At 69.3% G+C, this 56,005-nt stretch carries 47 protein-coding genes, 2 pseudogenes and 1 riboswitch (1 of these 50 cut by a window edge); of the genes and pseudogenes, 21 read left to right on the top strand and 28 right to left on the bottom strand.

Going from position 1 to position 56,005, the window contains the following annotated elements; all coding sequences use genetic code 11:
• The 3 genes from J2X41_RS15520 to J2X41_RS15510 form a co-directional block, all read right to left on the bottom strand.
• Positions 1-173, bottom strand: partial view of a cation diffusion facilitator family transporter gene (locus J2X41_RS15520; protein ID WP_310082920.1) — the beginning only. 796 nt of this gene lie to the left of the window's left edge; only the first 173 of its 969 coding nucleotides appear in the window; the start codon lies at positions 171-173; its stop codon lies beyond the left edge, outside the window.
• Positions 174-207: 34 nt separating this feature from the next.
• Positions 208-1,518 carry a PQQ-dependent sugar dehydrogenase gene (locus J2X41_RS15515; RefSeq protein ID WP_310082918.1) on the bottom strand — a complete coding sequence of 437 codons (1,311 nt, stop codon included), beginning with the start codon at positions 1,516-1,518 and terminating at the stop codon, positions 208-210.
• A gap of 87 nt (positions 1,519-1,605) precedes the next feature.
• Entirely contained in the window at positions 1,606-1,806 is a 201-nt protein-coding gene (locus tag J2X41_RS15510; protein ID WP_028038824.1) for a KTSC domain-containing protein, read from the bottom strand.
• A gap of 164 nt (positions 1,807-1,970) precedes the next feature.
• On the opposite strand from J2X41_RS15510, the gene J2X41_RS15505 reads away from it, so the two are divergent.
• The 3 genes and pseudogenes from J2X41_RS15505 to J2X41_RS15495 all read left to right on the top strand — a co-directional run bounded on the left by J2X41_RS15505 (position 1,971) and on the right by J2X41_RS15495 (position 3,774).
• Positions 1,971-2,375: an MAPEG family protein gene (locus J2X41_RS15505; protein WP_310082917.1), complete on the top strand. Its 405-nt coding sequence runs from the start codon at positions 1,971-1,973 to the stop codon at positions 2,373-2,375.
• 46 nt (positions 2,376-2,421) lie between these two features.
• Positions 2,422-3,051, top strand: a pseudogene (locus J2X41_RS15500) (LysE family translocator); the annotation flags it as partial.
• A gap of 117 nt (positions 3,052-3,168) precedes the next feature.
• A complete protein-coding gene (locus J2X41_RS15495; RefSeq protein ID WP_310083071.1) occupies positions 3,169-3,774 on the top strand; it encodes a CC0125/CC1285 family lipoprotein in 606 nt (201 codons plus the stop codon).
• A 178-nt stretch (positions 3,775-3,952) separates the two neighbouring features.
• Here J2X41_RS15495 and J2X41_RS15490 read toward each other — a convergent pair whose 3' ends face one another.
• Positions 3,953-4,735: an SDR family NAD(P)-dependent oxidoreductase gene (locus J2X41_RS15490; protein WP_310082916.1), complete on the bottom strand. Its 783-nt coding sequence runs from the start codon at positions 4,733-4,735 to the stop codon at positions 3,953-3,955.
• 54 nt (positions 4,736-4,789) lie between these two features.
• Between J2X41_RS15490 and J2X41_RS15485 the strand changes: the two genes are divergently transcribed.
• From J2X41_RS15485 to J2X41_RS15465, 5 genes are read left to right on the top strand one after another with little or no spacing between them, the layout of a single operon-like run.
• Positions 4,790-5,227: a YkvA family protein gene (locus tag J2X41_RS15485; RefSeq protein WP_310082915.1), complete on the top strand. Its 438-nt coding sequence runs from the start codon at positions 4,790-4,792 to the stop codon at positions 5,225-5,227.
• A complete protein-coding gene (locus J2X41_RS15480; RefSeq protein WP_310082914.1) occupies positions 5,220-5,855 on the top strand; it encodes a lysoplasmalogenase in 636 nt (211 codons plus the stop codon). The genes J2X41_RS15485 and J2X41_RS15480 overlap by 8 nt, the downstream gene beginning before the upstream one ends.
• 11 nt (positions 5,856-5,866) lie before the next feature.
• Positions 5,867-6,277: a PaaI family thioesterase gene (locus J2X41_RS15475; protein WP_310082913.1), complete on the top strand. Its 411-nt coding sequence runs from the start codon at positions 5,867-5,869 to the stop codon at positions 6,275-6,277.
• A gap of 3 nt (positions 6,278-6,280) precedes the next feature.
• Positions 6,281-6,679, top strand: a complete 399-nt coding sequence (locus J2X41_RS15470) for an SRPBCC family protein (protein ID WP_310082912.1) — start codon at positions 6,281-6,283, stop codon at positions 6,677-6,679.
• A complete protein-coding gene (locus J2X41_RS15465; protein WP_310082911.1) occupies positions 6,676-7,152 on the top strand; it encodes a GNAT family N-acetyltransferase in 477 nt (158 codons plus the stop codon). The genes J2X41_RS15470 and J2X41_RS15465 overlap by 4 nt, the downstream gene beginning before the upstream one ends.
• A 3-nt stretch (positions 7,153-7,155) precedes the next feature.
• Here the strand turns inward: J2X41_RS15465 and J2X41_RS15460 are convergent, their stop codons facing one another.
• The 6 genes from J2X41_RS15460 to leuC all read right to left on the bottom strand — a co-directional run bounded on the left by J2X41_RS15460 (position 7,156) and on the right by leuC (position 14,323).
• Positions 7,156-8,787 (bottom strand): long-chain fatty acid--CoA ligase, encoded by a 1,632-nt coding sequence (locus J2X41_RS15460; protein ID WP_310082910.1) that lies wholly within the window; start codon positions 8,785-8,787, stop codon positions 7,156-7,158.
• A gap of 99 nt (positions 8,788-8,886) precedes the next feature.
• On the bottom strand, positions 8,887-10,794 hold the full coding sequence (locus J2X41_RS15455) for a methyl-accepting chemotaxis protein (RefSeq protein WP_310082909.1): 1,908 nt from the start codon (positions 10,792-10,794) through the stop codon (positions 8,887-8,889).
• Between the two features lie 97 nt (positions 10,795-10,891).
• Entirely contained in the window at positions 10,892-11,950 is a 1,059-nt protein-coding gene (gene leuB / locus J2X41_RS15450) for a 3-isopropylmalate dehydrogenase (RefSeq protein WP_310082908.1), read from the bottom strand.
• A gap of 12 nt (positions 11,951-11,962) precedes the next feature.
• The gene (locus tag J2X41_RS15445) at positions 11,963-12,265 is read right to left on the bottom strand and encodes a putative quinol monooxygenase (protein ID WP_310082907.1); all 303 of its coding nucleotides are present in this window, start codon (positions 12,263-12,265) and stop codon (positions 11,963-11,965) included.
• Positions 12,266-12,272: 7 nt separating this feature from the next.
• Positions 12,273-12,881, bottom strand: coding sequence for a 3-isopropylmalate dehydratase small subunit (gene leuD / locus J2X41_RS15440; RefSeq protein ID WP_310082906.1), 609 nt, complete (start codon positions 12,879-12,881; stop codon positions 12,273-12,275).
• On the bottom strand, positions 12,881-14,323 hold the full coding sequence (gene leuC / locus J2X41_RS15435; protein ID WP_310082905.1) for a 3-isopropylmalate dehydratase large subunit: 1,443 nt from the start codon (positions 14,321-14,323) through the stop codon (positions 12,881-12,883). The genes leuD and leuC overlap by 1 nt, the downstream gene beginning before the upstream one ends.
• 125 nt (positions 14,324-14,448) lie before the next feature.
• Here leuC and J2X41_RS15430 point away from each other — a divergent pair, with 125 nt between their 5' ends.
• Complete coding sequence (locus J2X41_RS15430) at positions 14,449-16,011, top strand: MFS transporter (RefSeq protein WP_310082904.1); 1,563 nt, start codon at positions 14,449-14,451, stop codon at positions 16,009-16,011.
• A gap of 282 nt (positions 16,012-16,293) precedes the next feature.
• On the opposite strand, the gene rplS is transcribed toward J2X41_RS15430, so the two are convergent.
• The 3 genes from rplS to J2X41_RS15415 all read right to left on the bottom strand — a co-directional run bounded on the left by rplS (position 16,294) and on the right by J2X41_RS15415 (position 17,696).
• Positions 16,294-16,689: a 50S ribosomal protein L19 gene (rplS, locus tag J2X41_RS15425; protein WP_310082903.1), complete on the bottom strand. Its 396-nt coding sequence runs from the start codon at positions 16,687-16,689 to the stop codon at positions 16,294-16,296.
• 4 nt (positions 16,690-16,693) lie between these two features.
• Positions 16,694-17,431: a tRNA (guanosine(37)-N1)-methyltransferase TrmD gene (gene trmD / locus J2X41_RS15420; RefSeq protein WP_310082902.1), complete on the bottom strand. Its 738-nt coding sequence runs from the start codon at positions 17,429-17,431 to the stop codon at positions 16,694-16,696.
• A 70-nt stretch (positions 17,432-17,501) separates the two neighbouring features.
• Positions 17,502-17,696, bottom strand: a complete 195-nt coding sequence (locus J2X41_RS15415; protein ID WP_310082901.1) for a hypothetical protein — start codon at positions 17,694-17,696, stop codon at positions 17,502-17,504.
• Between the two features lie 279 nt (positions 17,697-17,975).
• On the opposite strand from J2X41_RS15415, the gene J2X41_RS15410 reads away from it, so the two are divergent.
• Positions 17,976-18,776 (top strand): isocitrate lyase/phosphoenolpyruvate mutase family protein, encoded by an 801-nt coding sequence (locus J2X41_RS15410; protein WP_310082900.1) that lies wholly within the window; start codon positions 17,976-17,978, stop codon positions 18,774-18,776.
• Here the strand turns inward: J2X41_RS15410 and J2X41_RS15405 are convergent.
• Positions 18,773-19,729 carry a TonB family protein gene (locus J2X41_RS15405; protein WP_404979944.1) on the bottom strand — a complete coding sequence of 319 codons (957 nt, stop codon included), beginning with the start codon at positions 19,727-19,729 and terminating at the stop codon, positions 18,773-18,775. The genes J2X41_RS15410 and J2X41_RS15405 overlap by 4 nt on opposite strands.
• Before the next feature lie 520 nt (positions 19,730-20,249).
• Here J2X41_RS15405 and polA point away from each other — a divergent pair.
• Both polA and J2X41_RS15395 read left to right on the top strand, forming a co-directional pair.
• Positions 20,250-23,168, top strand: coding sequence for a DNA polymerase I (polA, locus tag J2X41_RS15400; protein WP_310082898.1), 2,919 nt, complete (start codon positions 20,250-20,252; stop codon positions 23,166-23,168).
• 288 nt (positions 23,169-23,456) lie between these two features.
• Positions 23,457-25,382, top strand: a complete 1,926-nt coding sequence (locus J2X41_RS15395; protein ID WP_310082897.1) for a methyl-accepting chemotaxis protein — start codon at positions 23,457-23,459, stop codon at positions 25,380-25,382.
• 86 nt (positions 25,383-25,468) lie between these two features.
• Here the strand turns inward: J2X41_RS15395 and J2X41_RS15390 are convergent, their stop codons facing one another.
• The gene (locus J2X41_RS15390) at positions 25,469-26,272 is read right to left on the bottom strand and encodes a LytTR family DNA-binding domain-containing protein (RefSeq protein WP_310082896.1); all 804 of its coding nucleotides are present in this window, start codon (positions 26,270-26,272) and stop codon (positions 25,469-25,471) included.
• A gap of 87 nt (positions 26,273-26,359) precedes the next feature.
• On the opposite strand from J2X41_RS15390, the gene J2X41_RS15385 reads away from it, so the two are divergent.
• From J2X41_RS15385 to J2X41_RS15375, 3 genes are all read left to right on the top strand, one after another.
• Entirely contained in the window at positions 26,360-26,917 is a 558-nt protein-coding gene (locus J2X41_RS15385; protein WP_310082895.1) for a DUF2306 domain-containing protein, read from the top strand.
• A 75-nt stretch (positions 26,918-26,992) separates the two neighbouring features.
• Complete coding sequence (locus tag J2X41_RS15380; RefSeq protein ID WP_310082894.1) at positions 26,993-27,715, top strand: TetR family transcriptional regulator; 723 nt, start codon at positions 26,993-26,995, stop codon at positions 27,713-27,715.
• Positions 27,716-27,912: 197 nt separating this feature from the next.
• Entirely contained in the window at positions 27,913-30,171 is a 2,259-nt protein-coding gene (locus J2X41_RS15375; protein WP_310082893.1) for a TonB-dependent receptor, read from the top strand.
• A gap of 45 nt (positions 30,172-30,216) precedes the next feature.
• Here the strand turns inward: J2X41_RS15375 and purH are convergent, their stop codons facing one another.
• From purH to J2X41_RS15345, 6 genes are all read right to left on the bottom strand, one after another.
• Positions 30,217-31,806, bottom strand: coding sequence for a bifunctional phosphoribosylaminoimidazolecarboxamide formyltransferase/IMP cyclohydrolase (gene purH / locus J2X41_RS15370; protein WP_310082892.1), 1,590 nt, complete (start codon positions 31,804-31,806; stop codon positions 30,217-30,219).
• Positions 31,807-31,834: 28 nt separating this feature from the next.
• A riboswitch (ZMP/ZTP riboswitch) is annotated at positions 31,835-31,915 on the bottom strand.
• Between the two features lie 101 nt (positions 31,916-32,016).
• Positions 32,017-33,831 carry a heparin lyase I family protein gene (locus J2X41_RS15365; protein ID WP_310082891.1) on the bottom strand — a complete coding sequence of 605 codons (1,815 nt, stop codon included), beginning with the start codon at positions 33,829-33,831 and terminating at the stop codon, positions 32,017-32,019.
• A 544-nt stretch (positions 33,832-34,375) separates the two neighbouring features.
• Complete coding sequence (locus J2X41_RS15360; protein ID WP_310082889.1) at positions 34,376-36,103, bottom strand: PAS domain S-box protein; 1,728 nt, start codon at positions 36,101-36,103, stop codon at positions 34,376-34,378.
• A 112-nt stretch (positions 36,104-36,215) separates the two neighbouring features.
• Complete coding sequence (locus tag J2X41_RS15355; RefSeq protein ID WP_310082888.1) at positions 36,216-37,979, bottom strand: heparinase II/III family protein; 1,764 nt, start codon at positions 37,977-37,979, stop codon at positions 36,216-36,218.
• Between the two features lie 9 nt (positions 37,980-37,988).
• Positions 37,989-38,648 carry a ribulose-phosphate 3-epimerase gene (gene rpe / locus J2X41_RS15350; RefSeq protein WP_310082887.1) on the bottom strand — a complete coding sequence of 220 codons (660 nt, stop codon included), beginning with the start codon at positions 38,646-38,648 and terminating at the stop codon, positions 37,989-37,991.
• A 256-nt stretch (positions 38,649-38,904) separates the two neighbouring features.
• A complete protein-coding gene (locus J2X41_RS15345) occupies positions 38,905-40,185 on the bottom strand; it encodes an RsmB/NOP family class I SAM-dependent RNA methyltransferase (RefSeq protein ID WP_310082886.1) in 1,281 nt (426 codons plus the stop codon).
• A 69-nt stretch (positions 40,186-40,254) separates the two neighbouring features.
• Here J2X41_RS15345 and J2X41_RS15340 point away from each other — a divergent pair, with 69 nt between their 5' ends.
• Complete coding sequence (locus tag J2X41_RS15340; RefSeq protein ID WP_310082885.1) at positions 40,255-40,455, top strand: DUF1674 domain-containing protein; 201 nt, start codon at positions 40,255-40,257, stop codon at positions 40,453-40,455.
• A 6-nt stretch (positions 40,456-40,461) separates the two neighbouring features.
• On the opposite strand, the gene J2X41_RS15335 is transcribed toward J2X41_RS15340, so the two are convergent.
• Both J2X41_RS15335 and pyrF read right to left on the bottom strand, forming a co-directional pair.
• Positions 40,462-43,575 carry a GH12 family glycosyl hydrolase domain-containing protein gene (locus tag J2X41_RS15335; protein ID WP_310082884.1) on the bottom strand — a complete coding sequence of 1,038 codons (3,114 nt, stop codon included), beginning with the start codon at positions 43,573-43,575 and terminating at the stop codon, positions 40,462-40,464.
• 418 nt (positions 43,576-43,993) lie between these two features.
• Entirely contained in the window at positions 43,994-44,695 is a 702-nt protein-coding gene (gene pyrF, locus J2X41_RS15330) for an orotidine-5'-phosphate decarboxylase (RefSeq protein ID WP_310082883.1), read from the bottom strand.
• Between the two features lie 85 nt (positions 44,696-44,780).
• Between pyrF and J2X41_RS15325 the strand changes: the two genes are divergently transcribed.
• Positions 44,781-45,476 (top strand): MarC family protein, encoded by a 696-nt coding sequence (locus tag J2X41_RS15325; RefSeq protein ID WP_310082882.1) that lies wholly within the window; start codon positions 44,781-44,783, stop codon positions 45,474-45,476.
• A gap of 96 nt (positions 45,477-45,572) precedes the next feature.
• Here J2X41_RS15325 and J2X41_RS15320 read toward each other — a convergent pair whose 3' ends face one another.
• A complete protein-coding gene (locus tag J2X41_RS15320) occupies positions 45,573-46,373 on the bottom strand; it encodes an SDR family oxidoreductase (protein WP_310082881.1) in 801 nt (266 codons plus the stop codon).
• Between the two features lie 74 nt (positions 46,374-46,447).
• Between J2X41_RS15320 and J2X41_RS15315 the strand changes: the two are divergent.
• Positions 46,448-46,522, top strand: a pseudogene (locus J2X41_RS15315) (hypothetical protein); the annotation flags it as partial.
• A gap of 93 nt (positions 46,523-46,615) precedes the next feature.
• On the opposite strand, the gene J2X41_RS15310 reads toward J2X41_RS15315, so the two are convergent.
• Complete coding sequence (locus J2X41_RS15310) at positions 46,616-47,221, bottom strand: flavodoxin family protein (protein ID WP_028038901.1); 606 nt, start codon at positions 47,219-47,221, stop codon at positions 46,616-46,618.
• Between the two features lie 210 nt (positions 47,222-47,431).
• Entirely contained in the window at positions 47,432-47,869 is a 438-nt protein-coding gene (locus J2X41_RS15305; protein WP_310082880.1) for an Rrf2 family transcriptional regulator, read from the bottom strand.
• A 171-nt stretch (positions 47,870-48,040) separates the two neighbouring features.
• Between J2X41_RS15305 and J2X41_RS15300 the strand changes: the two genes are divergently transcribed.
• The 3 genes from J2X41_RS15300 to J2X41_RS15290 all read left to right on the top strand — a co-directional run bounded on the left by J2X41_RS15300 (position 48,041) and on the right by J2X41_RS15290 (position 51,712).
• Entirely contained in the window at positions 48,041-49,999 is a 1,959-nt protein-coding gene (locus tag J2X41_RS15300) for a potassium transporter Kup (protein WP_310082879.1), read from the top strand.
• 1 nt (position 50,000) lies between these two features.
• A complete protein-coding gene (locus tag J2X41_RS15295; protein ID WP_310082878.1) occupies positions 50,001-50,360 on the top strand; it encodes a hypothetical protein in 360 nt (119 codons plus the stop codon).
• Between the two features lie 122 nt (positions 50,361-50,482).
• Complete coding sequence (locus tag J2X41_RS15290; RefSeq protein WP_310082877.1) at positions 50,483-51,712, top strand: argininosuccinate synthase; 1,230 nt, start codon at positions 50,483-50,485, stop codon at positions 51,710-51,712.
• Between the two features lie 111 nt (positions 51,713-51,823).
• Here the strand turns inward: J2X41_RS15290 and J2X41_RS15285 are convergent, their stop codons facing one another.
• Entirely contained in the window at positions 51,824-53,392 is a 1,569-nt protein-coding gene (locus tag J2X41_RS15285; RefSeq protein ID WP_310082876.1) for a carboxylesterase family protein, read from the bottom strand.
• Positions 53,393-53,568: 176 nt separating this feature from the next.
• A complete protein-coding gene (locus tag J2X41_RS15280) occupies positions 53,569-55,776 on the bottom strand; it encodes a penicillin acylase family protein (protein ID WP_310082875.1) in 2,208 nt (735 codons plus the stop codon).
• Between the last annotated feature and the right edge of the window lie 229 nt (positions 55,777-56,005).

Here is a 56,005-nt window from a genome sequence, read left to right as displayed (position 1 = left end):
AGCAGCAGGCCCTGGTTGCCGGTGTCGACGCTGGAATGGATGGCCTCGGTCAGCATGGCCGACGAGCCGGTCAGGGCGAAGGCGACGAACTTGGTGGCGGCTATGGCCAGGTTGCCGGCCAGGGCCGCGTAGACCACGGTGGTCGAGCTGTTGTGGGTTCCCGTCGCGGCCATGCGGGCCGAACGCGGCGGACTGGGCGGCCGTTCCTCAGGGGCGGTCGACGGCGAAGCGGATGATGCTGGCGTTCTTGTCGTCGGCGACCCAGATGGCGCCGTCGTCGGCGATGGTGATCCCGACAGGCGTTCCCTGCGGCCGCACGTCCTCGACCCGGCCCCAGCCGGGCGTCAGCACCTGGGCCTGGGCGGCGGGACCGGCCCCGAACGGCCGCGATCCGCTGGGATAGGTCGGATAGGTCGCCTTGGACCGCGTCAACGGAACGCCCTGGGCGTCGACCGGAAAGGCGACCAGGCGTCCGCCGGTCGAGCGATAGCCATGCCAGCTCATCAGCAGCTTGCCCTTGAGGCCGGGGAACATCGCGCCCTGGTACCAGGTCATGGCCAACGGGGCGACGTGGGGCGGCAGCAAGGCGACCGGCCGGGTGTGGGCGCTGGACGCGCAGTCCATCGCGCCGGCCCAGCCCGCGGTCGGCGTCGCCAGGTCCTGGCAATAGGGCCAGCCATAGTGCCGGCCCGCCTCGATGCGGTTGACCTCCTCGAACGGGCTCCAGCGGTCGTCGAAGTCGTAGCTGTTCTCGGCCTGCAGGACCGTTCCCGACGGGTGCACGGCCAGGGCCACCGAGTTGCGCAGGCCGCGGGCCAGCATCGTGAACGTCGGCTCCCAGCGACCCGGGGCGAGGCGGGCGTAGCGGCGGATCCCGGCCGTGGCCTCCTGGCCCTCCGACTGGTCGCAACGGTCGGTCCCGACCCGCGCGCCGTTGGCGTCCAGGCACTGGTCCGACGGCGCGCCGACATTGACCAGCAGGGCGCCGTCGGCGGCGAACACGAACTGGGACAGCGGGTGGCGGTTGTCGTGCAGCTTGTTGTCCGGCAGGCCGGTGATCACGTCCTGGACCGTGGCGGCGGGATCGGGCGCGCGCGGGTCGAAGCGGAAGATCCGGCTCATCTCGCCGACATAGGCCAGGCCGTCGGCGCCCATCGCCAGGCCGTGCGGCAGCGACAGGCCGGTCAGCAGGGGCTGCAGTTGCACGGGCTGGCCCGGGGCGGCGGTCAGCTTCCAGATCACGCCGCGCGGGCGGGTCCAGTCGGCGAGGTCGGCGACCAGCCAGGTCTGGCCGTCCAGCTGGACCAGGGTGCGGGGCAGGCGCAGCTGGCGGTCGGCGAAGGCCCCGGGGACCGGGCCGAGCACCAGGCCGGCGCACATCCCCGCCGCGGCCTCGATCGACAGCCGAGGCCAGCCGTCGCAGGTCCCCTCGACCTTGTAGCCGACGCGCGGCGCGGCTTGGGCGGCGAGCGGGCCCCCGCTCAAGCCCAAGACCAAGCCCAGGGCCAGGCCCAGCATCAAGGTAATCCTCGCCCGCATCATCTCGTCGCCCCCGTCCGATCAGGCGCTACGATCTAGCGTTGCAATGCGGCCGAGGAAAGGGCCTCAGACCCGATTGTAGGGATACCGGTCGCGGATCATTCGTTGGAAGAACCGGCCCTTCGACGGCGCCCGCTCGAAGGCCTCGGTCACCCGCGGCGGCACCCCGACATAGACGTATTCGTCGCCGTCGATGAAGGTGACGAACAGCTTGCCGTGCTCGGGCTCGTAGTCGATTCGCCGGATCGCCGTGGAGTCGACACGCATGGCTCAAGGTCTCCGCATGGGGGTCGTCTGACAGAAGAGCGCATGCCGCGTGGGGCGGTTCCCAGGCGATCGTCCGGCGCCCGTTTAGCGTGCAAACCGCCGCGAACTGAGGTGTAATCCCACCACAAGGCTCCGCTTCACGGGAGCCGGGGGAGAAAACGCACATGCAACCGCATTCCTGGGTCGCGATCGTCACGATCGCCGCGCTGCTGGTCTATGTCTGGATGGCCTTCCGCATCGGCGGGGCTCGCCGCAAGTGCGGCATCCACGCCCCGACCATGACCGGCGATCCCGTCCTGGAGCGCCACATCCGCGTGCAGGCCAACACCCTGGAGTGGCTGCCGCTGTTTCTGCCGTCGCTGTGGCTGTTCGCGATCTACTGGAGCGACCTGGTCGCCGCGGTCCTCGGCGTGGTCTGGATCGTCGGGCGCATCGTCTACGCCCTGGGCTACGTGGCCGATCCAGGCAAGCGCGAGGCCGGCTTCATCATCCAGGCCCTGGCGACGGCGGTCCTGCTGTTCGGCGCCCTGGGACGCGTCATCTGGGTGCTGGCCACGGTCGGAGCCTAGGGTCAGGCTGGCCCGGCGGGCGAGGCTTGGCTATGAGGGTCGCGCCATGATCCTGCCCGTCGATCCCGCCCGCTACAGCGCCTTCCTGGTGACCATGTTCGTCATGGCCATCACCCCGGGGCCGGCCAACCTGTTCGCCATCGCCACCGGCATGCAGAAGGGCAAGGGCGCGGCCCTGCTGGGCGTGGCGGGCATGAACACCGCCACCCTGGTCTGGTTCGGCTGTTCGGCCCTGGGGCTGGGCGCGCTGATCGTCGCCTTCCCCAGGGCCTTCCACCTGCTGGCCCTGGCCGGGGCGGCCTATCTGGTCTGGCTTGGGCTGAAGTCGATCGGGTCGGGCCTGAAGGATCCGGGCGGCGAGGCCCAGGCCCACCGATCGTTCCGCATGGGCCGCTCGGCGTTCCGCGACGGCTTTACCGTGCAGATCGCCAATCCCAAGATCCTGCTGTTCTTCACCGCCGTCCTGCCGCCGTTCATCGACGTCCAGCGACCGCTCGCGCCGCAACTTCTGATGTTCGCCGCCGCCACCATCGGCATGGATCTGATCAGCATGAGCAGCTACGGTCTGGGGGGCGCGGCGCTGGCGTCGCGGATGAACGAACCGGGCTTTCGCAAGGGGTTCGCGATCATGGTCGGGGTGCTGCTGATCACCGCCGCCGGACTGATCGTGGCCCGGGTTGATCTCATCGCTGAAACGCAATGGCCTTGGCGAAACCATAAAGCTGGGCCATGCATTAGACTGACGGGACGAAACGAGTCTTTTCGCCAAAGATTCCGAGTAAAGGAATGCGCCATGACTAAACGCAAGACCATGGGCGGCAAGGCCGGGATGGTCGCGGCCGTGGCGCTCGCCGCCCTCCTGACGGCCTGCGCCACCGCCACCCCCTATCAACCGAACGTCCGGGGCCAGCAGGCGACGGGCGGCTTTTCCGAGCAACGGCTCGAAGGCGACCGCTATCGCGTGACCTTCGCCGGCAACAGCCTCACCTCGCGCGAGACCGTCGAGCGCTATCTGCTGTATCGGGCGGCCGAGCTGACCACCCAGGAAGGCTATGACTGGTTCGAGACGGCCGACCGCCGGACCGACCGCGACGCCCGCACCGTGATCGAGAGCGACCCCTTCGGCCGGCCGTTCGGCTATTACGGCGGCGGCTACGGCTACTGGCGTCCGGCCTGGCGCTATTACGGCCCCCGCTACGGCGGCTGGCGCGCCTGGGATCCCTACTGGGGCGACCCCTTCTTCGATCGCACCGAGGTCCGCACGATCGAGAAGTTCGAGGCCAGCGCCGAGATCGTCATGCACAAGGGCCGCAAGCCGGCGGGCGATCCGCGGGCCTATGACGCCCACGAGATCATGGCCAACCTGGCGCCGAGCATCCAGCGGCCCGTGCCGAAGTAGCGTCCTTCCTTCTCCCCTTGCGGGAGAAGGCGTCGGCGTAGCCGACGGATGAGGGGTCGAAAGACAGAGCCGCCGCGAGCAGCCGAAAGGCCGGTCGCGGCGGTTGTCGTTTGAGAGACCCCTCATCCGACCCGCTGCGCGGGCCCCCTTCTCCCGCAAGGGGAGAAGGAAGCGCGTCCTATCGCGGCGCCATGCGGATGCCGCCGTCCAGGCGCACGTCCTCGCCGTTGAAATAGCCGCAGGTGATCATGGTCAGGGCCAGCTGGGCGTATTCCTCGGGATTGCCCAGGCGCTTGGGGAAGGGCACCGAGGCGGCCAGGGCGGCCTTCACGTTCTCGGGCGCGCCGTTCATCAGCGGGGTGTTGAAGATGCCCGGCAGGATGGTGTTGACCCGGATGCCGTCGTTCATCAGGTCGCGGGCGATCGGCAGGGTCATGCCGATGACGCCGCCCTTCGAGGCCGAATAGGCCGCCTGACCGACCTGGCCGTCCTCGCCCGCGACGCTGGCGGTGTTGACGATCGCGCCGCGCTCGCCGTCTTCCAGGGGCTCGAGATCCAGCATGCCCTTGGCCGACTTGGCGATGCAGCGGAAGGTGCCCACCAGGTTGATCTGGATGATCATGTTGAAGGCGTCGAGCGGGAAGTGCCGGGCCTCGCCGGTGGCCTTGTCGCGGCTGGCGGTCTTGATGGCGTTGCCGGTTCCGGCGCAATTGACCAGGACCCGCTCCTGGCCGTGGGCGGCGCGGGCCTTGGCGAAGCCGGCGTCGACGTCGTCGTCGGAGGTGACGTTGACCTTGCAGAACACGCCGCCGATCTCCCGGGCCACCGCTTCGCCCTTGGCTTCGTTCATGTCGAAGATCGCGACCCTGACGCCCTGGGCGGCCAGGGCGCGGGCGGTGGCCTCGCCGAGGCCCGAGGCGCCTCCGGTGACGACGGCGGCGACGGTGCTATCGAGTTTCATGGACGTTTCCTCAGAGCCTGCGTTTAATTGGACCTTGAGGAGCGGTTTACCCCGATGAGCGCAGACGCCAAACCATCCCCCGACGTCAACCCGAAGGGCGTCGACCCCGACGCGAACGCCCGCGAGGTGCTGGATCCGAAGAAGGCCCTTGTGCCCGCCACGGTGAAGGTCAACGAGCAGCGCGTGGCGCGCGGCTTCTGGCCGAAGATCCGCAAGGTCGTTTCCAAGGTTCCGTTCGCGGCCGACGCCCTGTCGCTGTGGTGGTGCGCCAAGGATCCGACCACCCCGACCGCCGCCAAGGGCATGATCCTGGCGGCCCTGGCCTATTTCGTGCTGCCGACCGACGCGATCCCCGACGTGCTGCCGGCCATCGGCTTCACCGACGACGCCGCCGTCATCGCCGCCCTGATCGCCATCGTCGGCAAGAACCTCAAGCCCCGCCATAAGGACGAGGCCCGGACCTTCCTCGCCAAGCTGGGCGCGGATGACTGAGGCCTGGCTGTGGGGCGCAGCCGGGCTCTGCGCGGCGCTGTACGGCCTGGTGCTGGTCCAGCGGCCGCCGTCGTTCCCGCGCACCCTGGTCAAGACCGTGGCCGTCGGCGCCCTGGCCGTGCTGGCCTATCTGGAAGGCGGCGGGTCGTCCCTGGCCATCGCCCTGGCCCTGTGCGCGGTCGGCGACGCCTTCCTGGCCGGCGATCCCAAGCGCTGGCTGCCGTTCGGCCTGGCCGCCTTCCTGGCCGGTCACGTGGTCTATGTGCTGCTGTTCTGGCGCGAGCGGGGGCCGGCGGCGGGCCCGGCGTTCTGGGCCGTCGCGCCGCTGGTCGTGCTGGCCGCCGCCGCGATGCTGGCGCGGCTGTGGCGGTCGCTGGGCGCGCTGAAGCCCGCCGTCGTGCTCTATGTTCTGGCCATCGTGGCCATGGTCTCGACCAGCCTGCTGCTGCCGCGCCTGCGCTGGCCGGCCACGGTCGGGGCGCTGGCCTTCATGGCGTCGGACGCGGTGCTGTCGTTCGACCTGTTCAAGGGCGCCAAGCTGGCCGGCTCGCCCCGGTTGACGGCCTGGGCGGTGTGGTTCCTCTATTTCGGCGGCCAGGCGATGATCGCCTGGGGGATGCTGCGCTAGGGAGACGAGCCTTGTCCGACGCCTTCGACGTCTCGGTGCTGCCGTTCGCGGCCCTGATGGGCCTGGAGATCACCCATGCCGCGCCCGATCGCGTCGAGGGGCGGCTGGTCGTCCGGCCGGATCTCTGCACCGCGGGCGGCGTCCTGCACGGCGGGGCGGCCATGGCGCTGGCCGACAGCCTGGGCGCGGTGGGCGCCTTTCTGAGCACGCCGGCCGGGATGCGCACCACCACGCTGGAGAGCAAGACCAACTTCATCGGCGGCGCCCGGGTCGGGACCACGGTGACGGCGGTCTCGACCCCGCTGCATGTGGGGCGCCAGTCCAGCGTCTGGACCACCCGCGTCGAGGGGGAGGGCGGCAAGCTGGTGGCCGTGGTCACCCAGACCCAGATGACTGTGGCCCAGATGACGGTGGAGGCCTGAGCCATGATCCTGTTCGAAGCCCGTCCGATCACCGTGTCGATCGCCCGCCCGCCCGCCCAGGTCTACGACTTCGCCCACAAGCCCGAGAGCTTCCCCAAATGGGCCGCCGGTCTCGGCGCGGGCCTGACCCGCGACGGCGACCGCTGGATCGCCCACGGGCCGGACGGCGACGTCCAGGTGCGGTTCTCGCCTCGCAATCCCTACGGCGTGCTCGACCACTGGGTGACCCTGCCCGACGGGAGCGAGATCAGCATCCCCTTGCGGGTGGTGGCCAATGGCGACGGCGCCGAGGTCACCCTGACCCTGTTCCGGGCGCCCGGCATGGACGCGGCCAGGTTCGAGCGCGACCAGGGCATGGTCGCCGACGACCTCGCCCGGCTGAAGGCGCTGTTGGAGTCATGATCACCCTGCGTGGACCCCGTCCGGGCGACTATGGCTGGATCGTCCAGCGGCACGGTCTTCTGTACGCGGCGGAGCAGGGTTGGGACGCCCGGTTCGAGGGGCTGGTGGCCGGCGTCGTGGCCGAGTTCATCAAGACCTTCGACCCGGCGCGCGAGGCCTGCTGGATCGCCGAGCACCGGGGCGCGCCGGTCGGCTCGATCCTGCTGGCCCGCGAGAGCGATACGGTCGGTCGCCTGCGCCTGCTGCTGGTCGAGCCCTCGGCGCGGGGCCTGGGCGTCGGCGACAGGCTGGTGGCCGAATGCGTGAGCTTCGCCCGTCTCGTCGGCTATCGCGAGGTGGTGCTCTGGACCCAGAGCAACCTGCTGCCCGCCCGCCGCCTCTACGAGCGCGCCGGTTTCGAGCTCGAGGACAGCTGGCCCTATGACGGCTTCGGCGAGGGGCTGGTCTCGGAAACCTGGCGGCTGAGGTTTTAACGCCTACCCCATCAGATGGCCTCGCCAGGCCTCGCGCAGAACCTTCTTGTCGATCTTGCCCGTGGCGGTCAGGGGGACGGCGGCGAACACCACGTCGTCGGGCGTCCACCACTTGACGATCCGGGGCGCCAGGTAGGCCAGCACGTCGGCCTTGGCCACCGACGCTCCCGCATGGGCCTCGATCACCAGCAGCGGCCGTTCCTCCCACTTGGGATGCGGCACGCCGACCACCGCGGCGATCTTCACCCCCGGACAGCCGGCGGCGATATTCTCCAGGTCGATCGAGCTGATCCATTCGCCGCCCGACTTGATGACGTCCTTCTGGCGGTCGGTGATGCGCATGAAGCCGTGTTCGTCGAGGGTGGCGATGTCGCCGGTGTCGAACCAGCCGTCGGCGTCGGCGACGTCAACGTCCTGGCGGTAGTAGCGCTGGACCACCCAGGGACCGCGCACCTTCAAGGCGCCCGAGGTCTGGCCGTCGCGAGGGGCTTCGGTCCCGTCCTCGGCCTCGATCCGCAGCTCGATGCCGAACTGCAGCCGGCCCTGGCGGGTCCAGATGGCGTCGTTCAGGGCGTCTTCGCCCAGAGCGGCCAGGGACGGGGTCGGGGTGGCGACCACGCCGATCGGGCAGGTCTCAGTCATGCCCCAGATCTGCAGCACGTCGACGCCATATTTCGTCTTGAAGGTCTCGGCCATGGCGCGCGGCACGGCGCTGCCGCCGATCACCACGCGCTTGAGGCTGTCCGGCCGCCGGCCGGCCTGCTCCAGCCAGGCCAGGTACATCGTCCAGATCGTCGGCACCCCGCCGGTGAAGGTCACGCCCTCGCCCTGGATCAGCTCGTGCAGCGACGCCCCGTCCATCCTGTCGGCCGGCAGCACCAGCTTGGACCCGCAGATCGGGGCGGTGAACGGTAGGCCCCAGGCGGTGGCGTGGTAGAGGCTGGAACACGGCATCACCACGTCGAAGGCGGAGAGGCCGAAGGCGCTGGCCAGGCCGCCGGCCATGGCGTGCAGCACCACGGCGCGGTGCGAATAGAGCACGCCCTTGGGATCGCCCGTCGTACCCGAGGTGTAGCAGAGGAAGGCGCCGGCGTTCTCGTCCAGCCCATCCTTGAGTCCAGGCCAGTCGATGGTCCCGGCCTCGCCGGCGATCAGGGTCTCGTACGAGACCGCCCCGACCCCGGCGTCATGGGTCCGCGCGGCGTCGGACAGCATGACGAAGGTCTTCACCGTCGTCAGGCGGGGGGCCAGGCGGGCGACCACGCCGGCGAAGTTGCGGTCGAACAGCAGGACGCCGCTGGCGGCGTGATTGATCGTGAAGACGATCTGCTCGTCCGACAGCCGGGGATTGGCGGTGTGCAGCACCGCGCCCAGGCCGGGGACAGCGTAGAACAGCTCCAGGTGCCGGTGGGTGTTCCAGGCCAGGGAGGTGACGCGATCGCCGGACCGTACGCCCAGCCGCGCCAGGGCGTTGGCGGCCTGGGCCGCGCGCCGGGCCAGGCCGGTGTAGTCATAGAGCCAGACAGGCTCGTCGATTAGCCGGGAGACGATCTCGCGCCCGCCATGGGCCGAGGCCGCATAGCGCAGGATGCCGCTGACCAGCAGCGGCGTGGTCTGCATCAGGCCCGGGATCATGGCCGCTCCTCCCTTGTCGTTGGGAGCAGCTTAGGGCCGGCGGAAGAGAAAGGGAGCGATCAATTTCCCCGCCTCTGTCGAAGGGCGGGGAAGCCGGTCCTAGAACTCTTCCCAGCCGTCCGAGGCCAGCGCCGCGTTGCCGTTGAAGGCGGCCGCGACCTTGGTCCGGACCGCCCGCGCCGGGCTGGCGACCGGACGCGAGGCGGGGGTGGCTGCGGCCGGGCGCGAAGCCTCGCCGCCGACCCTGAAGCGGCCGACCAGGGCGGCCAGCTCGCCGGCCTCGCCCTTCAGCGAGTGGGTGGCGGCGGTGGCTTGCTCGACCATGGCGGCGTTCTGCTGCACCACCTGGTCCATCTGGTTCACGGCGCTGTTGACCTGGTGCAGGCCGGTCGCCTGTTCCTGGGCCGAGGCGGCGATCTCCTTGACCAGGCTGTCGATCGAGGCGACCTGGTCGACGATGGCCTGCAGGGCCTGGCCGGTCTGGCCGACCAGGCTGACGCCAGTCCCGACCTGGGCGGTCGAGGTCGAGATCAGGCCCTTGATCTCCTTGGCGGCGTCGGCCGAGCGCTGGGCCAGGGCCCGGACTTCCTGGGCCACCACCGCGAAGCCGCGGCCGGCGTCGCCGGCCCGGGCGGCCTCGACCCCGGCGTTCAGGGCCAAAAGGTTGGTCTGGAAGGCGATCTCGTCGATCACGCCGATGATCTGGGCCACCTGCTGCGAGGAGGTTTCGATCTCGGTCATGGCGCTGACGGCCTGGCTGACGATCTGGCCGGACTTCTCGGCGCCGGTCCGGGCGTTGGCCACCAGGCCCGAGACCTCGTTGGCGCCGGCGGCGGTCTTGCGGACGGTGGCGGTGATCTGGTCGAGCGCCGCGGCGGTCTCTTCCAGGCTGGCGGCCTGCTGCTCGGTGCGGCGCGACAGGTCGTCCGAGGCGCTGGCGATCTCTTCCGAGCCGGAACGAATGCCGTCGGTGGCGGTGTTGATGCCGCGCAGGGCGTCCTGCAGGCGGTCGGCGGCGGTGTTGAAGTCGGACTTCAGCTGGGCGGCCTTGGGGGCGAAGTCGACGGCGATGCGGTGGGTCAGGTCGCCGTTGGCCAGGCGGTCCAGCGCCTGGGCCAGGGCCCCGATGGCGACGGCGTCGGCCTGGGCCTCGGCGGCTTTCTCGGCCTCGCGCTGGGCGCGCTCGGCCTCGGTCAGGCGACGCTGCTCAACGGTCTCGCCCTCCAGTCGCGCCTTGGCGACGGCGGCGTCCTTGAAGCTGAGCAGGGCGTCGGCCATCAGGCCGACCTCGTCCTTGCGGCCGATCGCCGGGACCTCGGCGTCGTTGTCGCCCGAGGCCAGGCGGCGCATGACGGCGGTCATCCGCGACACCGGCGCGCCGATCGTGCTCGACAGCAGCCAGCCCATCAGGCCGGCGATGGCCAGGGCGGCCAGGCCGCCGATCACCAGCGACCGGGTCGCCAGGGACATGGCGGCCTTCTGCTCCTTGGCGCGGATGGTCACGCGCTCGACGGCGGCGCTCGACAGGTCGTCCTGCAGGGCGCGCAGGTCGTCCAGGCTCTTCTTGCCGACCAGGGCGGCGGCCTGGGCCTTGCCGGTGGTCGGGTCCTTCATCGCAGCCAGGGCGGGCTCGGCGATGTCGCGGCGCCAGTCAGCCATGGCGGCGCGCATGTGCTGGATGCGCTCCTTCTGGGCGACCTGGGTGGTCTTGGTCTCGAAGGCGTCCAGCGCCTGGTCGAACGCTGCAGCGTTGTCCTGATAGACCTCGGCGAAGGCCGGGTCGTCGGTCAGCGCATAACCGCGCAGGGCGTTCTGCTGCTCCAGGATCAGGCCCATCATCGTCTCGGCCTGGCCGGCCAGGACCAGGCTGCGCTGGCTTGAGGTCGAGGCCTTGTCGATGCTTTGCAGGCTGGTGAAGACGACGCCGGACGAGACCACGAACGCCAGGATCAGCGCGCTGAACGCGATCCCGAGCTTGGTGGAGATCTTCAGGTCCTGGAATCGCATCGCTTGCCCCGCGCGCCGCTGTCGAAAACGACGCGCAGGGTTTCAGCGAGAACCATTAAGGTTACGTTGCGGATGCCTTAAGCATAACGTCGATATTTCAACGCCCTAGGTTGGACAGCACCGCATCGCCCATCTGGGCCGTCGACAGTTCGCCGCCCAGATCGCGGGTGCGGGCCCCGCCGTCCAGCGCCGCCTTGACCGCGGCCAGCAGGGCGTTGGCGGCGTCGGCGCGGTTCAGCGACCAGCGCAGGGCCATCTCGAACGACAGGATGGCGGCCAGGGGGTTGGCCACGCCCTTGCCGGCGATGTCCGGGGCCGAGCCGTGGATCGGCTCGTACAGGCCCGGCTTGCCCGCCGCGCCCAGCGCCGCCGAGGGCAGCATGCCCAGCGAGCCGGTCAGCATGGCCGCCGCGTCCGACAGGATGTCGCCGAACAGGTTGTCGGTGACGATGACGTCGAACTGCTTGGGCGCGCGGACCAGCTGCATGGCGCAGTTGTCGGCCAGGATGTGCTCCAGCTGGACGTCGGCGTAGTCGCGGGCGTGCAGGTCGGTGACCACCTGCTTCCACAGCAGGCCGCTTTCCATGACGTTGGACTTCTCGGCCGAGGCCACGCGGTTGCCGCGGCCGCGGGCCAGCTCGAAGGCCACCCGGGCCACGCGCTCGATCTCGGCGGTGGTGTAGACCTGGGTGTCGACGCCGCGCTTCTGGCCGTCGCCCAGGTCCTCGATCCCGCGCGGCTGGCCGAAATAGACCCCGCCCGTCAGTTCACGGACGAACATGATGTCCAGGCCCGAGACCAGCTCGCGCTTGAGGCTGGAGGCGTCGGCCAGGGCCTCGAAGCAATAGGCCGGACGCAGGTTGGCGTAGACGTCCATCGCCTTGCGCAGGTTCAGCAGGCCGGCTTCGGGACGCAGGTGGCGGGGGGCGCTGGCCCATTGCGGGCCGCCGACCGCGCCCATCAGCACCGCGTCGCTGGCCAGGGCCGCGTCGCGGACCTCGTCGGTCAACGGCGTGCCGTGGGCGTCGTAGCTGGCGCCGCCATAGATCCGCTCCTCGACGTTCAGGTCGGGCGTGAGGGTCGCGGCCACGCGGCGGACCTGGGCGCAGACCTCGGGGCCGATCCCGTCGCCGGGCAGGAGCAGAAGCGTGGACATCGGAAGGCTCTCTTAGATGGATCGATAGTCGGTGACGTCGAAGGACGACATGCGGCGGTCGTGGACGCCCAGTTCGGGGAAGCAGGCGCGCCAGGCGGCCATGTGCGGGCTGGCGCGGTGGAAGGCCAGGGCGGCCTCGTCGACGAAGTGCTCGAACACCCGGATCAGGCCAGGATCCAGCGGATCCTCGCTGAGCGCGTAGTCCAGGCAGCCCGGCTCGGCCCGGCTGCCCTCGACCTGGGCCCGCAGGTGCGGCCGCAGCTCGGCCAGGCGTTCGGGCGGAACGCGGATCGTGCCGGCGAGGATGACGGTCATGGGCGCGCTAGGCTTCCAGCCACGGCCGGTCCAAGGCCCGCTTGCTCTCATAGAGGTCGATGTCGGCGCTGTGCATCAGGGTCTCGCCGATGAAGTCCAGACCCTTGAGCATCTTGTCCTTGCGCACCGGATCGATGTCGAAATGGAAGCTCTTGCCCGAGGGCGAGATCACCGTCTGCTCGGCCAGGTCGATGCTGACCATGTGGTTGCCGCCCTTGGCCTCGTCCATCAGGACGGCGACTTCCTCGGGCTTCAGCACCACCGGCAGCAGGCCGTTGTTGAAGCAGTTGTTGTTGAAGATGTCGGCGAAGCTGGTCGAGATCACGCACATGATCCCGAAATCCATCAACGCCCACGGCGCGTGCTCGCGCGAGCTGCCGCAGCCGAAGTTGTCGCCGGCGATCAGCACCGATGAGCCTTTGTACTCCGGCCGGTTGAGCACGAAGTCGCTGATCTCGTGCCCCTCGCCGTCGAAGCGGAAGTCGTAGAACAGGCCCTTGGCCAGCCCCTCGCGCTCGACGGTCTTGAGGAACTGCTTGGGAATGATCTGGTCGGTGTCGATATTGGCCAGCGACAGCGGCGCCGCGCGGCCGTCGAGACGGGTGAAGGCTTGCATCAGGCGGTCTCCTCCAGCAGGGCGCGGACGTCGACCAGGTGGCCGGCGATCGCCGCCGCCGCCGCCATGGCCGGAGAGACCAGGTGGGTGCGGCCGGCGCGGCCCTGGCGGCCCTCGAAGTTGCGGTTGCTGGTCGAGGCGCAGCGCTCCTGCGGGGCCAGCTTGTCGGGGTTCATGGCCAGGCACATCGAGCAGCCCGGCTCGCGCCAGTCGAAGCCGGCGGCCTTGAAGATGGCGTCCAGGCCTTCGGCCTCGGCCTGTTCCTTGACCAGGCCCGAACCCGGCACGACCATGGCCTTGACGTGCGGCGCCACCAGGCGGCCATGCAGGAAGGCTTCCTGCACCACGGCGGCGGCGGCGCGCATGTCCTCGATCCGGCTGTTGGTGCACGAGCCGATGAACACCCGGTCGATGCGGGCCTCGCTGATCGGTTGGCCGGCGGTCAGGCCCATATAGTCCAGCGCCCGATGGGCGGCGGCGCGCTTGTCGGGGGTGGCGAAGCTTTCCGGATCCGGGACGTTGCCGGTCACCGGGATGACGTCCTCGGGCGAGGTGCCCCAGGTGACCATCGGGACCAGGGCCGAGCCGTCGATCACCACGGTGCGGTCGAAATGGGCGTCCGCGTCGCTGACGAAGCTCTTCCAGTACGACAGCGCCATGTCCCAGGCCGCGCCCTTCGGGGCCGAGGGCTTGCCCTGGATGTAGGCGAAGGTCTTGTCGTCGGGGGCGACCAGCCCGGCCTTGGCGCCGCCCTCGATGGTCAGGTTGCAGAGGGTCATGCGGCCTTCCATCGACAGGTCGCGGACCACCGGGCCGGCGAACTCGATGACATAGCCGGTGCCGCCGGCGGTGCCGATCTCGCCGATCACCGCCAGGGCGACATCTTTCGCCGTGACGCCGGGGCCCAGTTGGCCGTCGACGCGGACCAGCATGTTCCTGGCCTTCTCCTGGCGCAGGGTCTGGGTGGCCAGGACGTGCTCGACCTCGGAGGTGCCGATGCCGTGGGCCAGGGCCCCGAAGGCGCCGTGGGTCGAGGTGTGGCTGTCGCCGCAGACGATGGTCATGCCCGGCTGGGTGCGGCCCTGCTCGGGGCCGACCACGTGGACGATGCCGTTGCGGATGTCGCCCATCGGGAAGAATTCGATGCCGTTGTCCTGCACATTGCGAGCCAAGGTCTTGAGCTGCAATCTGGCCTCGTCGTCGGCCACGGCGTCGACGCCCTTGGCCTGGCCCTCGGTCGGGATGTTGTGGTCGGCCACGGCCAGCGTGCGGTCGGGCCGGCGCACCTTGCGGCCGGCCGCGCGAAGGCCGGCGAAGGCCTGCGGGGTGGTCACCTCGTGGATCAGGTGCAGGTCGATATAGAGGATCGCTTCGCCGTCCTGTTCGTTGACGACGTGAGCGTCCCAGATCTTGTCGTAGAGGGTCTTTGGTGCGCGGGTCATGATACCCGCGCATCTAGGCCTTGAGACGGGGCGCGTAAAGCGAGGAAACGCCGAAAATCAACGCCCGTCGGCGGCAAGTTGGATCAAACCTGCCTCGGCGAAGCCATGCAAAGGCCGTGCAGCGCATGTTTCTTGCCCCGACGCCGAGCCTGAGCGACGAAGACCGCGAACGCGGCCTGCGACATCTGGTCCGCGAGGCCGGCTATTCGAACGCCGTCACGGCGGTGACCAGCGGCGTCATCCTGACCGCCTTCGCCCTGCAACTGGGCGCCTCCAACACCACGATCGGCCTGCTGGCGGCGGTGACCTTCTGGGTGCAGCTGCTGCAACTGCCCGGCGTGCTGCTGGTCGAGGGGCTGCGCACCCGCAAGCGGATCTCGGTGCTGGCCAGCCTGATCAGCCGCTGCGCCCTGGTCGGCATGGCCCTGCTGGCCCTGACCGGCGGCGGCCAGCTACCCCTGACGGGGCTTGTCGCGGCCCAGGTCTTCTATTGCGGGGTAGCGACCTTCGGCGGCTGCGCCTGGAACGCCTGGGTGCGCGACCTGGCCCCCGAGCAGCGGATGGGACAGATCTTCGCCAAGCGCACCATCAACGCCACCATCGTCGGCCTGGTCGCCAGCCTGGCCGCCGCCCTGGCCCTGGATCGCGCGCCCGAAGGCTCGTTCCTGCGGCCGTTCGTGTTCGCGGGCCTCTACTTCGCCGCCTTCCTGGCCGGCCTGCTCAGCTGCCGCGAGCTGGCCCTGACCCCCGAGCCGCAGATGCCCGCCCCGGCCGAGCGGGTGAAGCTGGTCCCGCTGCTGCGCGCCCCGCTGAAGGACAGGAACTTTCGCCGGCTGATCGCCTTCCTGGCCAGCTGGCAGTTCGCGGTGAACCTGGCCACGCCGTTCTTCACGGTGTTCTTCGTCAAGCAGCTGGGGCTTTCGGTCACCTTCGTGGTGGTGCTCAGCGTGGTCAGCCAGGCCACCAACGTCCTGGCCTTGCGCAGCTGGGGCCTGCTGTCGGACCGCTTCGCCAACAAGTCGGTGCTGGCGGTGGCCGCGCCGCTGTTCATCGCCTGCATCGCGGCCATGGTCGGCGCCTCGCAGATCCATGACCGGCCCTGGGTGATGGCCTATCTGGTGGGCCTGCACGCCCTGATGGGGCTGGCCACCGCCGGCGTGACCCTGTCGTCGGGCAACATCGCCCTGAAGCTGTCGCCGCGCGGCTCGGCCACGGCCTATATCGCCGCCAACGCCCTGATCAGCTCGGCCGCCGCCGGCCTGGCGCCGCTGCTGGGCGGGATGTTCGCCGACTTCTTCGCCGCCCGCCAGCTGGAGATCCTGCTGCGCTGGACCAGCCCCGGCGACGTCTTGACCCTAATGCCGCTGCGGATCTCCAACTGGGACTTCTATTTCCTGATCGCCGCGATCCTGGGCCTCTACGCCCTGCACCGCCTGGCCATGGTCAAGGAGCAGGGCGAGATCGACAACCGGCTGATGGTCGGCGAGGTGCTGGCCCAGGCCCGCCGCGACGTGCGCAACGTCTCGCCGATCGCCGGCCTGAAGATGCTGACCGACGTGCCCGCCGCCCTGCTGCGCGACGCGCGGGTCCGCAAGCGCCTGCAGCGGATGCGCGACCGGCGTGACGCCCAGGCCGCCGCGCCGCCGCGCAAGCGCCGCTCGCCGCCGCATCGGGCCACGATCAGATAGGGCTTTCCGAACGCAAAGAGGGCGCGCCCATGTGTTTGGGGCGCGCCCTCATATCGCATTTCCTTCAGGGGCCATGACGCCGTTCCTGAAGAGGGCCACTCCCTAGCAAGGGGGCGGTCTATAAGCCCGTCGCAGAGCGGTGGGGGTGCGTTCACCAAACACCAGACAACGACGTTTTGTCAATACATTCGTGCGCTTGCACTCAAGCTTGGCCGCTGAAATCCATACGAAAAAGGCCCCGGCGTTTCCGCCGGGGCCCTGATCTTCGGCAGGTCGCCAAGCCTATTCGGCGTCGACGGCTTCCACCTTGCGGACGTTCGAGCGTTCGGCGATGCGGGCCGACTTACCGCGACGGTCGCGCAGGTAGTACAGTTTGGCGCGACGGACGACGCCGCGACGCTTGACTTCGATGCTTTCGATGCTCGGCGAGAGCAGGGGGAACAGACGCTCCACGCCTTCGCCGAACGAGATCTTGCGGACGGTGAAGCTCTCGTGCACGCCGCCGCCCGAACGGGCGATGCAGACGCCCTCGTAGGCCTGGACGCGCTCGCGCTCGCCTTCCTTGATGCGGACGTTGACGCGCAGGGTGTCGCCCGGCTCGAACTCGGGGATGGCGCGGGCGGCCAGCAGACGCTGGGCTTCTTCGCGCTCGAGTTCCTTGATGATGTTAGCAGCCATAATTCTAGTCTCCTTTGGGCTTACCCGTTTTCGGGCCGCCTTTTGCCTGTTGATTGGCGAGATGCGCTTCCCAGAGGTCTGGACGCCGCTCGCGGGTGGTTTCTTCACGCATGCTTTTCCGCCACTGGGCCACCTTCTTGTGGTCGCCCGACAGCAGCACCTCGGGGATGTCGAGCCCTTCGAACGTCCGCGGTCGCGTATATTGCGGATGTTCGAGGAGGCCGTCCTCGAAGCTCTCTTCCTGCGTGCTCTCGAAATTGCCCAGAACCCCTGGAGCCAATCGAACGCACGCCTCGATCACGACCATCGCCGCCGCCTCGCCACCGGCAAGAACAGCGTCTCCGACCGAGACCTCCTCGAACCCTCGGGCGTCGAGCACCCGCTGGTCCACCCCCTCGAAACGGCCGCACAGGACGATGACGCCCGGCGCTTTCGACCATTCCTTGACGCGCGCCTGGGTCAGGGGCCGACCCCGGGCGCTCATGTACAAAAGCGGCCGCCCACCGACCTCCACGCTGTCCAGCGCGGCGGCGATGACGTCCGCTTTCAATACCGCTCCCACGCCGCCACCCGCGGGGGTGTCGTCGAGGAAGCCGCGCTTATCCTTGGAAAACCCCCGAATGTCCAGTGTTTCCAAACGCCACAGGTCCTGTTCCTTCCACGACGTGCCGATCAGCGAGACGCCGAGCGGGCCGGGAAAGGCCTCGGGGAACATGGTCAGGACGGTGGCGGTGAAGGGCATGGGCGCTCCATAGCGCCCAAAGCCGCTGGAAATCTAGATCAGGCCCGGATTCTTGGGCCAGGACGATCCATCAGGTCAGGATCGTCTTGGGCAGCGGTTTGCCCGCTTCGGCGGGCATCAGCGGCGGGGTCAGCTTGACCGGTTCGCTGGTCGGGCCGGTGGGCGGCGCGACATGATGGGCGGGGGCCACGGCCAGCACGGCGGCGGTGGTCAGGGTGGCGGCGACGAGCGCCGTACCGACACGGATCTTCTTCCATGAAACCATGGGCCAGGGTCTTCCTGTGTTTCGGTTCGTTCAAACCAAAGCCCGGGAGAGGGGGAGGTTCCCGTTTTTGCGGCCGTGGCGAACCTCCTGCCTCTAGGCTAGGCAATTGACCCCGCCAAGGCGGCAATACGACGCGATCGCCGCAATTGGCCGATCGCCGTTTTCGCGGGCGCCCGCCCCCGCGGCGTGTCGGCGACGGGGCATTAGGGTCCGATTTCCGCGAGACGGCCGGGGCGAGATTGCCGATAGTCCGCTCGCCTGACCCCTCGGAGCGCCGCCATGACCTCGACCGCCGACCGTTTCCACGCCCTGCACGCCGGACCCGAGGTGCTGGTCCTGCCCAACGCCTGGGACGCGGCCAGCGCGGCGTTGATGGAGGACGCCGGGGCCAAGGCCGTGGCCACCTCCAGCGCCGCCGTGGCCTGGGCGCGGGGCTATGCCGACGGTGACGCCGTGCCCGTGGCGGCCGTCATCGACACCGTCGCCGGCATCGCCCGGGTGGTGTCGGTCCCCGTCACCGCCGACGTCGAGGGCGGCTACACCGACGACCTGGCGACCCTGGCCGAGACCATCAAGGCGGTGATTGGGGCCGGCGCCGTGGGAATCAATTTCGAGGACGGCCGCCGCGATCCGGACCTGCACGCGCGCAAGATCCAGACCGTCCGCGCCACCGCCGACCAGACGGGCGTGAACCTGTTCATCAACGCCCGTACGGACGTCTACCTGGCTGGGCTGGCGGCGGGGGAGGCCGCCCTGGCCGAAACCCTGCGGCGCGCGGCGCTCTACGCCCAGGCGGGGGCCAGCGGGATCTTCGTGCCGCTACCGATCGAGGAGGACCTGTTGTCGGCCCTCGCCGCCGGAATCGCCCTGCCGCTTAACGTCATGGGCCGCACGAGCATGCCCTCGGCCCGGCGCCTGGCGCAACTGGGCGTTCGGCGGCTGAGCTCGGCCACCGGCCCGTTCAACGCGGCCTATGGCGCAATGCTGGCGGGAACCCGCACCTATCTGGCCGACGGCGACACCACCGGCTATGCGGCGTTCGGCAAGGACCTGCCCAACCTGAACGCCCGCTTCGGCTAGGGCTTGGCGGGCGGAGAAGGCGCCGAGGCCTCGGCCGCCGCTTCTTGCCAGGTGAAGCGGATTGGCAAGACGATCCGGAGACCTTCGACCGTGTCGCCCTCTTTGGTCCACGGGTTCATCGCCATCACCTTGGCGGCTTGCAGCGCGGCCGCCCCGAAATCGAGCTTCGCCGGCTCTTCGCGCCTGGCCGAGCAGTCCACCAGGCGGCCGCCGGCGTCCACGGCGCAGTCGACCACGCCTAGGCCGCTGAAGACGCCGGCCTTGACCGCCGCCGCCGGATAGATCGCCGACATGCCCTCGGCGGTCAGGGTGGTGGTCCAGCGCGGATGGGCCAGCTGTCGCGTGTCCGGCGTGGCCGGGTCGCGGAAGCGGAAGGGCACGTCGATGTTGAGGTTTCGAACGGCCTTGGCGTCTTCCGGCCGCACATAGATCTGGAAGGCGCTCGCCAGGCTCTTGGCGGCGCGGCCGAAGCCCTTGCCTGAGGGGATTTCCGAAATCACCTCGCAGTCCTTCAGCGCGCCGCCCGGGTTGAGCCCGCAACGCAGCGCCGCCTGCCCCGACGCCGTGTCCTTGGCCGCCGCCGGCCAGGCCGCGCGCACCTGTTCGAGGCTGGGCGCGCGGACCCATGGCGGATCGACCATCAGCCGACGCGAACCGAACGTGGCCTCGGGGCCCCTGGCGGTGGGGGCCTCCCAATTGATCGGAATGGTGACGTCGCCGCCGGGCACGGGCTTGCCGCCGCGTATCTTGGGAGACATGCGAAACTGCGGCGACAGTTGCAGCGCCGCAGCGCCGAAGCCGAAGTCCGCGGGGCTTTCGAACAGCACGGCGCAGCGCTCCAGGAACCCCTCGACCGTGACGTTGCACTTGATCGTCGCCTTGCCGGCCGCGCCTTCCCGCAGGGCCTTGGTCGGGAACGCGGCGGCCAGGTCCTGGGCCGAGGGCTTGCGCAACCAGTCGGGATTGGAATCGCCCGGGGCCAGGAAAGAGAAGTCCGTCTCGAAACGCCTGCCGACGATCGACCCGCCCTGGCCGTCCGTGGTCTTGACGCGCTCCTTGGCCGACAGCGCCAGGGCCGCCTCGCCAAAGCCCAGACCGGCGGGCTTCTCGTCGATGACCCGGCAATCGACCTCGCGGCCGGCGTCGTCGGCCGTGCAGTCCAGCGTCGCTTCGCCCGAGATCTTCTTGTCGAAGGCCGCCTTGGGATAGACCGCCGCCTTCTCGGCGGCCGTGACCCGCCGCGCCACCAGGGGATGGACCTTCTCGTCGCCCGCCGTCGCCACGCCGCTCAACGCCGCCGTCGCGAACGCCGCCAGAACCCAGATCCTCATCATTCCCCCAATGAACGCTTCGGGCCGCGCACCAGGTTGCAGCCTAGGGTGGAGCCTATGGCGCCTTTCGTCGAAGCGCCACTGTCATCAGCGGCGTCCGAGGGTGTTTCCGCGCGGGCCGTGACCGCCTATCTTCCCGGCCATGACCGACACGCTCGCGCCCGATTCCGCCGCTTCCCTGCCGACCGCGGTGGAAGCCGACCGTCCCCTGACCCAGGACGGCCCCGCCGTACGGCTGTTCCTGGTCGACGGCTCGGCCTATCTGTTCCGCGCCTATCACGCCCTGCCGCCGCTGACCCGCAAGAGCGACGGCCTGCCGGTGGGCGCCGTCCAGGGCTTCTGCAACATGTTGTGGAAGCTGATGCGCGACATGCAGGGCGATACGCCCACCCACTTGGCGGTGATCTGGGACCACTCGGAGAAGACGTTCCGCAATAATCTCTACGACAAGTACAAGGCCCACCGGCCGCCGCCGCCCGAGGACCTGATCCCGCAGTTCCCACTGGTGCGCGAGGCCACCCGCGCCTTCGGCGTCCCGGCCATCGAACTGCCCGGCTACGAGGCCGACGACCTGATCGCCGCCTATGCCTGCCGGGTGCGCGAGCAGGGCGGCGAGACGGTGATCGTCTCGTCCGACAAGGACCTGATGCAGCTGGTCGGCGACGGGGTGTCGATGTTCGACCCCATGAAGGGCGTGCGCATTGACCGCGAGCAGGTGTTCGAGAAGTTCGGCGTCTATCCCGAGCGGGTGGTCGACGTGCAGTCGCTGTGCGGCGACAGCGTCGACAACGTCCCCGGGGCGCCTGGCATCGGCATCAAGACCGCGGCCCAGCTGATCAATGAATATGGCGACCTCGACACCCTGCTGGCGAGGGCCGGCGAGATCAAGCAGCCCAAGCGCCGCGAGACCCTGATCGAATACGCCGACCAGATTCGGTTGTCGCGGCAGCTGGTCCAGCTGGACTGCGACACGCCTCTGCCCGAGCCGATCGACGACCTGGTGGTGCGCGAGCCCGACAAGCAGGTGCTGGCCGACTTCCTGGAGACGATGGAGTTCCGGTCCCTGGCCCGCCGGGTCGGCGACGGCAACGCCTCGGCCGCGCCGCGCACGCTCGACCGCCCGGCCGCGACGCCGACCGCTCCGGTGCTGGGCGTGTCCTACATGGGCGCGGCGGCCCGCGCCGCCGCCAATCCGGTCGCCCAGCCGGCCAGCGTCGACCACGCGGCCTATGTCCGCATCCAGGACCTGGAAACCCTGAACGCCTGGGTCGCCAAGGCCACCGCCAAGGGGATCGTCGCCTTCGACACCGAGACCGACGCCCTGTCGTCGGCCACCGCGGGCCTGTGCGGCGTGTCGCTGGCCATCGCGCCGGGCGAGGCCTGCTACATTCCCGTCGGCCACTGCGAGAAGGACGGCCTGGCCCTGGAAGCCGCCGCCGACCTCGTGCAGATCCCGCTGGAAGAAGCCATCGCCGCCCTCAAGCCGCTGCTGGAGGATCCGGCGGTGCTGAAGGTGGCCCAGAACGCCAAGTACGACATCGCCGTCCTGGCCCGCCACGGGATCAAGGTGGGTCCGATCGAGGACACCATGCTGATCAGCTACGTGCTGGAGGCGGGGCTGCACGGCCATGGCATGGACGAGCTGTCGGAGCTGTGGCTGGGCCACAAGCCCATTCCGTTCAAGCAGGTGGCCGGCTCGGGCAAGGGCCAGATCAGCTTCAAGCACGTGGGCCTGGCCGAGGCGACCGCCTACGCCGCCGAGGACGCCGACGTCACCCTGCGGCTCTACGAGGCGCTCAAGCCCCGCCTGGCCCGCGAGGGTCTGCTGACCGTCTACGAGACCCTGGAGCGCCCGCTGCCGGCCGTGCTGGCGGCCATGGAGAACGAGGGCATCCGGGTCGATCCCGACACCCTGCGCCGCCTCTCCAACGAGTTCTCGATGCGGATGGCCGAGTTCGAGGCCCGGGCCCAGGAACTGGTCGGCCGTCCGTTCAACCTGGGCAGTCCCAAGCAGATCGGCGACGTGCTGTTCGGCGAGATGGCTCTGAAGGGCGGCAAGAAGACCGCCACCGGCCAATGGTCGACCGACAGCGACGTGCTGGAGGCCCTGGCCCTGGAGCACGAGCTGCCGCGCGTGCTGCTGGACTGGCGCCAGCTGTCCAAGCTGAAGGGCACCTATACCGAGAACCTGATCGCGGCCATCGCGCCCGGCGGCGGCAACCGGGTGCACACCTCCTACGCCCTGGCCTCGACCACCACGGGCCGCCTGTCGTCGTCCGACCCCAACCTGCAGAACATCCCGATCCGCACCGAAGAAGGCCGCAAGATCCGCAAGGCTTTCGTGGCCGCCCCGGGCAAGGTGCTGATCAGCGCCGACTACAGCCAGATCGAGCTGCGCCTGCTGGCCCACATCGGCGACATCCCCCAGCTGAAGACGGCCTTCCAGGAGGGCCTGGACATCCACGCCATGACCGCCTCGGAAATGTTCGGCGTGCCGATCGAAGGCATGCCCAGCGAGGTGCGCCGTCGGGCCAAGGCTATCAATTTCGGCATCGTCTACGGGATCTCGGCTTTCGGCCTGGCCAATCAGCTGTCGATCCCGCAGGGCGAGGCCGGGGCCTATATCAAGACCTATTTCGAGCGCTTCCCCGGCATCCAGGCCTATATGGAGGCGACCAAGGCGTTCGTGCGCGAGCACGGCTATGTCACCACCATCTTCGGGCGGAAGATCAACATCCCCGACATCGGCGGCAAGTCGGTGGCCCACCGGCAGTTCGCCGAGCGGGCGGCGATCAACGCTCCGATCCAGGGCGCCGCGGCCGACGTCATGCGCCGGGCCATGATCCGCATGCCGGGCGCGCTGGAAGCGGCGGGCCTGTCGGCGAAGATGCTGCTGCAGGTGCACGACGAACTGGTGTTCGAGGCGCCGGAAGCCGAGGCGGAGGCCACGATCAGCGTCGCCCGCGAGATCATGCAGGGCGCGGCCGCGCCGGCGGTGGCCATCTCGGTGCCGCTGACGGTCGAGGCCCGGGCCGCCGCCAACTGGGACGAGGCGCACTAAGGCGAAATTTTTTGCGACCTTCGGCGGCTACCGCTTCAGGTAGAACGTCTCGGCTTGTGTCACGCTCGAAGCCTTTGGGCATGCAATCCTGAATTGGGGCGGCGCGGCGAAACGCCGCCGTCGTCTGACCTTCCGCTTTGCGCCTGCGACCTTGCGTCACAGCACGGTTAAGGCCGTGGAAACCCTGCCGCCGCAACAGATGGGACGTGCGACGCGCGCTTCCGACTGCCGCCTAACTGTCCGTGGTCCATGAAGTTTTTGCGTCGCGATCTCAAGTGGAGCGCGTCCATGACCTTCGGCGATCTGAAAATCCCCCATAAGCTGATGGCGGTCTTCGCCGTGATGCTTTCGGCGATCGCGGTGATGGGCGTGACGCTGTTCGTCAACCAGACGAAATACGAAGCCTCGATCGAGCGCACCGAGCGCGCCTACCTGTCGCTGCGGGCCGCCGACACCGCCGCCTTCCGGCTGACCCGTCAGGAAAACTCGCTGCGCGGCTTCCTGCTGTCCGGCGACGAATACTACGTCAAGCGCCTGGAAGAGGCCCACAAGCCGAAGTTCCTGGCCGCGCTGGAGCAACTGCGCACCCTGGCCAAGGGCGACGAGGCCCAGCTGGCCCGGATCGCCGACGTCGACGCCGCCTACGCCGACTACCGCAAGAAGGCCATCGAGCCGGGCGAGACCCTGGCGCGCGATCCGGCCACCCACCAGCAGGCGGTCGACCTGGTCAAGCACGACGGCGTCGCCGACCAGGCGGTCTCGGTCGTCGAGGACGACATCGAGCTGATCGTCAAGAATTCGGAAGCCGTCGTCGCCGCCGAGGCCGCGGCCCAGAAGCGGTCCGCCCTGGAGGCCCGCCTGACCCTGGCGATCGGGATCGGCGTCGCCATCGCCATCGCCCTGGGCGGCGGCCTGCTGCTGTCGGGCGTCATCGCCGCGCCGGTCACCGCCATGACGGCGGCCATGCGCCGCCTGGCCTCGGGCGACAACGGCGTGGGCATCCCGGCCACCGGCCGCAAGGACGAGATCGGCCAGATGGCCGCCGCCGTGGCCACCTTCAAGGAAGCGGCGATCGCCAAGATCCAGCTGGAGGCCGTCGCCGAACAGACCCGCCTGACGGCCGAAAGCGAGCGCGCCGCCAATGACGACGAGCGCCGCGTGGTCGCCGCCGAGCAGAGCGCCGTGGTCGACCAGCTGGCCGCGAGCCTGGCGCGCTTGGCCCAGGGCGACCTGACCTGCCGCATCGACGCCGACTTCGCCGGCCGCTACCGCCAACTGCGCGAGGACTTCAACCTGGCGGTCGAAAAGCTGCGCGAGGCCATGGCGGCCATCATCGTTTCCACCAACGGCGTGCGCAGCGGCTCCGACGAGATCGCCGACGCCTCCGACAGCCTGGCCCGCCGCACCGAGCAGCAGGCCGCCAGCCTGGAAGAGACCGCCGCGGCCCTCGACGAGATCACCGCCACGGTCCGCAAGACCGCGTCCGGCGCCAAGGAGGCCTCCTCCGTGGTCGCCACCGCCCGCACTGACGCCGAGGAGTCCGGCCGTATTGTCAACCAGGCGGTCCACGCCATGACCGAGATCGAGACCTCGTCCGCCCAGGTCAGCCAGATCATCGGCGTCATCGACGAGATCGCCTTCCAGACCAACCTTCTGGCCCTGAACGCCGGTGTCGAAGCCGCCCGGGCCGGTGACGCAGGCCGCGGCTTCGCGGTCGTCGCCCAGGAAGTGCGGGCCCTGGCCCAGCGCTCGGCCGAGGCGGCCAAGGAGATCAAGACCCTGATCTCGACCTCGACCCAGCAGGTCGGGGCCGGGGTCGACCTGGTCGGCCAGACCGGCAAGGCCCTGCAGCGCATCGTCGCCCAGGTGGCCTCGATCGATGGCCTGGTCACCGAGATCGCCGCCTCCGCCGTCGAGCAGTCGACCGGCCTGCAGGAGGTCAACAAGGCGGTGAACCAGATGGACCAGGTGGTGCAGCAGAACGCCGCCATGGTCGAGGAAGCGACCGCGGCCAGCCATTCGCTGAAGAACGAGGCCAGCCAGCTGGCGGCCCTGGTCGATCGTTTCCGGGTCGGCGACGCGTCCGCGACGGTCCCGGCCGCTCGCGCGCCCGCCGCGCGGCCGACCCCGGCCCGCGCCGCCACCGCCGTCCGCCCCGGCCGGGCCAGCAACGCCGCCCTGGCGACCAAGGTCGACGACTGGGAAGAGTTCTGATCGGCGTCCCCTCGACGATCGGATGAAGGAAGGCTCCCCGGATTCGCCCCCGGGGAGCCTTCTGTCTTTTAGGGCCAGGCCTCCGCCTAGTACCAGCCCGCCTCGCGCAGCGTCCGGGCGTAGGCGCGGCTGACCGGCGCCTCGACGCCGTTGGTCAGGACCAGGGTGGCGCGGCCGTCGCCCCGCCTGGCGTCGCGGACCGCCGCCTTGGCCACCCACCAGGAGCGGTGGGTCTGGGCGCCCTCGATGCCCTCCAGCTCGGCCACGGCGTCGGACAGGCGCAGCAGGATCAGATCCTGGCCCTTGGAAGTGTGCAGGCGCAGATAGTGGTCCTCGGCCTCGACGGCGTAGATCTCGCCGCCGCGCAGGCGCGGAGGCAGGCGTTCGAGAAAGCGGGGCGGCGGCGCTTCCGGCGGTGCGGCGTGGGTCTCGACCAGGCGGCGCGTGGCCAGAGTCATCAGGGCGGTCATGCCGCTGGTCATCAGCAGGGTGACGCCGAAATAGGTCGCCGCGACGCGCGGGGTCAGGGGCGAGCGGCCGCCGGCCAGCCAGACCAGAACCGTGAACAGCGGGGTCAGCACCACGACGATGATCAGGGCGCGCCACCAGGTCGCGGCCAGGCTTGGCCACAGTCCGCCAATGGCCTGGGCCACGGTCGTGCCCAGCACCGCGCCCAGCGTGGACAGGCCGATCCAGTAGCCCAGGCGCGGAACCAGGGGCGTGTCGCTGGTGCCCAGCGCGCCGACCAGGGCCAGGAAGACGCCGGCGACCACCGCCACGGCCAGCGGCCGCAGGTAGCTGCGCAGGAGCGCCGGGACGGGCGTGTCCGTTGGCGCTTCGCCAATGGCGGTCGCCCGCCGTTCACGAACTGCCGACGCTTTCTCACGCACCTTGGGATGACCTCCGCCGCCGCCGATCCTAAGCCGGACCCGACCTTGATCGCCCCGGCACGGCGCGATCGCTTCGGGAGAAACAAGATGTCCGACACCAGCCTGTCAATCGGTCCGGCCCGCTTTATCCGCATGGTCGCCATCGGCCTGGCCGTCACGGTGGGCCTGATCCTGGCGACGGGCGCCGCCCGGGGCCATGGGCCGGGCGCGGTGCTGGGCGGTTTCGCGCACCTCAAGGGCCACCTGCACGCGCCCCATCTGGGCCTTCTGGCGGCCGCGCCGATCCAGATCCAGCTCCATGTGGCGGCCGTGACCACCGCCCTGGCGATCGGCGTCGTCCTGCTGCTGGGCCTGAAGGGGAACACCGTCCACCGCACGCTGGGCTGGCTGTGGGTGGCGGCCATGGCGACCGCGGCGATCTCGTCGCTGTTCATTCACCGCTCCAATCCTGGCGGCTACAGCTTCCTGCACCTGTTCGCCGGTTGGACCCTGATCGCCCTGCCCATGGGCGTTTTCGCGGCCCGCAAGCACAATGTCCGCCTGCATGGCCGGACGATGACGGGACTGTTCGTCGGCGGCCTGCTGATCGCCGGGGCCTTCGCCTTCATGCCCGGCCGGCTGATGTGGCAGGTGGCGTTCGGCTAGACGGGAGCGCGCCGCGCTTGCCAGGTCCGCACCAGGAGGCCTACGAACGGTCAAGCCATGCGCGGACCACGGAACATGACGTCGCAAGTTCGAGCCCCTCGCGCCCAGCCCGCCGCCCGCGCCAAGCCGGCCGGACGCGGCCGGCCGTCCAAGGCCGCGGGACGGGACCTGAAGGAAACCATCCTCGACGCCGCCGAGGGGCTGTTCGCGCGCCACGGCTTCCACGGCGTCACCATCCGCCAGGTGGCGGCCGAGGCCGGCGTCGACACCGCCCTGATCCACTACTATTTCGGCGCCAAGCGCGAGCTGTTCGACGCGGTGTTCCTGCGCCGGGCCGAGATCCTCAACACCGCCCGCAGCGTGTCGATGGACGCCTACGAGAAGCGCCATGCCGGGGCCATGACGGTCGAAGGAGTGATCGAGGCCTTCATCGAGCCCCTGCTGCGCATCTCCCAGGACGGCGGCCAGGGCTGGAAGAGCTACTTCGCCCTGGTGGCCCAGGTCAACAACACCCCGGCCTGGGGCGGCGAGACCATGGCGCGGTTCTTCGATCCCGTCGTCCATCGGCTGGTCGAGACCCTGAAGGTGGTTCGTCCGGACGCGGCCTATCGCGACCTCTACTGGAGCTACCAGTTCCTGACCGGCTCGATGATGCTGGCCTTGTCGGAGACTGGCCGCATCGATTCCCTGTCGGGCGGGGAGTGCCATTCCAGCGATCTGGGCGCGGTGCGAGCCCGATTGTTCGCCTACTGCGCCGCCGGCTTTGAGGCCGTGATCGCCCGCGCTCCGCGGGGCTGATCCCGAACCTTTCCCATGTCTTGCACTGTCCCGCGCGCTCATTTCATCAGTTGGTGAAAAAGGGCTGGCGCGAAGCGCAACTCTGGGTGACAGTGTTCTCCAATTCGCGAACGCATGAATTCGCGAAAGCCGGGAAATGCGTCCGTTCGACGGAGCTGTCCGGCACGGGACGGAACGCATAGGGGAGGGGAAAACCCATGAAGACGATGCTCAAGCTCGCGCTGCTGGCCGGCGCGGCCTGGTCGGCCGCCGCGACCACCGCGCTCGCCCAGGACGCCGCGCCCGCCGGCGCCGACGCCGCTTCCGGCCAGGTGGCGGTCGACGAACTGGTCGTCACCGCCCGCCGCCGCGAGGAGACCCTCAAGGACGTGCCGATCGCCGTCTCGGCCTTCAGCGCCGAGACCCTGGAGCGCCAGGCCGCCAACGACATCACCACACTGTCGCAGACGACGCCGAACATCACCGTGCAGACCGCGCGCGGCTCGAACTCGACCCTGATCTCCTACATCCGCGGCATCGGCCAGCAGGACCCGCTGTGGGGCTACGAGCCCGGCGTCGGCCTCTATGTCGACGACGTCTACATCTATCGCCCGCAGGGCGCGGTGCTGGACGTGTTCGACGTCTCGCGGATCGAGGTCCTGCGCGGTCCGCAAGGCACGCTGTATGGCCGCAACACCATCGGCGGGGCGATCAAGTACGTGACCAACCGCCTGGGCGACGAGGCCGGCGGCAAGATCCGCGGGACCTACGGCAGCTACAACCAGACCGACCTGCTGGTCGAGGGCCACACGCCCGTCGGCGGCGGTCTGTCGGTGGGCGGCGCCTACGCCCTCTACAAGCGCGACGGTTACGGCACGAACCTTACCACCGGCGCCGAGCACTACGACAAGGACGTCCAGGCCTATCGGCTGAGCGCCGAGTACAAGCCGAACGACGACTTGTTCTTCCGCCTGGCCTACGACCGGGTGGAGGACGACTCCAACCCCCGCCACGGCCACCGCGAACTGCCGGCCCTGGTCGGGGGCTACAAGGTGCTGGACGCCTATGACACCCAGGCGGGCCTCGGGGACAAGAACGCGGTCAAGACCGAGGGGCTGTCGCTGACCGGCGAATATCACGCCAGCGAATTCCTGACCTTCAAGTCGATCACCGCCGGTCGCAAGGGCCATACCCAGACCCTGATCGACTTCGACGGCACGCCGCTACCGACCCTGGACGTACCGGCCACCTATGACGACCGCTCGTTCTCGCAGGAACTGCAGGCGGTCTATTCGGACGACACCGTCCAGGGCGTGTTCGGCCTCTACTACATGAACAGCCAGGCCTCGGGCGAGTTCGACACCATCGCCGGCAACCTGGGCGTCTCGATCGCGGACGGCGGCAAGGTCAGCACCCAGAGCTTCGCGGCCTTCTTCGACGTTTCCGCCAGCTTCACCGACCGCTTCAAGGTCTCGCTGGGCGCCCGCGCCACCCGCGACCACAAGCGCAGCAACACCTTCCGGTTCTTCTACCTGGGCGCCACCCGCTCGCCCTACCAGGGCGGAACGCCGCGGCCGATCCTGCAGGTGCGCACCAACTACAGCGCCGAAAAGACCTTCGAGGAGTTCACCCCCCGCCTGTCGGCCTCGTACGAGCTGACCGACGACCTGAACACCTACGTGTCCTATTCGAAGGGCTACAAGTCGGGCGGCTGGGACATGCGCGGCGACGCCTTCCTGACCCCCCAGACGGTCGAGGGCTACGATCCCGAGACGGTCAACGCCTACGAGGTCGGCCTGAAGGGCAATCTGTTCGACCGCCGGGTGTCGTTCGCCACGGCCGCGTTCCTGTCCAAGTACAAGGACCAGCAGGTCACCACCCAGGTGGTCGTGCCCTCGGGCATCGCCAGCTCGGTCGACAATGCCGGCGCCTCAACCCTGTACGGCGTCGAGTTCGAGGCCAAGGCGGCGTTCAGCCAGCACCTGTCGGGCACGGTGGCCCTGGGCTACATCCACGCCAAGTACGACACCTTCAGCCGCTTCGTGCCTGGCGGCGCGCCCAACCCGCTGAACCCGTCGCAGACGATCCCGACCGGCGGCCAGATCGTCAACGTGGCCGACCTCTACGGCTTCCAGAACACCCCGGAATGGACGGGCAACGCCAGCCTGACCTGGCGCGGGACCGTGGCCGGCGGCGAGCTGCAGATCACCCCGATGGTCAGCTATCGCGACGACTACCAGCAGTTCGAGCTGCCCCTGCCGCTGCTGGACCAGAAGGCCTTCACCCTGGTGGACCTGACCGCCAGCTGGGCGCCGGAAGGCGGCCGCTACAAGATCTCGGTCGCCGGCAAGAACCTGACCGACGAACGCTATCGCACCGGCGGCTACAATTTCGGCGTCGCGACCTACAACAACTCGGTGATCGGCTTCTACGGCCCGCCGCGCACCTATTCGGCCTCGCTCGAGGTCAAGTTCTAGGGCGTCGCGCGGAAGATCGACATCCGCTCTTCCGCGCGGCTTGCCCTAGTGGCGGAACACCCGCACGCCGGTAAACGCCATGGTCAGGCCCAGGCGGTCGGCGGCCTCGATGACCTCGGGGTCGCGCATGGAGCCGCCCGGCTGGATGATCGCCGTGGCCCCGGCCTCCGCGGCCTGGATCAGGCCGTCGGCGAACGGGAAGAAGGCTTCCGAGGCGCAGGCGCAGCCCTTCAGGTCCAGGCCGAAATCGGCGGCGCGCAACGCCGCGATGCGGGCGCTGTCCTTGCGGTTCATCTGGCCGGCCCCGACGCCCAGGGTCTGGCCCGCGCGGGCGTAGACGATGGCGTTGGACTTGACGTGCTTGCCTACGGTGAAGGCGAACAGCATGTCGCGCACCTCCTCGTCCGTCGGCTGACGTTTCGTGACGATCTTCAGGTCCGAGGCCTTGATCCGGGCGTCGTCGCGCGACTGGACCAGGAAGCCGCCGGCCACCGACTTGAAAGTGTCGCCGCTCGACAGGGCGTCGGGCAGGCCGCCGGTGACCAGCAGGCGCAGGTTCTTCTTGGCGGCGAACACCGCGACGGCGTCGTCGTCGGCTTCGGGTGCGATCACCACCTCGGTGAAGATCTCGACCATCTGCAGCGCGGCTTCGCGGGTCAGGCGGGTGTTGACCGCGACGATGCCGCCGAAGGCGCTGGTCGGGTCACAGGCCAGGGCCCGCTCATAGGCCTCGCGCTGGGTGGCGCCGACCGCCACGCCGCAGGGGTTGGCGTGCTTGATGATCGCCACGGCCGGGCCGTCGGCCGGGTCGAACTCGGCGATCAGCTCGAAGGCCGCGTCGGTGTCGTTGATGTTGTTGTAGCTGAGTTCCTTGCCCTGCAGCTGGGCGGCCGTGGCCACGCCCGGGCGCGGGTTGGGGAAGGTGTAGAAGGCCGCCTTCTGGTGCGGGTTTTCGCCATAGCGCATGGTCTGGCGCAGCTCGCCGGCGATCGACTTGCGGGCCGGGAAGTCCTGACCCAATTGGGCGGCGAACCAGGTGGAGATCGCCGCGTCATAGGCCGCCGTGCGGGCGTAGGCGCGGGCCGCCAGGGTCTGGCGCAGGGCCAGGGTGGTGCCGCCGGCCTTCAGGGCGTCCAGCACCTCGGCCAGGTCCGACGGGTCGGTGCAGACGGCGACATAGCCGTGGTTCTTGGCCGCCGAACGGATCATGGCCGGGCCGCCGATGTCGATGTTCTCGACGCATTCGGCGTAGGACCCGCCCTTGGCGACCGTGGCCTCGAACGGATAGAGGTTCACGTACAGGATATCGATGCCGCCGATGCCGTGGTCGGCCATGGCCTTGGCGTGCTCGGGCGCATCGCGCACGCCCAGCAGCCCGCCATGCACGATCGGGTGCAGGGTCTTGACCCGGCCGTCCATCATCTCGGGGAACTGGGTCAGGTCCGCGACGTCCTTGACCGGGATCCCGGCCGCCGCGATCGCCGCCTTGGTGCCGCCGGTCGAGACCAGTTCGACCCCGGCCGCGTGCAGGACCTGGGCGGCCTCGACCAGGCCGGTCTTGTCTGAAACCGACAGCAGGGCGCGCCGGGGTGCGACGAGATCGGGGGCGGACGGATAGTCGGGGGCGGCGGGCACGGCGGACTCCTCGGGTCTGTTGACGACGGAATGGAGCCCAGGCGCGCGGCGGTTGAGGTCCGCGCTCCCCGATGGTTGCCCATCACTAGCGCCAGTCACGCGGACGGCGCGGAAAATACGGGGGTCGGCGGGGGAGTCAATGCGGGTTTCCGGCCGCTTCCCGTACGCCGCCCTCACGCCGACCCAGGAGGGTCGGCGCGCTGGTCTGGTTCAGAGGATGAAGTCCGTGGCGACCAGGGTCGGCCCGTAGACGATCAGGGTCGCGTCGGCGATGTGGTCGAGATTGTTGTCGAGCTGGACGGTGTAGTAGTTGGCGCCCGCCGGGTGCGAGATCAGGATCTCGCCCGCCACGCCGTGGAACTGGCTCACCAGCTTGAAGGCGGTGTCGCCGTTGGCGGCCTTGCCGTCGGCGTCGATGGCGCTGAAGTCCAGCTTGTCGATCCCGGATTCGAAGGCGTTGATGGTCTCGTACTTGCCGATCGGCAGGTCGCCCATGGCCAGGAACTGGAAGACGTCCTTGCCCGCGCCGCCGTCCATGGTGTCGGCGCCGGCGCCGCCGACCAGGATATCGGCGCCGCTGCCGCCCAGCAGGCGGTCGTTACCGTCGCCGCCGCTGATGAAATCGTTGCCGCCCATGCCGTCGATACGGTCGTCGCCCGCCTCGCCGTAGAAGGTGTTGGCCTGGGCCCCGCTGTCCGACAGGGTGTCGTTACCGGCCCCGGCATAGACGGTGCTGGCGCCCTGGGTGACCAGGGTGTCCGAGCCGCTGCCCAGCTTCCAGACCTCGACCGAGCTGACCGTGTCGACGAAGCCGTCGCCGGTGTTGACCACGCCGGTCGCCTCGTTGCCGACGATGGCGGTGGTGACGTCCGACCAGTCGCCGGTGTCGCGGCCCAGGCCGCCGTCGAGCACGTCGTTGCCCGCGCCGCCGTGCAGGATGTCGTCCCCGGCCTTGCCGTACAGGAAGTCGTTTCCGGCGCCGCCGTCGAGGACATTGGCGAAGTCGTTGCCCGTGAGCTTGTCGGCGCCCGACCCGCCGGTCAGGTTCTCGATGTTGATGAAGGTCATCGAGCCGAGCACGGTGCTCTGGGCGGTGGTCACGCCCAGGTCGACGATCATGGCGCTGGTCAGCCCCTTGAACGAGACCGTATCGACGCCCGCGCCGCCATCCAGCTCGTAGGCGCCGTTCGCGGCCATCAGGATGTCGTTGCCGGCCTCGCCGTGCAGGATGTCGGTCTTGGACGCGCTCGTCAGGGTGTCGGCGTTCGCCGTGCCCGAAAGGATGGCGTGGGCCGGCGCGGCCGGCGTCACGGGTGTCACGGGCGCCGCCGGTGCGGCCAAGACGCCGTCGGCGAGTTCGATGCCGGCCGAGGGCTGGGGAAGGACCTTGTCGCTGACAGTCGTGATGGAAAGGCCCTTGAAGTTGGCCGCGAAGGTCTCGGGCGAAGACTCCCGATAGACCCCTTCCTTGAAATAGGCGCCGACAAGGTCGTTGAACCCCAAGGCGCCGTGGAAGTCGACCAGCTCGACGCCGTTGCGCCAGACCACCAGGTGGCCCTGACCGAAGGGGTCGAACTTGATCTGGAGCTTGAAGTCGTACCACTGGCCCCGGACGACGTCAGCGGTGTCGGTGTAGTGCCGGACATAGCGGATGTCGGCCTCGGTCGAGATCGCCGCGCTGGAATCGCGGGTCACGATGCGCATCTTGTCGCCGACCATCTCGAGCGCGAAGGCCGGGCTGTGGCCGGCTTCGCCCTTGTCGAAGGTCGATTGCAGCTGAACCAGCGTCATCCAGTCGGCGGTGTTCTTCGCGCCCGGCTCGATCATGACGCTGAAGCTGATCTCGTAGGTCTGCCCGGCCTGCAGCTTCGCGGCGCTGGCGATCTCCGACCGTTCCTTGGTGGCGCCGTCGCCGGCCAGGTTGTCGCCCGCCCGCACCTCGAAGCGCGAGACGCCGTTGGCGGCCTGGTAGTTCCAGGCGTTCCCGACGTTTTGCACGTAATAGACTTGGTTTTCCGAATTCATGGACCTTGCTCCCCGACCCGTGGGGAAAATGGCTTGGCGTCCTATATTCGCGTTTAAGAAAGTCGGATAAAAGAGTGCTAACAAGATAACGCCGGGCTGTGATCTGGCTTTCGTTCCACTTATCGAGCGTTTTGTTAAATTAATTTTGAGTAAATGGCAGAGATATGGACCTAATTATACAAAGTGTACGGTCCGCAATGGCCCATTATGGTCTCTAATAGATCGAGTTGATGAGGCATTTCGCTCTAAAAACTGAAATACTGGGGATGGCGAAACGCGTTAACGATCGCCAAGATCTGGCGCATGCTTTTGTCGATGCGTCGTGTCGGCGCGGCTTGGGGCCTCGCGGCGCTTGTTAAGCTTAGCCATTGCGAACGCGTCGTCGCCGCGCCGTTGTCCGGGCGTGGCGAAACGACGCGCTGCATCGCAGCGAAAAATTTGGACGAAAATCGCGTTTCGATTGGGATCCGAAGATGTCCGAACACTTCAAGGCGCGACGCGGGGGCGATTGTCGCCATTTCACGGGCGGTCTGGAAGGGCGCTCCTAGGCCAGCCTGACCGGCAGCACGGCGCGCACGCCCTCGACGGCGAAGGTCAGCTTGGGCTGGCCGCCCAGGTCGGCCGACAGGCCGCGGTCCAGCAGACGCGTGCCGAAGCCCTTGCGGTCGGGAGGGGTCACCGGGGGGCCGTCGCGCTCGGCCCAGGTCAGGACCGCCCCGTCCTCGCCCGTCTGGTCCCAGGCGATGGCCACCTTGCCGGCCGGGGTCGACAAGGCGCCGTACTTGGCCGCGTTGGTGGCTAGCTCGTGCACGGCCAGGGCCAGGGAAAGGGCGGTGCTGGCGCCCACCCGAAGGCTGGGGCCGTCGATGCTGACCCGTCCCGGCTCCCGGTCGTCGATGAACGGGGCGACCCCCTGGCGCACGATGTCGTCCAGCGCCGCCCCCTCCCAGCTCTCGCGGGTCAGCACGTCGTGGGCGGCCGACATGGCCAGCAGCCGGTCGATCAGCCGTTCGCGCACCCGCACCGGCGTCTCGTCCGCGCGCAGGGTCTGGCGGACGATCGACTGGATCGAGGCCAAGGTGTTCTTGACCCGGTGGTTGAGCTCGTTGATCAGCAGCCGCTGGCGGGCCTCGGCCGCCTTGGTCTCGGTCATGTCCATGGCCATGCCGATATAGCCCTGGAACTGGCCTCGGGCGTCGATCCGCGGCCGGGCGTTGGCCACCATCCAGCGATAGCCGCCGTCGCCGCACCGGAACCGAGCCTCGAAGCCGTAGGCCCGGGGGCCCTCGGGCGCGCCGCGCGCCGCCGCCCGCCGAGCCCCGACCTCGGCGATGTCCTCCGGATGGATCATGCCGATCCAGGCGTCGCCCAGCAGGGCCTCGGCGTCTATGCCGGCGAACTCGGCGAAGGCTTCGTTGGCGAAGGTGATGCCGCCCGCGGCCGAGGTCATCCAGACCGGGGCGGGGGCCGAGTCGGCCATGGCCCGGAACCGGGCCTCGCTTTCGCGCAGGCGTTCCTCGGCCCGCTTGCGTTCGGTGATGTCGGCGTGCACGCCGATCCACTCGCGGATCGAGCCGTCGGCTTCGAGGGCGGCGACCGCGCGGACCGCGAAGTCGCGCCAGGCGCCGTCGTGGCGTCGCACCCGGTGCTCGAAGGTGAAGGGGCCGCCGCGGGCGACGGCGGCGTTCCAGGCCAAGAGGGTCGGCCCGGCGTCGTCGGGATGGACGGCGTCGACCCAGCCAAAGCCCTGGTATTCCTCGGGCGTCTGGCCGGTCAGCGCGGACCAGCCGGGCTGGTCGCCGACCATCCGGCCCGAGGCGTCGTTGGTCCACAGGATGCCGTCCACCGCGCCGATGGCGGCCCGGAACCGCGCCTCGCCGGCGGCCAGCCGCTCATGGACCACGACCCGATCGGTGACGTCGCGGATGAAACCCAGGAACACTGTCGCGTCGGCCTCCCCAAACGCGGCCAGCGACACCTCGATGGGGATCTCAACGCCATCCTTGCGCACCGCCATCAGCTGGGATTTCTGACGCTCGACCGGCGGCTCGGCCGAGGCCAGCCGCCGGCTCAGGATCTGGCGATAGGCGGTCTGGTGGCGCAACGGGGCCAGCACCTCGATCAGGCCTCGGCCCAGGACCTCCTCGCGCGGCCAGCCGAAGGCCGCTTCGGCGCGGGCGCTCCAATCCAGGATCACGCCCTGGGGGTCGAGGACCACCACGGGATCGATCGCGGTCCGCAGGATGGGCGACAGGGCGGTGAGATTCGACATCTGCCCCTCCCTCCGGCTGACGCGGTCGAAAACAGCTACAGGACGGGATGTTGACTGTGAATTCCGTCACCAAACCCGGGTGTGGGACGTAATGTCGCAGCCTTGCCCGATCCTAGTGGTCCGTCGCGCGGGCCAGTTTCCAGCGGATCTTGGCCCCCTTCTCGGGGCGGACCTGGCTCTTGAGCACGATGGCGCCGGCCCGCCGGACGTGACCATGGTCGAAATGGGCGGAGGGGGCGATGCTGACGTCGACGGCGTCGTTGCGCAGCCACCAGCCGACATTGGACGGGCCCTTGATCAGCACGCTCTTGCCGTCGCGGGCCAGCGAGGCCCGGGCGTCGGGGTGCAGGTGGAAGGTGACCGAGAAGGGCAGGTACCGGCGCGGGCCGTCGGGATTGGCCGAGCCGATCGGGATCAGACTGTCCTCGCCACGCAGTTCGTCGGCCTTGATGTCCAGATAGAGGCGACGGGCGTGGGTCAGGCCCAGCCGCCGCCAGCCGTCGTGGACGATGTCCAGCCAAACCCCGGTGTCGGCGTCGTGCCGCTTGATCTCGACCTCGGTGGCGCCGTCGATCAGCCAGGGACCCAGGGCCCCGGCGCGCCAGCCCGACAGCGGCCGTCCGGCCGAGCCGTCGCCCACCGACACGGTCGAGGCGGCGTCCGACAGCCGGAAGGCGTTGGCCCCGGTCGCCTCGGGGCTCCAGCCGCAGCTGGTGATCAGCCGGTCCTTGCCGAAGACGATCTCGACCGCGGCCGGTTGGGCGCAGGCGGCGACGCTGAGCGGGCCGACGGCCGGCGGACCGGCGTCGGCCATCACCTGGAGGCTGCCGCCCTGCATCTTCTGATAGCCGACGTGCGGGGCGGTCTCGGGCGGGCGCGGGCCATGGTCGTCATGGGCCAGGGCCGCCGCGATCCGGCGCGCCTCGACCGCTTCGCCGCCCTGGAAGGCCGCCAGGCAGCCGTCGGCCAGGGTGAAGAACCGCACCGACGCGCTCAGGCGGTCGATGGCCCGGCTCAGGCCCTCGGGCGCGGGGCGACCGCGCTGGCCCAGGGCGTCGTCGAGGGTCAGCAGGTCGAACAGGAGCTCCAGCCCCGCCTCCGGCGAGCGGCTGGCGTGGCCGCCGTCGGGCAGGACGGTCGCGTCCAGCAGGGCGATCACCCGCTTCAGCCCCCGGGCCATCAGCCGGTCGCTGGCCTTGCCGGTCAGGGCGCAGCCGGCGATGGTCGCGACCGCCGCTCGTTCCAGCTTGCGCTCGGGGGCGTCGGAGGCCTTGAGCAGCTGGCGCGCGCCCCGGGCGATGTCCAGGGCCATGGCCGAGATCTCGGCGTCGGACGCCTCGGGCGACAGGGCGCGAGCCGCGCAGGCCAGGTGGAACGTGCGCCGTTCGAGGCGTTCGCCGCTCCACGAGAATTCGTTCCAGGTTCCGAACACGCGCCGCCAGTCCTGCAGCAGCCGCAGCGCCAGCCGAGCCGAGCCCGGGCCGGCCGCCAGCAGGTGCGGCAGCCAGTCGAAGCCGTGCAGGGCGGTGGCGAACTGGCGGGTCGGGCTGGGCTGGTCGAACGGGTCGCCGGTCTCGCCCAGCCGCAGGGCGCCGCCGTCCAGCACCATCAGGCCTTCCAACAGTTGGCGGCCGCGTTCCGCGTCGACGGGGCGAGGGTCGTGCGGACGGGCGGTCAGGCCGACCGGGCGCGGCCGGCTGATCAGCGCGCGGTGCGGCGGCGAGCCGAACCACTCGCGTTCGACGTTGCCCTTGATCGCCGCGCCCAGAGCCTTGAGGAACACGCCCCGGGTGCGCCGGCCGCGACCACGGGCTTTAGGGCCGCCGGCCAGGGCGGAGGTCTTGCGGGCGGAACCTGTCTCTGGAGCCCCCTCCATGCCGCTGGATCAGCCCCCCTTCAGGGCGCGGATGTTGTCGGCATAGGCCGACGGTCCGCCCTTGAACACCGCCGAGCCGGCGACCAGGGCCGTGGCTCCCGCCGCCACGCATTGCGGGGCCGTAACCGGGGTGACGCCGCCGTCGACCTCGATGATGATGTCCGCGCCGGCCTTGTCGACCATCCGCCGCAAGGCCTCGACCTTGCGCAGCTGGCCGGGAATGAAGCTCTGGCCGCCGAAACCCGGGTTCACCGACATCACCAGCAGCAGGTCGACGTCTTCCAGGATCCATTCGACGTGGTCGATCGAGGTCGAGGGGTTGAACACCACCCCGGCCTTGGCCCCCAGTTCGCGGATGCGCTTGAGCGAGCGGTGCAGGTGCGGGCCGGCCTCGGGATGGATGCTGATCAGGTCGGCCCCGGCGGCGCGGAACGCCTCCAGGTACGGATCGGCCGGGCTGATCATCAGGTGGACGTCGAACGGGATGCTGGCGTGCGGCCGGATGGCTTTGACGATGTCCGGGCCCAGGGTGATGTTGGGCACGAAATGGCCGTCCATCACGTCGACATGCACCCAGTCGGCGCCGGCCGCCTCGATGGCGGCGACCTCTTCGCCCAGCTTGGCGAAGTCGGAGGCGAGAATGGACGGGGCGATCAGCGGCGCGGTCATGTCCATGGCTTAGCGGGCTAAGGCTCGCGCCACAAGCGAGCCCGTTGTCGTGTGGGGGTTTGCTCGCTCCGAAGCTCCAAGTTCGTGATCTCGCCCCTGTGACGTTGTCATCCCGGAAGCCTCGCAGAGGCTGTCCGGGATCCAGGGGACTGGGCCGGCGCGGCGCGGCTGTCCTGGATCCCGGACAAGCGCTGCGCCCTTCCGCCGTGGCGGGCCGCTTGCGCGACCCGAGGCCGGGATGACAACAATAATGGGGCTACGTCTTCACGAACCGCGCCGCGAAGAAGCCGTCCAGCCCGCCTTCGCGGTGATGCGGCAGGATCCGCAGCGTGCCGCGCGGCGTCAGGCTGGCGGCCGGCGCGCCGCCTTCCTCCGGGGCGATCGGGTCCAGGGCGATGTCCGGGTGGCGGGCCAGGAAAGCCTCGACCTGGGCCTCGCCCTCTTCGGGTTCAAGCGAGCATACGCAGTAGACGAGGCGGCCGCCGGGCTTGAGCCGGCCGGCGGCGCTGTCGAGCAGGCGGCTCTGGACGGCGGCCAGGCTGGCCACGTCGCCGGGGCGGGCGGCCCACAGCACATCGGGATGGCGGCGGAAGGTGCCGGTGGCCGAGCACGGGGCGTCCAGCAGCACGGCGTCGAAGGTCCGGCCGTCCTCCCAGGCCCCGGCGTCGGCGGCGACCACCTCGGCGGCCAGCTTCAGGCGGGCCAGGTTCTCGGTGACGCGCTGCAGGCGGGGCGCCGAGCGGTCGACGGCGACGGTGGCCGCGCCGGCGGCGGCCAGTTGCAGGGTCTTGCCGCCGGGCGCGGCGCACAGGTCCAGGGCGGTCTGGCCGGGCTGGACGTCCAGCAGGCGGGCGGGGATGGCGGCGGCGGCGTCCTGCACCCACCAGGTCCCGTCGTCAAAGGCCGGCCAGGCCGAGACGTCCCCCCGGCGCGACGTGCGCAGCGTGCCGCCGGGCAGGAGCTCGCCTTCCAGTTCGGCGGTCAGGGCGGCGGCGTCGACGCCCGGCTTCAGCGACAGGTCGGTGGCTGGCTCGAAGCCGATCTGGGCGGCGACGGCGTCGGCGGTCTCCTTGCCCCAGGCGCCGACCCAGCGGGCGTAGAGCCATGGCGGCGCCAGGTGTTCGGGCTCCGCCGAGGGCGGGCCGTCGCGCAGCAGGCCGCGCAGCACGGCGTTGACCAGGCCCTTGAACGGGCGGCTGGCCTTGTTGGCGCCAGCCAGCTCGACGCTGGTGGCCACGGCGGCGAAGGCCGGCACCTCCAGGAAGAAGGCCTGCGTGGCGCCCAGGCGCAGCAGGTTGCGCACGCGCGCCGGCGGCTCCTTGGCCAGCTTGCCGGCCAAGGCGCGGTCGATGGGCCCCAGGTGGCGCAGGGCGGCCATGGCCAGGGCCCGCGCGAAGGCCCGCTCCCGCGGTTCGAGAAAGCGGAAGGCGTTGGCCGAGGCGGCTTCGTCGAGGCCGCCGCGCCGCGACAGGGCCGCGTCGATGAGGGCGAGGGCGCCTTCCCGTGCCGGGAGGCCGTCATTGAGTTCCTGAGTCACCCGCCCGCCGTGCCCCGAGGCGGCGGCGAGCGCAAGCTTTTTGGCGTCGACGGTGCTAGGAAGACGATCATGTCCGAGACCGACCTGCCGCCCGGCGCGGCGCCCGACAAGCCGCTCACCCCCGCCGCCCGCCGCGCCCTGGAAGAGGCCGCCGCCCGCCGCGCGGCCGACCACGCCGCCACGCTGCCGACCGAGGAAGGCGGCCGCGACGGCCCCGAGCCGACACGGTTCGGCGACTGGGAGCGCAAGGGCGTGGCGGTCGATTTCTAGGCCTGGCTACAGAATGAAATCGCCGTGGACCAGCGAGGTCGTGTTGGCCACCAGGATCGAGAAGTCCGCGACCCCGTCGCCGTTGACATCGGCCTGGACCATCAGGCCCCCGGCGGCAGCGCCGTAGCGAAGCTCGCCGGCCACGTGGTGGAAGGCGCTTTGGCCGATGAAGGCGAACGGGTCATCAAGGCCGCCGACCACCGCGTCGATGGCCGACAGGTCGATGCGGTCGCCCTGGGCGTGCGAGAAGTCGGTGATCTTGTCGACGTCGCCCGGGTTGAAGGCGCCGAACACGAACAGGTCCGAGCCCGCGCCGCCGGTCAGGGTGTCGAAGCCCGCGCCCCCGGCCAGGGTGTCGGCGCCGCTTCCGCCGACCAGCGTGTTGTTGAACGCCGATCCGTTCAGCTTGACCGCCGTGGTGGCCCCCGAGGCGTCGACGTCCTCGAAGCCCGACACATAGGCGGTTCCGCCGATGACCTGGCTGGACGAGAAGTTGCCCAGGTTCACCGTGGCGGCAGTGTTGAGCACCAGGGTGTCGCGACCGGCTCCACCATCGATCACGGTGTCGGCGGCGTCATAGACGATGCGGTCGTCGCCGGCCTCGCCGCGCAGCTGGTCGGCGTCTGCGCCGCCGTCGAGGAAGTCATTGCCCAGTCCGCCCTTGAGGAGGTCGAAGCCCGCTCCGCCCCTCAGGGTGTCGGCGAAGGCTCCGCCCGTCAGGGTGTTGTTGAACTGCGAGCCGGTGACGGTGACCCCGCCGGCCGAGTCCGCGGCGTCGACATCCTCGAAGCCGGAGACATAGGCTGAGCCGCCGGTGACCTGGCTGGACGAGAAGTTTTCCAGATGCACGACGGCCGCCGCCTTGAGGATCAGGGTGTCGCGACCGGCCCCGCCATCGATGACCGTGTCGGCGGCGTCGTAGACGATGCGGTCGTCGCCGGCCTCGCCGCGCAGCTGGTCGGCGTCGGCCCCGCCGTCGAGGAAGTCATTGCCCAGTCCGCCCTTGAGGATGTCGAAGCCCGCTCCGCCCATCAGGGTGTCGGCGAAAGCTCCGCCGGTCAGGGTGTTGTTGAACTGCGAGCCGTTCAGGACGACGGCCCCGGCGGCCGCCGAGGCGTCGACGTCCTCGAAGCCCGCGACATAGGCCGATCCGCCGCTGATCTGGGTGGTCGAGAAGTTGCCCAGGTTCACCGTGGCGGCGGTGTTCAGGATCAGGGTGTCGCGACCGGCCCCGCCGTCGATGACGGTGTCGGCGGCGTCGTAGACGATACGGTCGTCGCCCGCCTCGCCGCGCTGCTGGTCCGAACCGGTCCCGCCGTCGAGCGAGTCGGCGCCCGCGCCGCCGCTCAGGATGTCCGCGCCGCCGCCGCCGGTCAGGAGGTCGGCATAGGCTCCGCCGATCAGCCTGTTGTCGGCGGCCGATCCGGTCAGGACGACGGCGCCGCTGGCGGCCGAGGCGTCGACGTCCTCGAAGCCGGTGACCACGGCGGTTCCACCCGCCACCTGGTTGACCGCGTCGCCAAGATTGACCGTGGCGGCCGCCTTCAGGACCAGGGTGTCATGGCCCGCGCCGCCGCTGATGGCGGCGACCGCGCGGTCGTAGGTGAAGGTGTCGTCGCCGGACAGGTCCAGCGCCTTCTCCGGCGTGGCGACCGGGTCGGGGCTGGCCAGGATCGTCGTCGTGGTCGTACCCGAACCCTCGACGTGCATGACCTTGGTCGAGTCGTCCGTGTTGTGGGCCCGAACGTCGAGGTCCAGGTTGTTGATGGTCAGCGAGCCGGCGCCCGACACGACCTCGGCGCCCAGCTCGACCGAAGCGACGTAGTCCGCCGAGGAGACCAGCTTCAGCCCCTCCAGGGTCTTGAGGATGCTGGCGATGTCGATCTGGCCCTTGGGCGTGTCGGCGTCCAGGACCACGGCGGTGTAGGTCCAGTCGCCGGCCTTGCTGGCGTAGATCTTGCCGGTGACCGAACCGTTGGAATAGGTCCCGACGACCTCCCCCGTGGGATCGAAGCCGCCCTTGTGCACCCAGACCATCACCTCGCTGGTGATGGTGTCGGCGCCGCCGTTGGGCGTGTCGGTCAGCCAGATGTCGAACGAGACGTTGAAGCCGCTGGTGTTGCCCTTGTAGCTGACGTCGTAGTCGGCGGTGAGTTGGCTTAGCGTGCTCACCTGGACCGGGAAGACGCCGCCGATGTCGCTGGCCTTGTGACCGCCGCTCATCGGAGCCGGGCCGAAGATCACTTCGGGATAGGCGCGGATGGTCGGGTAGGGTTCGGTGACGACGGGGAAGGACCAGTTGAAGGTGGTCTTGGCCGTCATGTCCGACGCGCTGTAGGCGCTGTCGATCGCGTAATCCGTCTTGTAGACGAGGTCGCCGGGGTTCCAGACGTTGTTGAGGACGTACCAGCCATGGGCCGTCCAGGCCGCGCCGGGGCCCGTCAGCTGGGAATAGCCGGCGGGAATGGCGGCGGGGTCGGCCTTCAGGCCGAAGTCGTAGGCGGTCAGGCTGGGCAGGGCGACGTCGCGGATCACCAGGGTCTCGCCATTGGCGAAGCCGAGCTTGACGTCCGCGCCGCTCTGGGTGGCCACGGCCTGAAGTTGGGCGAAGGTGCTGACGCCATAGCCGCCCAGTTGGATGACGTCGCTGCCGGGCTTGAAGTTCATGATCGCGTCGGAGCCGTTGCCGGCCGAGACCTTGAACAGGTCCGCGCCCGCGCCGCCGACCAGCACGTCGTCGCCGGCCAGGCCGTTCAGCGTCGCGCCGACGGTCCCAGCTACGATGATGTTGTTGAGGGCGTTGCCGGTTCCCGCCGTCGAGCCGGGGGAGTTCAGCAGCAGGTTCTCGACGTTGGCCGCCAGGGTCACCGGGCCCCAGAACCGGGCGTCGACGGTATCGACGCCTTCGCCGGCCTTCTCGACCACGACCGAGGTGTTGTCCCACAGGTAGTAGGTGTCGTCGCCCGCCCCGCCGATCAGGGTGTCGCCGCCCGAGCCGTGGAACACGTCGTTCTTGCTCGATCCGAGCTGGGTTTCCTTGGCCGAGCTGTTGGCCACCCAGTTGCTGGTCGAGCCCGAGAGCGTCAGCTCGAGCCCCTTGGCGGTGATGTATTTAGGCATGTACCCCTCCGAACACCGGAGGGTCTAGGCTTTTGGCCTGAACGATGAGTAGATCTTCGTGATTAATCTGCAGTTACTGAAGTATAACGTAGCGTTAATACCTGCAACTTGGCCGAAAGTACCCAATTATGCTCGCTTCTGCGAAGTGTATAGATCGAGACTTGCTACGATCTGACTAAACATAGCCGCGAAAAGGCTGGCATAGATCAGTATAGAGGGGCGGTCGCCGGGCTCCGGTTGGGCGTAGGCCAAAAGCAGAGCGCCGCGGACGCAGAGTCCGCGGCGCTCGAACGCCATAGCAGCATGGTCAAGGTTCGGAATTCGCCACGACCTGCTCGGGGCGAAGCGGCCGGCGCGCCATTTTGTCGCGCGGTTCGGACCGCGCCTCGCGGGCGCCGGTTCGAGTCCTGTTTTCGCTTCAGGCCTCCGCCATCTCCGCGACCACCTTCAGCGCCGCCTCGCGCGGGTCGTTGGCCGCGGTGATCGGACGGCCGCAGACCAGGTGGCTGGCGCCGGCCTTCAGGGCGTCGGCCGGGGTGGCGGCGCGGGCCTGGTCGTTCTTGGCCGACCAGAAGGGGCGCACGCCGGGGGTCACCACCAGGAAGTCGGGTCCGGCGATCTCGCGGGCCAGGGCGGCCTCGTGCGGCGAGGAGACGATGCCGTCGACGCCGCAATCCACCGCCTGGCGGATGCGCCGCGCCACCAGGTCGCGGGCCGAGAACGCGTAGCCCAGTTCGATCAGGTCGGCGTCGTTCAAGCTGGTCAGCACGGTGACGGCCAGGATCTTCAGGTCCGAGCCGCCCTTGGCCTTGACGGCGGCCTGCATCACCTGCGGCTCGGCGTGGACGGTCAGCAGGTCGCAGCCGGCCCCGGCCAGCACCCGGGCCGAGCGTTCCACGGTCGCGCCGATGTCGTGCAACTTCCAGTCCAGGAAGATCGACTTGCCCTCGCCCTTCAGGTCGCGGGCCAGGGCCATGCCGTCGGTGGCCAGCAGCTCCAGCCCGATCTTGTAGAACGACACCGCGTCGCCCAGCGTGTCGACCATCGCTCGGGCCTCGGCGACGCTGGGCAGGTCGAGCGGCAGGATCAGGCGCGGATCTGCCAGGAGTTTGGCGGTCATGGGCGTTCCCCGGGGTGTGGCGCGCGGGGTCGCATCGCCCTAAGAAGGGCGCGGATCCGCGCGAATTGAAAGCTAAGCACCCCGAATGAGCCAGGCCGAGCTCGCCGTCAACTTCTTCGTCGCCCTGTTCGCCCTGATCGACCCGATCGGCAACGTGCCGCTGTTCGCCGCCGCGACCCTGGGCGCGGCCGCCGCCGGCCGCCGGATGGTGGCGGTCTATATCGGCCTGTTCGTCGCCGCCTTCCTGATCTTCTTCTACTTCACCGGCGTGTCGCTGCTGGAGTTCTTCGGCATCTCGATGCCGGCTTTCCGCATCGCCGGCGGCATCATCCTGTTCATCCTGGGCCTGGACATGGTGCGCGACGACTTCACCACCATGTTCGCCGACGCCGCCGAGGGAATCGAAGGCCAGTCGGCGCGGGTCTACGCCAAGCAGCGGTTCGAGCGGTTGATCGTGCCGTTCGCCATGCCGCTGCTGATCGGGCCGGGCGCGATCTCGACGGTGATCATCTACGCCAGCGAGGCCAAGGGCTTCGGCCTGGCCGGCATGGCCATCGGCTGCGGGGTGATCGCGGCGGTCGCGGTGGTGCTGGTCGCCACCTTCTGGGCCTCGCCGATCATCAGCCGGGTGCTGGGCCGGATCGGCATGAGCATCGTGGTGCGGGTGCTGGGCCTGATCCTCTGCGCCCTGGCGGTGCAGTTCGTGCTGATCGGCGTGGGCGACGCGACGCGGGGCTTGGTGCGCCAGGACGCCAAGGCGCCGTACGCGGAGCACAAGTAGCGGACGAAACTGGGGACACACACTCGCCGCATGGCGTGGGTGAAACCTCTCGATAGGCTGGGGGCGAGTGTGTGTCCCCACCTTCAGGCGCCGCGTCTAAACCTTCCTGAACCGCGATCCCTGGCTAGCCATCAGGGCCAGGGCCCAGTCGTCGGGGATCAGCTTGGCCAGCACGGCGATGGCCTTGTTGGGCGAGCCGGGCACGCAGATCGCGCGATTGGCCTCGGCCGCCTCGTAGCCGGCGGCGGCCACCTCGTCGGCGCCCAGCCATAGCCAGGCCGGCAAGCTCTGGCTGACCTGGGCGCGGGTGCCGTTGACGTCGTGGAATTCCGAATAGGTGAAGCCCGGGCACAGGGCGCTGACGTGGACGCCGGCGCCTTGCGTCTCCAGGTGCAGGCTCTGGGAGAACTTCACCAGGAAGCTCTTGGTCGCCGCATAGAGGGTGTGGCCGGCCGCGCCGGGGGCCAGGCCGGCCAGGGAGGCGACGTTGACGATCCGGCCGAAGCCGCGCTCGACCATGCCCGGCAGCACCTTGTGGGTCAGGCCGCAGACCGAGACCAGCAGCACCTGCAGGAAAGCGCTCTGGTCGGCCCAGCGGGTCTGGGCGTAGGCGCCGGGCAGGCCGTAGCCGGCGTTGTTGACCAGGGCGTCGACCACCCGGCCCTCGGCCTCGATGGCGGCCAGCACCTGGTCGACGGCGTCGGGCTGAGCCAGGTCGGCGGCGATCGGATAGGCTTCGACGCCGAATCGCAGGCGAATCTCGGCGGCCAGGGCCTCCAGCCGGTCCAGCCGGCGCGCGGTCAGTGCCACGTCGTAGCCGTGGCTGGCATAGATGCGGGCGAAGGCGGCCCCGATGCCGGCGGAGGCGCCGGTGATCAGGGCGAGGCGGCGGGCCATGCGGCGTGTGTCCAGGCAACTGCAAACGTCACCGAGACGAAGCACGACCGCCGGTTTGGTTCAAGCATGCGCGCGGGAGGCCCCCTCCGTCACGGCGCGTATTCGCGCCGCGCCACCTCCCCCGCGACGCGGGTGAGGAGAGGGGGAGGGGGCGCTCGGGCTCAAGCGCCCCCTCGGCGGCGCCGGAGCGCCGCGGGCCCGTCCTTCGGGCTGGGGGATCAGGAAGGACGAGGCTTGTCGTGTTAGGCCGCCTCGCTGAGGGCCGGCTGGGCGCCGCGCGTCCAGCGCACGGCGGCCTCGGCGATGCGGACGCCGAACAGGCGGGCGGTCTCGCGGTCGCCGGCCGGGGGGCTGATCTCGGGCGAGGCGTTGTCCGACTGGCCGGCCAGGCCGATGAACGAGCCGACGCGGTTGAGGGTGTCGGGCCCGCGTTCGGCGGCGGTCACGCCGGGAGGGGCCAGGCCCAGGTTCACCCAGTTCATGCCGTGCTGGGCCGCCAGGATGGTCAGGCTTTCCAGGGCGTGGCCCTTGTCGCCGGCGAAGCTGTGCGAGTTGGTGAAGCCCGCGGCCAGCTTGTCCTTCCAGGCGCCGGTGAAGAACGCCCCGGCGGTGGCGTCGGCGAACACTTTGAACACGCCCGAGACGTCGCCCATGTAGGTCGGGGCGCCGAACACCACGGCGTCGGCCGCGGTGATCTCTTCGATGATCGGCGCGAAGTCCTGGGCGGCGTTGTCGATCTTCAACACCACGGGAGTCTGGCCGGCGTCGCGGACGCCCTCGGCGATCTTGTCGGCCAGGACGGCGGTGTGGCCGTAACCCGAGTGATAAACGATGGCGACCTTGGTCATGGTGGTGAGCCCTAAAAATGTTTCTCGGTCTCGCAACTGAAACCGTGGCGATTACGTATGACGCCCGCCGCGACTTTCCAGGGGATCGGCAACAGATGTTGATGCAGTTATTCTGCAGGCCGCTTCAGCGCGGATAAAAGCGCGGCCGAACAGGCGGCCGCCCACCACCCGTTCGGGTCGCCGATCCAGGAAAACATTGTCGGGGAGCGCCTAGGCCGCGGCCTCGACCGAGGCGCTGTTCAGCAGGTCGGCGACCGAGATCTGCGACAGGCGGTCGGCGACGGCGGTGTCGGCGGCGATCATCGCCCCGCGCACGGCGTCGGGGATCTTCTCGCCGACCGGGCAACCCTTGACGCCCTTGGGGGCGACGCCCAGGTGGGCGCAGCCGTTCACGGCCCGCAGCACGACATCCAGGGTGATGGTCTCGGGCGGCCTGAGCAGCCAGGCCCCGCCGTTGGCGCCGGCCCGCGCGCCGATCAGCCCCGCCTTGCCCAGCATGGCCGTCACGCGACGCACCACGACCGGGTTGGTCGGGACCGAGGCGGCGAGCTCCGCGCTGGCCACGGCGCGGTCGGCCGAAAAGGCGCTCTTGTGCGCCAGATAGGCCAGGGCGTGCGCGGCGACGGGAAATTTCTGACTGTCGGACATTTTTCTATGGCAGGACCCTAAGGGCGTCGCTCGTGCGTTCAACCAAAAACTGTCACCGCGGTTCGGCGGCAGGTCGCGATTGAACCGGGACGTGATTGGGTGTATCGCGCCCCGCTTGATCGATATGGGGCTCCGCACCGCGTTTTGCGAGGGCGACCCCGGAGGGATTGAATGGCTTCCGAAGCCTCTGGCGCCCCCGCTCCCGAAAGCGCCGCCTCATGTGACGTCCCTCCGCAAGCCGGCCATGACCCGAAAGGGCACGGCTTCCTCGCCCTCGCGCTCGGCGCGGTGGGCGTGGTGTTCGGCGACATCGGCACCAGTCCGCTGTACGCCATGCGCGAGGCGCTGGCCCATTCGCGCAGCACCACCGCCACCGAGCACGCCGTGCTGGGCGTGGTGTCGCTGGTGCTGTGGACCCTGACCCTGTTCGTCACGATCAAGTACGTGATCTTCTTCATGCGGGCCGACAACAAGGGCGAGGGCGGCACCTTGGCCTTGATGGCCCTGGCCCAGAGGGCGCTGGGAAAGGTCGGCAACCGGCGCTCGACCGCTGTGTTCTTCCTGGGCGTGATCGGCGCGGCGCTGTTCTACGGCGACGGCATCATCACCCCGGCGATCTCGGTGCTGTCGGCGGTCGAGGGCATGAAGGACGCGCCGCATGTCGGCCACGCCCTGACGCCCTACATCCTGCCGATCTCGGCCGGGATCCTGGTGGCGCTGTTCCTGGTCCAGGCCAAGGGCACCCACCGGATGGCCGCCCTGTTCGGGCCGGTGATGGCCGCCTGGTTCCTGATCCTGGGCGCCCTGGGCCTGTTCCACCTGGTCGACGACCTGTCGATCCTGCGCGCCTTCAATCCCTGGTACGGCGTACGCTTCCTGCTCGAGAACGGCTTCCTGGGCTTCGTGATCCTGGGCAGCGTGTTCCTGGCGGTGACCGGCGCCGAGGCGCTGTACGCCGACATGGGCCATTTCGGCAAAGCCCCGATCCGCGCCGCCTGGCTGTGGCTGGCCTTCCCGTGCCTGGCCCTGAACTATCTGGGCCAGGGCTCTCTGGTGCTGGACCACCCGGCCTCGCGGCACAATCCGTTCTGGGACATGGTGCCGACCTTCGCCTATTGGCCGGTGCTGCTGATGGCCACGGTGGCCACGGTGATCGCCAGCCAAGCGGTGATCACCGGCGCCTTCTCGATGACCCAGCAGGCGGTGCAACTGGGCCTGCTGCCGCGTCTGGACATCAAGCGCACCTCCGAGACCCAGGCCGGCCAGATCTACGTGCCGGCCGTCAACACCTTCCTGCTGGTCGGCGTGCTGATCCTGCTGGTGATGTTCCAGAGCTCGCACAAGCTGGCCAGCGCCTACGGCATCGCCGTGACCGGGGCGATGTTCGTCGACACCCTGCTGGCCTATGTGGTGCTGCGCCTGGTGTGGAAGTGGAACCTCTGGCAGACCGCCGCCCTGCTGATCCCGCTGGCGATGATCGACATGGTGTTCATCGCCTCGAACATGCTGAAGATCCCGGACGGGGCCTGGCTGCCCCTGGCTTTCGGCGCGTTGTTGGTGCTGGTCATGTGGACCTGGACGCGCGGCGCCCAGATCCTGACCGACAAGACCCGCCGCGACAGCGTGCCCCTGGTCGACCTGATGGAGATCCTGCGGGCCCGCGCCCCGCACCGCGCCCCCGGCACGGCGATCTTCCTCACCTCCGACCCGGACATGACCCCGGTCGCCCTGATGCATAACCTCAAGCACAACAAGGTTTTGCACGAGCGCAACGTGATCCTGACCGTCCGCACGGCCGAGACGCCGCGGGTCGCCGACGAGGACCGGGTCCGCACCCAGGCGATCAACGCCGACTTCAAGAAGGTCGAGATCTTCTACGGCTTCATGGAAAGCCCCAACGTGCCCAAGGCTCTGGCCATCCTGCGCAAGCAGCAGGGTCTGAAGTTCGACATCATGGCCACCAGCTTCTTCCTGGGCCGCCGCTCGATCGTGCCGTCGGCCAACAGCGGCATGCCGCTGTGGCAGGACCGAATCTTCATCTTCCTGATGAAGAACGCCACCAACCCCACCGACTTCTTCAAGATCCCGCCCGGCCGCGTGGTCGAGCTGGGCGCCCAGGTGACGGTCTAGGATGAACATCCTCGGCGTCATCGGCGACGTGCTGTGGCTGCTGGCCCTGTCGATCATGGGCGGCGCCTCGCGCATGGCCTGGGGCAAGGTCAAGGACGTGCTGGTGCCGGTGCTGTGGGCGCCTTCGGGCCAGACCGTGTTGCGGGCGCCGCGCGCCGTGGCCCTGGCCTCGCTGCCGACCTTCGCCTTCCTGCTCAGCCTGTGGCTGCTGGTCGAGAGCCGCCGGCCGACCAGTCTGGACGTGGGGATCATCCTGCTGTGCGTGCGCGCCATCGTGGCGGCGATCTTCGCGGTGGTCCACCTGACCCAGGTGCGCCGCGCCCTGAACCAGCTGGCCGCCGAAGGCCAGATCAAGCTCTGACTCCGCCGTTGTCGCGCGGCGCCGTTTCAATCGTCGCGAAACCGCGCTAAACGCCCCGCGACCTTGTGTTTCTCCGGCGGAGAAACACGCTGCGACTTTGTGTTTCTCGGAAGGACCCCGTCATGGCTGGCAAGCCCGTGAAGAAGGTCGTGCTCGCCTATTCGGGCGGCCTCGACACCTCGATCATTCTCAAGTGGCTGCAGACCGAGTACGGGGCGGAGGTCGTCACCTTCACCGCCGACCTGGGGCAGGGCGAGGAGATCGAGCCGGCGCGCGCCAAGGCCCTGGCGGCCGGGGTCAAGCCGGAGAACATCTTCATCGAGGACGTGCGCGAGGAGTTCGTCCGCGACTTCGTGTTCCCGATGTTCCGGGCCAACACGGTCTATGAGGGCCAGTACCTGCTGGGCACCTCGATCGCCCGCCCGCTGATCGCCAAGAAGCAGATCGAGATCGCCCGCAAGACCGGCGCCGACGCCGTCAGCCACGGCGCGACCGGCAAGGGCAACGATCAGGTCCGCTTCGAGCTGGGCTATTACGGCCTGGAGCCCGACATCCATGTGATCGCGCCCTGGCGCGAATGGGACTTCAAGTCCCGCGAAGCCCTGCTGGACTTCGCCGAGAAGCACCAGATCCAGATCGCCAAGGACAAGCGCGGCGAGGCCCCGTTCAGCGTCGACGCCAACCTGCTGCACAGCTCGTCCGAGGGGAAGGTCCTGGAGGACCCGGCGGTCGAGGCTCCCGAGTTCGTCCACATGCGCACGATCGCGCCGGAAGACGCCCCCGACAAGCCGACGGTCATCACCATCGACTTCGAGAAGGGCGACCCCGTCGCCATCGACGGCGTGGCGATGAGCCCGGCGACCCTGCTGACCAAGCTGAACGAGCTGGGCCGCGACAACGGCATCGGCCGGCTGGATCTGGTCGAGAACCGCTTCGTCGGCATGAAGTCGCGCGGCGTCTACGAGACCCCGGGCGGCACGATCCTGCTGGCCGCCCACCGCGGCATCGAGTCGATCACCCTGGACCGCGGCGCCATGCACCTGAAGGACGAGCTGATGCCGAAATACGCATCGCTGGTCTATAACGGCTTCTGGTTCGCCCCCGAGCGCGAGATGCTGCAGGCGGCCATCGACTATAGCCAGGCCAAGGTCACCGGCCAGGTGCGGGTCAAGCTCTACAAGGGCAACGTCTCGGTCATCGGCCGCACCAGCCGCTACAGCCTCTACGACCAGGACTTGGTCACCTTCGAGGAGGGCAAGGTCGCCTACGATCACCGCGACGCCGGCGGCTTCATCAAGCTCAACGCCCTGCGCCTGCGCGTCCTGGCCAAGCGCGACAAGCGCGAAGGCTAGGGTTCACGGCCTTGCGGCACGACAAAGCCCCGCCGGCGACGGCGGGGCTTTTTTGTTGGATCCGCTTTCGACCCAAGTCGGGCGTCAGCAAGCGCCGTTCCCGGCCACGGCCTACTTTCTAGCGGCCGCGGGGGTCGATCGGGTGGGGGGCGTCGTCTCCGCCCGTTGCGAAAAAACCGAGAAATCCGGCAGCGGGTGCGCCTGGAGTTCGGCGTCGTTGCCGATCGGCAGTATGGACGCCCTCGACCCATCGAATGCCGGCCAGGCCGGCAGCCCACCGCCCGTCGGGCTGCCTGTTCGCGCGAACTGAACCACGGTGTCGGCCAGCCGATCCGCCAATCGCCGATCTTCCGCGGTCCAGGATCGCGGGTCCACGGCGAGATTGTCGAACATGTACTGGACGTCGACGCCGTGGCCGGCGCCACAGCCCCAGGAACAGGGCGTCGGCGGTTCCGCCGGACGGTGCGCGAAGTAGTAGACATACGATTTGGAGCGGCCGTATTTCGCCTGCAGGGCGGCCCAGTGCTCCATGCGCCAACCCCACCAGTCGTTGGTCAGTTGGTTGATGGAGGCGGCGGCCTCGGAATCGGTCGCGCCGGGATAGGCGGCCAGCACGCGATCAGACGGCGGATAGCCCAGGAGCTTGGTCATCTGGTCGCGGCGTCCGGCGGAGGTGGACGCACGGGGGTCCAGGTAGAACTCGATCAGGTCCTTGCCTTCCTCGGCGGTCCATCCCACCAGCAGCGGCACGTCGTTCTGACCGCGATCGCGATAGGTGGTGGTCAGGTCCGAGCGCAGCAGGCGCCCGTCCACATAGACGCGTGGCAGCCATGCCTGCTTCTGCAGGTCTTCGACGCTCAGCTTGCGCAGATCCGCCAGACGTTCCGCCCCGACGGCCTTGGCGAAGGCCAGGCCTTTTGCTTCGGCGACCGACTTCTGGTCGAAGCGGTGGTCGTCCTCGGGGTTGATCGGCATCGCATCGTTTCCGCTCTCGGCGATGGCGCGCTGAAACAGGCCCTTGGCCAGGGGAGACGCGACCAGCAGCGCGACCGACTCGCCCCCCGAGGAGTTGCCCATGATCGTCACGCGATCGGGATCCCCGCCGAAGGCCGCGATGTTCGTCTTGACCCAATGCAAGGCCGCGATCTGGTCGAGAATGCCCTGGTTGCCGGACACGTGGTCCGGCGACTCGGCGCTCAGTTCGGGAGACGCATAGAAACCGAATATGCCCAGACGATAGCTGAGGGTGACCACGATGGCCCCGCGCCTCGCCAGGTTGGCGCCGTTCTGCACGGGCACGGCGGCGGCCCCGCTGTCCATGGCGCCGCCGTGGATCCACACGACGACCGGCAGCTTTTCGGCCTTGGCCGGCGCCCATAGGTTCAAATACAGACAGTCTTCGCTTTTGGGGTTTGAAATCCAGGTCGCCGTCTGAGCGCATGCGGGGGAGAATTCCCGCGTCGTCCTTTGCCCCTCCCACGCGACGACGGGTTGCGGCGCGCGCCAGCGGAGGTCGCCCAGGGGCGGCGCCGCGAACGGGATTCCGAAATATTCATTGAGGCCGCTGTCTTGCGATCCCACGATCGCCCCCCCGGTCACCTTCACGGGATGGGTTGCCGGCAAGGCGTAACTGGCGTGAGCCAGGAACAGGCTCAAGAGGCCGGCGGCGGCGGTCCTCATCCCCAAAAGTTTCACGATTTCATCCCCCTGCGGTATCTTTCGGCCACGCTATCGATCGGCGTGCTTTTCTGTTCGCGACTTTTCGATCGAAAACACGTGGCCCACAATACCGACCGGGATTTCATCTTCGATTTCACCGACAGTGTCGACGAAACGCCGGCCTCAAGCCCGGTCCGTCACTTGATCTCGCCCGGCCGATAGGTCCGCTCGACATGGCCGGCCAGCTGGTCCGGATAGAAATAGACCGTCCGCAGGTCGCCCTTCGCATAGCGCTGGACCTGGTCGGCGAAGTGCCTGGAGGCCGGGTCGCCGCTTTCGCCGCCGGCCGACACGGCCAGGGCCTTCACCCTGGGCCCGAACTCGACCACGGCCACGAAGCTGTTGCCGCTGGTCCCGTAATAGGTCTTCGTCCCCGGATAGCGCTTGGCCCCGAACGAGGCCAGCGAGCCCCACTGGCCCGAGGTGAACGGCACGGGGGTCGAGGGCTTGTTGTCGTCGAAGGTCTGGACGATGGCGCCGTCGTTGCGCTGGAAACGGTTGATCCGGCCCCAGGGCGTGCGCCAGTCGCCGAAGTCGGCCGCCAGGCGGTCCGAGGCCTCGGCCAGGGCCGCCAGCTTCTGGGCCGGTGTCGTGCGCCCGGCCATGTAGGCGTAGACCGACACGCCGTCCGCCTTGGCCTGGGCCGCCGACTTCGCCCACAGGGCCTCGCCCCAGAACACCGCCAGCGAGGTCTCGGTCGAGGCCTGCGACCACTTCAGGTCCCAGGCCTTCAGCGCCGCCACCTGCGGTCCCAGCCGCGCCTTGAGCGGATCGCCGTCGGGCGTCTGGTCGTAGGCCCTGGACAGGGTCGGGATCAGGTCGGCGAAGGCGGTCAGGTACGGGTCGTAGGCGGCCTGGATCAGGGTCGGCAGGGTGAAGTCCTTCCGCGCGCTCAGCACCCGCGTGGCGTGAACCCCGCGCGGCGTCTCGCCGACGCTGTCCATGTAGCGCGGGAAGTCTGCTGGCCTGGGGCTGTAAGGACCCGCAGCCGAATAGGGCCAGTTGTTGGTGTTCATCAGCCAGCCGTTGGGCGGGTTCTTTAGGTGCGGCGCCTCGGACAGGGCGTGCAGCCCCTTCCAGTCGGTGGCCGGGTCCGAGCCGTCGACCGGCCTAGTGTAGTCGAAGCGGTCGTCGCGGCGCGGGATGAACTGCGGGTGCAGATAGGCCACCTCGCCCTTGTCGTCGGCGAACAGGGTGTTGTTCGAGGAGTTGGCCTTCAGCTCGGCGACCTTCAGGAAGCTCTTGTAATCGGTCGCCTTGGTGCGCAGGAACGACTGCTCCAGCGCCTCGACCGGCTTGTACATCATGGTGAAGGCGATCCATTTGCCGTCCGCCGCCCGGACGATTGGACCGTGGTGGGTGCGATAGACGGTGAAGGTTCGATGTCCCAGCGCGCCGTCGGCGGTCCTGTAGGCCACCTCGACGGTCGAGGTCGTCACCGGCCGTTCCTCGGCCCCGTACCGGTAGACCAGCTTGCCGTCCTTGCGCTCGACCGTCTCGGCGAACTCGTCCACCACGTCGACGGTGCTGGAGGTGTGCATCCAGCCGGCATGGGCGTTGAAGCCCTGGTAGACGAAGAACTGGCCCCAGGTCGCCGCGCCATAGGCGTTCAGCCCGGCGTCGCTGGTCATCTGCAGTTCGGAGCGGAAGAAGAACGAGGTGTGCGGGTTGATCAGCAGCAGGGCGTGGCCGTCCCGGGTGTTGGACGGGGCGATGGCGAAGCCGTTCGAACCGGTGGGTTCGCGGAATTCCACGGCCTGGGCCAGCTCGCGAGCCTTGACCTGCGCCGAGGCCTGCCGCCGCGGCTGGCCGTAGAAGGCCTCCAGCTCGCCCAGCGAGATCCGCTCGACGTCGCCGCCGATGCTGCCCTCGGTGAAGCTCAGCGCCATCCACGGCTCGAAGTGCGTGATGACCCTCGGCTTCGTTCCCGGATGGGTGGCCAGGTAGAAGTTCAGCCCGTCGGCCCAGGCGTCCATCAGCGCCTTCAGCCAGGCCGGGCTCTGGGCATAGCGGGCTTGCAGGTCGGCGGGATCGACGAACAGCCTCATCCGCAGGTCCTGCCAGATCGCCTTCTCGCCCTCGGCCTCGGCCGTGCGCCCCAGGGCGGTCAGGTAGTTGGCCTCGACGCGGTTGAAGTCGTCCTCGGCCTGGGCGTAAACCATGCCGAACACCGCGTCGGCGTCGCTCCTGCCGTGCACGTGGGCGATCCCCCAGTCGTCGCGGACGATCTGCACCCGGGCGGCGACGGCGCGCTGTCGGACCAGGTCGACGGCGGGCGCGGCGGCCAGGGCGGGCGTCGACAGCGTCCAGCAGGCGACCGTGACCAACAGCAGTTTTGCGAACACGAGAATCTCCGCGCTTGAAGGCGGAAGCGTCGGACGCTCGGCGCCGCTTGTCCAGTTCAGGCCGACGGGCCGCGTGCGAAGGCGGCGGGATCGGCGCAGCTGTTGGCGCGGGCCGCGGCCAGGGCGATGGAAGCCAGGATCACGGGCGGGTCTTCACGCCCCGGTCCCGGCGTCGGCGGCGGGCGCGGGATAGACGCTGACCTGTCGCTGGCCGTCGGGGCCCAGATTG

It is taken from the genome of Caulobacter sp. BE254 (assembly GCF_031457295.1).
Classification (GTDB): Bacteria; Pseudomonadota; Alphaproteobacteria; order Caulobacterales; family Caulobacteraceae; genus Caulobacter.
The sequence above is the reverse complement of the archived record's forward strand: the minus strand, read 5'-3'. Positions and strand labels throughout refer to the sequence as shown.

What these genes read in the sequence shown, in the direction of transcription:
- J2X41_RS15515 (WP_310082918.1), bottom strand. Translation starts at nt 1,518, where the DNA reads ATGCTGGGCCTGGCCCTGGGCTTGGTCTTGGGCTTGAGCGGGGGCCCG.
- J2X41_RS15510 (WP_028038824.1), bottom strand. Translation starts at nt 1,806, where the DNA reads ATGCGTGTCGACTCCACGGCGATCCGGCGAATCGACTACGAGCCCGAG.
- J2X41_RS15505 (WP_310082917.1), top strand. Translation starts at nt 1,971, where the DNA reads ATGCAACCGCATTCCTGGGTCGCGATCGTCACGATCGCCGCGCTGCTG.
- J2X41_RS15495 (WP_310083071.1), top strand. Translation starts at nt 3,169, where the DNA reads ATGACTAAACGCAAGACCATGGGCGGCAAGGCCGGGATGGTCGCGGCC.
- J2X41_RS15490 (WP_310082916.1), bottom strand. Translation starts at nt 4,735, where the DNA reads ATGAAACTCGATAGCACCGTCGCCGCCGTCGTCACCGGAGGCGCCTCG.
- J2X41_RS15485 (WP_310082915.1), top strand. Translation starts at nt 4,790, where the DNA reads ATGAGCGCAGACGCCAAACCATCCCCCGACGTCAACCCGAAGGGCGTC.
- J2X41_RS15480 (WP_310082914.1), top strand. Translation starts at nt 5,220, where the DNA reads ATGACTGAGGCCTGGCTGTGGGGCGCAGCCGGGCTCTGCGCGGCGCTG.
- J2X41_RS15470 (WP_310082912.1), top strand. Translation starts at nt 6,281, where the DNA reads ATGATCCTGTTCGAAGCCCGTCCGATCACCGTGTCGATCGCCCGCCCG.
- J2X41_RS15465 (WP_310082911.1), top strand. Translation starts at nt 6,676, where the DNA reads ATGATCACCCTGCGTGGACCCCGTCCGGGCGACTATGGCTGGATCGTC.
- J2X41_RS15460 (WP_310082910.1), bottom strand. Translation starts at nt 8,787, where the DNA reads ATGATCCCGGGCCTGATGCAGACCACGCCGCTGCTGGTCAGCGGCATC.
- J2X41_RS15455 (WP_310082909.1), bottom strand. Translation starts at nt 10,794, where the DNA reads ATGCGATTCCAGGACCTGAAGATCTCCACCAAGCTCGGGATCGCGTTC.
- leuB (WP_310082908.1), bottom strand. Translation starts at nt 11,950, where the DNA reads ATGTCCACGCTTCTGCTCCTGCCCGGCGACGGGATCGGCCCCGAGGTC.
- J2X41_RS15445 (WP_310082907.1), bottom strand. Translation starts at nt 12,265, where the DNA reads ATGACCGTCATCCTCGCCGGCACGATCCGCGTTCCGCCCGAACGCCTG.
- leuD (WP_310082906.1), bottom strand. Translation starts at nt 12,881, where the DNA reads ATGCAAGCCTTCACCCGTCTCGACGGCCGCGCGGCGCCGCTGTCGCTG.
- leuC (WP_310082905.1), bottom strand. Translation starts at nt 14,323, where the DNA reads ATGACCCGCGCACCAAAGACCCTCTACGACAAGATCTGGGACGCTCAC.
- J2X41_RS15430 (WP_310082904.1), top strand. Translation starts at nt 14,449, where the DNA reads ATGTTTCTTGCCCCGACGCCGAGCCTGAGCGACGAAGACCGCGAACGC.
- rplS (WP_310082903.1), bottom strand. Translation starts at nt 16,689, where the DNA reads ATGGCTGCTAACATCATCAAGGAACTCGAGCGCGAAGAAGCCCAGCGT.
- trmD (WP_310082902.1), bottom strand. Translation starts at nt 17,431, where the DNA reads ATGCCCTTCACCGCCACCGTCCTGACCATGTTCCCCGAGGCCTTTCCC.
- J2X41_RS15415 (WP_310082901.1), bottom strand. Translation starts at nt 17,696, where the DNA reads ATGGTTTCATGGAAGAAGATCCGTGTCGGTACGGCGCTCGTCGCCGCC.
- J2X41_RS15410 (WP_310082900.1), top strand. Translation starts at nt 17,976, where the DNA reads ATGACCTCGACCGCCGACCGTTTCCACGCCCTGCACGCCGGACCCGAG.
- polA (WP_310082898.1), top strand. Translation starts at nt 20,250, where the DNA reads ATGACCGACACGCTCGCGCCCGATTCCGCCGCTTCCCTGCCGACCGCG.
- J2X41_RS15395 (WP_310082897.1), top strand. Translation starts at nt 23,457, where the DNA reads ATGACCTTCGGCGATCTGAAAATCCCCCATAAGCTGATGGCGGTCTTC.
- J2X41_RS15385 (WP_310082895.1), top strand. Translation starts at nt 26,360, where the DNA reads ATGTCCGACACCAGCCTGTCAATCGGTCCGGCCCGCTTTATCCGCATG.
- J2X41_RS15380 (WP_310082894.1), top strand. Translation starts at nt 26,993, where the DNA reads ATGACGTCGCAAGTTCGAGCCCCTCGCGCCCAGCCCGCCGCCCGCGCC.
- J2X41_RS15375 (WP_310082893.1), top strand. Translation starts at nt 27,913, where the DNA reads ATGAAGACGATGCTCAAGCTCGCGCTGCTGGCCGGCGCGGCCTGGTCG.
- J2X41_RS15365 (WP_310082891.1), bottom strand. Translation starts at nt 33,831, where the DNA reads ATGAATTCGGAAAACCAAGTCTATTACGTGCAAAACGTCGGGAACGCC.
- J2X41_RS15360 (WP_310082889.1), bottom strand. Translation starts at nt 36,103, where the DNA reads ATGTCGAATCTCACCGCCCTGTCGCCCATCCTGCGGACCGCGATCGAT.
- J2X41_RS15355 (WP_310082888.1), bottom strand. Translation starts at nt 37,979, where the DNA reads ATGGAGGGGGCTCCAGAGACAGGTTCCGCCCGCAAGACCTCCGCCCTG.
- rpe (WP_310082887.1), bottom strand. Translation starts at nt 38,648, where the DNA reads ATGACCGCGCCGCTGATCGCCCCGTCCATTCTCGCCTCCGACTTCGCC.
- J2X41_RS15340 (WP_310082885.1), top strand. Translation starts at nt 40,255, where the DNA reads ATGTCCGAGACCGACCTGCCGCCCGGCGCGGCGCCCGACAAGCCGCTC.
- J2X41_RS15335 (WP_310082884.1), bottom strand. Translation starts at nt 43,575, where the DNA reads ATGCCTAAATACATCACCGCCAAGGGGCTCGAGCTGACGCTCTCGGGC.
- pyrF (WP_310082883.1), bottom strand. Translation starts at nt 44,695, where the DNA reads ATGACCGCCAAACTCCTGGCAGATCCGCGCCTGATCCTGCCGCTCGAC.
- J2X41_RS15325 (WP_310082882.1), top strand. Translation starts at nt 44,781, where the DNA reads ATGAGCCAGGCCGAGCTCGCCGTCAACTTCTTCGTCGCCCTGTTCGCC.
- J2X41_RS15320 (WP_310082881.1), bottom strand. Translation starts at nt 46,373, where the DNA reads ATGGCCCGCCGCCTCGCCCTGATCACCGGCGCCTCCGCCGGCATCGGG.
- J2X41_RS15310 (WP_028038901.1), bottom strand. Translation starts at nt 47,221, where the DNA reads ATGACCAAGGTCGCCATCGTTTATCACTCGGGTTACGGCCACACCGCC.
- J2X41_RS15305 (WP_310082880.1), bottom strand. Translation starts at nt 47,869, where the DNA reads ATGTCCGACAGTCAGAAATTTCCCGTCGCCGCGCACGCCCTGGCCTAT.
- J2X41_RS15300 (WP_310082879.1), top strand. Translation starts at nt 48,041, where the DNA reads ATGGCTTCCGAAGCCTCTGGCGCCCCCGCTCCCGAAAGCGCCGCCTCA.
- J2X41_RS15295 (WP_310082878.1), top strand. Translation starts at nt 50,001, where the DNA reads ATGAACATCCTCGGCGTCATCGGCGACGTGCTGTGGCTGCTGGCCCTG.
- J2X41_RS15290 (WP_310082877.1), top strand. Translation starts at nt 50,483, where the DNA reads ATGGCTGGCAAGCCCGTGAAGAAGGTCGTGCTCGCCTATTCGGGCGGC.
- J2X41_RS15285 (WP_310082876.1), bottom strand. Translation starts at nt 53,392, where the DNA reads ATGAGGACCGCCGCCGCCGGCCTCTTGAGCCTGTTCCTGGCTCACGCC.